General features: G+C 59.8%; 55 protein-coding genes and 2 pseudogenes. 41 read left to right on the top strand and 16 right to left on the bottom strand.

Translation table 11 applies throughout. The features are described from left to right. Positions 1-84 precede the first annotated feature (84 nt). The 21 genes from AWB74_RS30165 to AWB74_RS30060 all read left to right on the top strand — a co-directional run bounded on the left by AWB74_RS30165 (position 85) and on the right by AWB74_RS30060 (position 21,943). Entirely contained in the window at positions 85-546 is a 462-nt protein-coding gene (locus tag AWB74_RS30165; RefSeq protein WP_061150295.1) for an outer membrane lipoprotein, read from the top strand. Between the two features lie 100 nt (positions 547-646). After that, complete coding sequence (locus AWB74_RS30160) at positions 647-1,045, top strand: hypothetical protein (RefSeq protein WP_235024735.1); 399 nt, start codon at positions 647-649, stop codon at positions 1,043-1,045. Continuing rightward, the gene (locus AWB74_RS30155; protein ID WP_061150294.1) at positions 1,042-1,506 is read left to right on the top strand and encodes a hypothetical protein; all 465 of its coding nucleotides are present in this window, start codon (positions 1,042-1,044) and stop codon (positions 1,504-1,506) included. The genes AWB74_RS30160 and AWB74_RS30155 overlap by 4 nt, the downstream gene beginning before the upstream one ends. 229 nt (positions 1,507-1,735) lie before the next feature. After that, positions 1,736-2,182: a hypothetical protein gene (locus AWB74_RS30150; protein ID WP_061150293.1), complete on the top strand. Its 447-nt coding sequence runs from the start codon at positions 1,736-1,738 to the stop codon at positions 2,180-2,182. A gap of 101 nt (positions 2,183-2,283) precedes the next feature. Further along, entirely contained in the window at positions 2,284-3,630 is a 1,347-nt protein-coding gene (locus AWB74_RS30145; RefSeq protein ID WP_143749329.1) for a hypothetical protein, read from the top strand. Positions 3,631-4,210: 580 nt separating this feature from the next. Beyond that, positions 4,211-5,236: an ATP-binding protein gene (locus tag AWB74_RS30135; protein WP_061150290.1), complete on the top strand. Its 1,026-nt coding sequence runs from the start codon at positions 4,211-4,213 to the stop codon at positions 5,234-5,236. Positions 5,237-5,367: 131 nt separating this feature from the next. Beyond that, complete coding sequence (locus AWB74_RS30130; RefSeq protein WP_061150289.1) at positions 5,368-6,282, top strand: hypothetical protein; 915 nt, start codon at positions 5,368-5,370, stop codon at positions 6,280-6,282. A gap of 9 nt (positions 6,283-6,291) precedes the next feature. Further along, positions 6,292-7,647, top strand: a complete 1,356-nt coding sequence (locus tag AWB74_RS30125; protein WP_061150288.1) for a vWA domain-containing protein — start codon at positions 6,292-6,294, stop codon at positions 7,645-7,647. A 745-nt stretch (positions 7,648-8,392) separates the two neighbouring features. Continuing rightward, a complete protein-coding gene (locus tag AWB74_RS30120; RefSeq protein WP_061150287.1) occupies positions 8,393-9,442 on the top strand; it encodes a CpaF family protein in 1,050 nt (349 codons plus the stop codon). 14 nt (positions 9,443-9,456) lie between these two features. Further along, on the top strand, positions 9,457-9,810 hold the full coding sequence (locus AWB74_RS30115; protein ID WP_061150286.1) for a TrbC/VirB2 family protein: 354 nt from the start codon (positions 9,457-9,459) through the stop codon (positions 9,808-9,810). Between the two features lie 46 nt (positions 9,811-9,856). Further along, complete coding sequence (locus tag AWB74_RS30110) at positions 9,857-10,120, top strand: conjugal transfer protein (RefSeq protein ID WP_061150322.1); 264 nt, start codon at positions 9,857-9,859, stop codon at positions 10,118-10,120. Further along, positions 10,114-12,576, top strand: coding sequence for a VirB4 family type IV secretion system protein (locus tag AWB74_RS30105; protein WP_061150285.1), 2,463 nt, complete (start codon positions 10,114-10,116; stop codon positions 12,574-12,576). The genes AWB74_RS30110 and AWB74_RS30105 overlap by 7 nt, the downstream gene beginning before the upstream one ends. 45 nt (positions 12,577-12,621) lie before the next feature. Further along, positions 12,622-13,389, top strand: coding sequence for a hypothetical protein (locus AWB74_RS30100; RefSeq protein ID WP_061150321.1), 768 nt, complete (start codon positions 12,622-12,624; stop codon positions 13,387-13,389). A 14-nt stretch (positions 13,390-13,403) separates the two neighbouring features. Then, positions 13,404-14,414 (top strand): type IV secretion system protein, encoded by a 1,011-nt coding sequence (locus AWB74_RS30095; RefSeq protein ID WP_235024734.1) that lies wholly within the window; start codon positions 13,404-13,406, stop codon positions 14,412-14,414. Next, positions 14,414-15,793: a TraI domain-containing protein gene (locus AWB74_RS30090; RefSeq protein ID WP_061150283.1), complete on the top strand. Its 1,380-nt coding sequence runs from the start codon at positions 14,414-14,416 to the stop codon at positions 15,791-15,793. Before AWB74_RS30095 ends, AWB74_RS30090 begins: the two co-directional genes overlap by 1 nt. After that, positions 15,790-17,661, top strand: a complete 1,872-nt coding sequence (traD, locus tag AWB74_RS30085; protein ID WP_061150282.1) for a conjugative transfer system coupling protein TraD — start codon at positions 15,790-15,792, stop codon at positions 17,659-17,661. The genes AWB74_RS30090 and traD overlap by 4 nt, the downstream gene beginning before the upstream one ends. 11 nt (positions 17,662-17,672) lie before the next feature. Continuing rightward, positions 17,673-18,191 (top strand): hypothetical protein, encoded by a 519-nt coding sequence (locus tag AWB74_RS30080; RefSeq protein WP_061150281.1) that lies wholly within the window; start codon positions 17,673-17,675, stop codon positions 18,189-18,191. After that, complete coding sequence (locus AWB74_RS30075) at positions 18,148-18,402, top strand: hypothetical protein (protein WP_087039290.1); 255 nt, start codon at positions 18,148-18,150, stop codon at positions 18,400-18,402. The genes AWB74_RS30080 and AWB74_RS30075 overlap by 44 nt, the downstream gene beginning before the upstream one ends. Further along, positions 18,395-19,009 (top strand): DUF4400 domain-containing protein, encoded by a 615-nt coding sequence (locus AWB74_RS30070; protein WP_061150280.1) that lies wholly within the window; start codon positions 18,395-18,397, stop codon positions 19,007-19,009. The genes AWB74_RS30075 and AWB74_RS30070 overlap by 8 nt, the downstream gene beginning before the upstream one ends. A 355-nt stretch (positions 19,010-19,364) precedes the next feature. Then, a complete protein-coding gene (locus AWB74_RS30065; protein ID WP_061150279.1) occupies positions 19,365-20,201 on the top strand; it encodes a hypothetical protein in 837 nt (278 codons plus the stop codon). Positions 20,202-20,221: 20 nt separating this feature from the next. Next, entirely contained in the window at positions 20,222-21,943 is a 1,722-nt protein-coding gene (locus tag AWB74_RS30060) for an ATP-dependent helicase (RefSeq protein ID WP_061150278.1), read from the top strand. 387 nt (positions 21,944-22,330) lie between these two features. On the opposite strand, the gene AWB74_RS30050 is transcribed toward AWB74_RS30060, so the two are convergent. The 5 genes from AWB74_RS30050 to AWB74_RS30030 all read right to left on the bottom strand — a co-directional run bounded on the left by AWB74_RS30050 (position 22,331) and on the right by AWB74_RS30030 (position 25,283). After that, entirely contained in the window at positions 22,331-22,510 is a 180-nt protein-coding gene (locus AWB74_RS30050; protein ID WP_061127526.1) for a CsbD family protein, read from the bottom strand. 463 nt (positions 22,511-22,973) lie between these two features. Continuing rightward, positions 22,974-23,189: a hypothetical protein gene (locus tag AWB74_RS30045; RefSeq protein ID WP_061150277.1), complete on the bottom strand. Its 216-nt coding sequence runs from the start codon at positions 23,187-23,189 to the stop codon at positions 22,974-22,976. A gap of 25 nt (positions 23,190-23,214) precedes the next feature. Continuing rightward, entirely contained in the window at positions 23,215-23,667 is a 453-nt protein-coding gene (locus AWB74_RS30040) for a bactofilin family protein (RefSeq protein ID WP_061150276.1), read from the bottom strand. 8 nt (positions 23,668-23,675) lie between these two features. Next, positions 23,676-24,581, bottom strand: coding sequence for a hypothetical protein (locus AWB74_RS30035; RefSeq protein WP_061150275.1), 906 nt, complete (start codon positions 24,579-24,581; stop codon positions 23,676-23,678). Positions 24,582-24,683: 102 nt separating this feature from the next. After that, a complete protein-coding gene (locus AWB74_RS30030; RefSeq protein WP_061150274.1) occupies positions 24,684-25,283 on the bottom strand; it encodes a hypothetical protein in 600 nt (199 codons plus the stop codon). A gap of 674 nt (positions 25,284-25,957) precedes the next feature. Between AWB74_RS30030 and AWB74_RS30025 the strand changes: the two genes are divergently transcribed. From AWB74_RS30025 to AWB74_RS30010, 4 genes are all read left to right on the top strand, one after another. Beyond that, complete coding sequence (locus AWB74_RS30025) at positions 25,958-26,224, top strand: DUF7696 family protein (RefSeq protein WP_061150319.1); 267 nt, start codon at positions 25,958-25,960, stop codon at positions 26,222-26,224. Next, positions 26,221-27,522 carry a recombination directionality factor gene (locus tag AWB74_RS30020; protein ID WP_061150273.1) on the top strand — a complete coding sequence of 434 codons (1,302 nt, stop codon included), beginning with the start codon at positions 26,221-26,223 and terminating at the stop codon, positions 27,520-27,522. The genes AWB74_RS30025 and AWB74_RS30020 overlap by 4 nt, the downstream gene beginning before the upstream one ends. A gap of 181 nt (positions 27,523-27,703) precedes the next feature. Next, positions 27,704-28,198 carry an NADAR family protein gene (locus tag AWB74_RS30015; protein ID WP_061150272.1) on the top strand — a complete coding sequence of 165 codons (495 nt, stop codon included), beginning with the start codon at positions 27,704-27,706 and terminating at the stop codon, positions 28,196-28,198. 12 nt (positions 28,199-28,210) lie between these two features. After that, positions 28,211-28,402 (top strand): hypothetical protein, encoded by a 192-nt coding sequence (locus AWB74_RS30010; protein WP_061150271.1) that lies wholly within the window; start codon positions 28,211-28,213, stop codon positions 28,400-28,402. A gap of 31 nt (positions 28,403-28,433) precedes the next feature. On the opposite strand, the gene AWB74_RS47430 is transcribed toward AWB74_RS30010, so the two are convergent. Beyond that, positions 28,434-28,730 carry a hypothetical protein gene (locus AWB74_RS47430; protein ID WP_235024733.1) on the bottom strand — a complete coding sequence of 99 codons (297 nt, stop codon included), beginning with the start codon at positions 28,728-28,730 and terminating at the stop codon, positions 28,434-28,436. Here AWB74_RS47430 and AWB74_RS30005 point away from each other — a divergent pair. The 9 genes and pseudogenes from AWB74_RS30005 to AWB74_RS29970 all read left to right on the top strand — a co-directional run. Then, positions 28,707-29,909: a metallophosphoesterase family protein gene (locus tag AWB74_RS30005; protein ID WP_235024732.1), complete on the top strand. Its 1,203-nt coding sequence runs from the start codon at positions 28,707-28,709 to the stop codon at positions 29,907-29,909. The two genes, AWB74_RS47430 and AWB74_RS30005, sit on opposite strands and share 24 nt — an antisense overlap. Before the next feature lie 231 nt (positions 29,910-30,140). Further along, positions 30,141-30,680, top strand: a complete 540-nt coding sequence (locus AWB74_RS30000) for a hypothetical protein (RefSeq protein ID WP_061150269.1) — start codon at positions 30,141-30,143, stop codon at positions 30,678-30,680. Then, a complete protein-coding gene (locus AWB74_RS29995) occupies positions 30,668-32,989 on the top strand; it encodes an AAA family ATPase (protein ID WP_061150268.1) in 2,322 nt (773 codons plus the stop codon). Before AWB74_RS30000 ends, AWB74_RS29995 begins: the two co-directional genes overlap by 13 nt. A gap of 314 nt (positions 32,990-33,303) precedes the next feature. Then, on the top strand, positions 33,304-33,576 hold the full coding sequence (locus AWB74_RS29990) for a hypothetical protein (protein WP_061150267.1): 273 nt from the start codon (positions 33,304-33,306) through the stop codon (positions 33,574-33,576). A 203-nt stretch (positions 33,577-33,779) separates the two neighbouring features. Beyond that, on the top strand, positions 33,780-33,965 hold the full coding sequence (locus AWB74_RS45810; protein WP_143749328.1) for a hypothetical protein: 186 nt from the start codon (positions 33,780-33,782) through the stop codon (positions 33,963-33,965). Continuing rightward, complete coding sequence (locus AWB74_RS47425) at positions 33,962-34,186, top strand: hypothetical protein (protein WP_235024731.1); 225 nt, start codon at positions 33,962-33,964, stop codon at positions 34,184-34,186. Before AWB74_RS45810 ends, AWB74_RS47425 begins: the two co-directional genes overlap by 4 nt. After that, positions 34,180-34,776, top strand: coding sequence for a hypothetical protein (locus AWB74_RS29980; RefSeq protein ID WP_235024730.1), 597 nt, complete (start codon positions 34,180-34,182; stop codon positions 34,774-34,776). The genes AWB74_RS47425 and AWB74_RS29980 overlap by 7 nt, the downstream gene beginning before the upstream one ends. Positions 34,777-34,844: 68 nt before the next feature. Beyond that, positions 34,845-35,948, top strand: coding sequence for a phosphoadenosine phosphosulfate reductase domain-containing protein (locus tag AWB74_RS29975; protein WP_235024729.1), 1,104 nt, complete (start codon positions 34,845-34,847; stop codon positions 35,946-35,948). 261 nt (positions 35,949-36,209) lie between these two features. Beyond that, positions 36,210-37,874, top strand: a pseudogene (locus AWB74_RS29970) (phage integrase family protein); the annotation flags it as partial. Between the two features lie 52 nt (positions 37,875-37,926). On the opposite strand, the gene AWB74_RS29965 reads toward AWB74_RS29970, so the two are convergent. Genes AWB74_RS29965 through AWB74_RS29955 form a run of 3 tightly spaced genes read right to left on the bottom strand, consistent with a single transcriptional unit; the run spans position 37,927 to position 43,634 of the window. After that, on the bottom strand, positions 37,927-38,631 hold the full coding sequence (locus AWB74_RS29965; RefSeq protein WP_061150265.1) for a hypothetical protein: 705 nt from the start codon (positions 38,629-38,631) through the stop codon (positions 37,927-37,929). A gap of 14 nt (positions 38,632-38,645) precedes the next feature. Further along, positions 38,646-42,254 (bottom strand): VPA1269 family protein, encoded by a 3,609-nt coding sequence (locus AWB74_RS45805; protein WP_061150264.1) that lies wholly within the window; start codon positions 42,252-42,254, stop codon positions 38,646-38,648. A 3-nt stretch (positions 42,255-42,257) separates the two neighbouring features. Beyond that, positions 42,258-43,634: a site-specific integrase gene (locus tag AWB74_RS29955; RefSeq protein WP_061150263.1), complete on the bottom strand. Its 1,377-nt coding sequence runs from the start codon at positions 43,632-43,634 to the stop codon at positions 42,258-42,260. Positions 43,635-43,874: 240 nt separating this feature from the next. Here AWB74_RS29955 and AWB74_RS29950 point away from each other — a divergent pair, with 240 nt between their 5' ends. The 6 genes from AWB74_RS29950 to AWB74_RS29915 all read left to right on the top strand — a co-directional run bounded on the left by AWB74_RS29950 (position 43,875) and on the right by AWB74_RS29915 (position 47,594). After that, positions 43,875-44,660 (top strand): hypothetical protein, encoded by a 786-nt coding sequence (locus AWB74_RS29950; protein ID WP_087039288.1) that lies wholly within the window; start codon positions 43,875-43,877, stop codon positions 44,658-44,660. A gap of 403 nt (positions 44,661-45,063) precedes the next feature. Further along, complete coding sequence (locus AWB74_RS29940) at positions 45,064-45,261, top strand: type II toxin-antitoxin system VapB family antitoxin (RefSeq protein WP_087039287.1); 198 nt, start codon at positions 45,064-45,066, stop codon at positions 45,259-45,261. Continuing rightward, a complete protein-coding gene (locus AWB74_RS29935; protein ID WP_061150262.1) occupies positions 45,258-45,629 on the top strand; it encodes a type II toxin-antitoxin system VapC family toxin in 372 nt (123 codons plus the stop codon). The genes AWB74_RS29940 and AWB74_RS29935 overlap by 4 nt, the downstream gene beginning before the upstream one ends. Before the next feature lie 463 nt (positions 45,630-46,092). After that, positions 46,093-46,443 (top strand): hypothetical protein, encoded by a 351-nt coding sequence (locus tag AWB74_RS29925; RefSeq protein WP_061150260.1) that lies wholly within the window; start codon positions 46,093-46,095, stop codon positions 46,441-46,443. A 526-nt stretch (positions 46,444-46,969) separates the two neighbouring features. Further along, positions 46,970-47,317: an H-NS histone family protein gene (locus tag AWB74_RS29920; RefSeq protein WP_061150259.1), complete on the top strand. Its 348-nt coding sequence runs from the start codon at positions 46,970-46,972 to the stop codon at positions 47,315-47,317. An 88-nt stretch (positions 47,318-47,405) separates the two neighbouring features. Further along, complete coding sequence (locus AWB74_RS29915; RefSeq protein ID WP_061150318.1) at positions 47,406-47,594, top strand: hypothetical protein; 189 nt, start codon at positions 47,406-47,408, stop codon at positions 47,592-47,594. Between the two features lie 739 nt (positions 47,595-48,333). Here AWB74_RS29915 and AWB74_RS29910 read toward each other — a convergent pair. The 5 genes from AWB74_RS29910 to ligD (AWB74_RS29895) form a co-directional block, all read right to left on the bottom strand. After that, complete coding sequence (locus tag AWB74_RS29910) at positions 48,334-48,648, bottom strand: DUF4148 domain-containing protein (protein ID WP_061150258.1); 315 nt, start codon at positions 48,646-48,648, stop codon at positions 48,334-48,336. Between the two features lie 148 nt (positions 48,649-48,796). Continuing rightward, positions 48,797-49,033 carry a hypothetical protein gene (locus AWB74_RS29905; protein ID WP_143749327.1) on the bottom strand — a complete coding sequence of 79 codons (237 nt, stop codon included), beginning with the start codon at positions 49,031-49,033 and terminating at the stop codon, positions 48,797-48,799. A gap of 2 nt (positions 49,034-49,035) precedes the next feature. Further along, positions 49,036-49,284 (bottom strand): response regulator, encoded by a 249-nt coding sequence (locus tag AWB74_RS46505; RefSeq protein ID WP_160110325.1) that lies wholly within the window; start codon positions 49,282-49,284, stop codon positions 49,036-49,038. A gap of 190 nt (positions 49,285-49,474) precedes the next feature. Continuing rightward, the gene (gene ligD / locus AWB74_RS49050; protein ID WP_456061759.1) at positions 49,475-50,071 is read right to left on the bottom strand and encodes a non-homologous end-joining DNA ligase LigD; all 597 of its coding nucleotides are present in this window, start codon (positions 50,069-50,071) and stop codon (positions 49,475-49,477) included. Positions 50,072-50,091: 20 nt separating this feature from the next. Further along, positions 50,092-51,984, bottom strand: coding sequence for a DNA ligase D (ligD, locus tag AWB74_RS29895; protein WP_456061758.1), 1,893 nt, complete (start codon positions 51,982-51,984; stop codon positions 50,092-50,094). Positions 51,985-52,462: 478 nt separating this feature from the next. On the opposite strand from ligD (AWB74_RS29895), the gene AWB74_RS47000 reads away from it, so the two are divergent. Continuing rightward, positions 52,463-52,996 carry a DUF2934 domain-containing protein gene (locus AWB74_RS47000; RefSeq protein WP_235024727.1) on the top strand — a complete coding sequence of 178 codons (534 nt, stop codon included), beginning with the start codon at positions 52,463-52,465 and terminating at the stop codon, positions 52,994-52,996. A 108-nt stretch (positions 52,997-53,104) separates the two neighbouring features. Here the strand turns inward: AWB74_RS47000 and AWB74_RS29885 are convergent, their stop codons facing one another. After that, on the bottom strand, positions 53,105-56,254 hold the full coding sequence (locus AWB74_RS29885) for an error-prone DNA polymerase (RefSeq protein WP_061150254.1): 3,150 nt from the start codon (positions 56,252-56,254) through the stop codon (positions 53,105-53,107). A 14-nt stretch (positions 56,255-56,268) separates the two neighbouring features. Beyond that, positions 56,269-56,451, bottom strand: a pseudogene (locus tag AWB74_RS29880) (DNA polymerase Y family protein); the annotation flags it as partial.

Raw genomic sequence — 56,451 nt, 5'->3', positions numbered from 1 at the left:
GTCTCTCGTTGCTCGTCTTCCTCCCTTTGGGGCAAACCTGCCCCTCGGGACGGATTGCCCCGCTTTTATTTGTCGAGGCAATCCATGTTCAAGCTTCTCGTCGCCATCGTCCTTCTCTCGGCGCTGACGGGCTGTACGACAGCCGACTTCGGTTCGCCGAACACGTATCAGCGCTATGACGTGCAGCGCTTCGGTCAGTACGAGCAGGCAACCATCCTGCGCGTACGTCCGATCACGATCGAGAACTCGTCCGATACGTCGGGCATCACTTCGATCGTGAGCGTGGCAGCAGGCGCGTTTCTCGGCTCGCAAGTCATCGGTAATGGGCGCGGCCGATATATCGCCGGCGCGCTGTCCGGCTCGGCCTCCGGGCTGATCGCGCAGCGTGTCAGTTCGGTGATGTCGCGGCACAGCGGTGTTGAAGTCTCCCTTCGCCGCGCCAATGGGCAAACCGTGGTCGTCACGCAGGTCGACGATCAGCAATTCGCGCCGGGTCAGCAAGTCTTTCTCGTCTCCAGCGGGTCCGGCTACCGGATCACCCACTGATCTCGTCGTCCAACATCCTTTAATGCGCGGTGCGAACCGCGCAAATCCCTTGCGGGGCAGGCTCCCGCAAGGGACCTACCTCGTCTTATCCGAGGCAATGATGAAATTTCCCCGAATGTTTTACGCGGACCGCAGCAGCGCCAATTCTGGCGCGAAGGCGGCCCTTGAGCGTCATGCAACGCGCGTTCTCCGACGCGTCGCGCAAGACTTGCGGCTTGCCGGCAGTTCGCATGAAATCGTCAACGATTCACGCCGTGGCAGTTCTTCGGTGCGGGTGTCGCTTCGTACCGAAACGCTATTCGTCGATGTAGTCGAGCGGCGCTGTGGCTCGGGCGTCGCGCTGTTTTTTAGAACACGGCGTGGCCGCTCCGACTTCACCGGTGGCGGTGAGAACCACGTCTCCCTGCAGCAGCTTGAAACCCGGGGCGGCTATCAGGCAATGCTTGATGGACTGCGTCTCACCGGCGGCATCGATCTGAAATGCGGGGTTCGTCGATGAAACTGGCGAAGGTGAAAATCGAGTACAGCTCCGGCACGACGATCGTCGACCGGGTCACCCTCGATCCAGCAACGGGCCAAGTTCATCTGGCGCCGCGTGTGCTCGGGCTGTTGAGCAAGATGGAGGAGTCCGAGTGCTCGCCGTCGTTCAGCCTGGAGTACAAAGGCTACGTCTTGCCGGTCGCGACGGTAAGTGGCGGTGGGTATGTGATTTCAATTCCTACTGACCCTGGCCCGGGATTCCGACAGGTGCTTCACGCAATCGCGACGCCGACTAAGGACCAGCGCCAGCAAAATGGCCGGTACCTTCACACTTTATCGGCGGCGTCGATTGGCGGGCTGGTGGGCTATGTGCACTCTGCGTCGTCGTGGACTCTGTCGACGATCGTGGGGTCGACGATCCTTGCCGGTCTTGGAGTACTATTGTGGTATGCGGGTTACCATGCGGTGAAAGGGGAATGATATGGGTGCATCAATCTTCACTTTAGTGCTTGGCGTGTCCATTGCAGCTTTCTTCATGTGGACCTCCAACAACGGCCGGAAAGCCGATCGCGAACGCGATTGGGGTAAATGATTCTACCCAGCGCAAGCTGAGTCACAACACGTAAGCCGCACCCTTCGGGGTGCGGTTTTTTTTCGTCCATCGCTTTTGCGCGCCTACGGGCGCGTTTCGCATTTCAGGAGCCCCACCATGCCTCAACCGATCACCGCCGCACTGCCAATGGGCGTCAGCGCCTCTGGCGCAGTCGATCTCAAAGCTGTCGCCCGGCTGGACACCCAAGGTAAAACGGTGAATCAAGTTTTCTCAGACCTGACCCGGGTCTTGTGCAAGACCGATGTGGAGCCGGAGTGGCTGTGTCCGGCCAACATGCTCGACGACGCCAATGAGGCCGTCTACGGCGCTCGCCACAGCAGACCGTGGCCAGAGTTGTTCTCGCAGGACCGGGTCTCCGTGTCTGTGTGCACTGGCAATTCGGAGGGGTGGATCATCCACGTCGACTGGATTGGCCGCCGACCGCTTCATGACGCTATTGAGCGGTCTTACATAGTGACGCCGTTGCTGCGCGCAAAGGTCTTCTCGAGCGACCACGCGTGGACGCTCGCGCGGGTGATTGCGCGATTGCTCGACGCCGCGTAACGCCGTTCTCACTTTCCTCGCGCCATTAGGCGCCGCCCACCCTTGCCGGGCATCGACCCGACGGGGATCGATCGCCCGGCTTTTCATTGAGGCAATCGATCATGTACCAGCTTTCCTTCGCAGGATTTTCCCAGTCCTTCCGCACGATGCTCGAGGTGTTGAGCCTCTTCCGGAGCAACAAGCTTACCGCTGGCCTCGATGCGGCCGACATATCGCTCGCCTTCTTCGGCCATCCCGTTTCGGTCACCCGTTTCAATGGCACATTGACCGTGCGCAGGCCCGGCACTGCGACAAGCGTCTTCCTGTCGCTGATCGACGAAATCGACGGGGCGTACTTCAGACCTGCGTTCGCCGCATTGGAGCCGTGGCAAATCCGCCGCGAACACTGGCAACTGCTGTATCTTGCCTTCGATCTGGCTCGGGATCCGCTGTATTTGTTTTCATCCGATCAGGTACCGCAAGCCAACGAGGAGGCGGGTCAGTCCGGCCCCCGCGGTCTGGATCTCTTCGAGCACCTGCAGCAAGAATCCGAACGCCGCTTCGGGTTTCCTTACGCAGGCCCAGTCGTAGAGGACGGAGGCGGTCAGCGCAACGGTCGGCATGAGGTCCATGTCGCCTATGCGCTCGCCGCAGGAAAGCCGGTTCCGCAAACGGTGATCGACGACTACACCTCGTTGTCGAAGTTCAACTCGGACCTGCAATGGGCAAAGTCGCTGCTTGTTGTGCCTGAACTGCGTGGTGCGCTGCCGCTTCCCAAGCTCGCGGCGCTCGCGTCCGTAATGCGTCATTCGAAGCAGGCGATCACCTCACAGAACGCCGCGTTGCTTGTCATGCTCATGGGCCTGGCCCGAGACGAGCCGTCAACGGTGGAAGTCGATGACCTGTTGTTCGCGAAGGGTGTGCTCGATCAGCACCCATTGCCAGAGACGTACTTGAAGCCGGTCGACGTCGGACAGCCGTCATGCACGTTCGCGGAAGTGCTCAGGCGGACATTGGCTGATCAAACGCGTGACAAGCGGTTGAGCGAACTCGAGCAGGCGCGGGCAGCGGGCATGAAGAGCAAGCGCGATCTCGAACTGGGCAAGCAAGTGGCCATTCTCGATCACGGCAGGGCCACGCACACGTTCGGCAACGATCTCGCGAGAGCAATTCAGGAAGCCGACATGTCGTACCTGCTGAGCGTACTTGATCGACCAGACGACGCGAACCGCGGGACGAAACAGGCTGTGCGGGAAGTGTTCGGCATCAAGCTTATCGGCGTTCGCGCCGCGCCGCGGCGCGGCGTCGGGCGATCTTCGAGTTGGCTGGCATGGATTCGGCGCAGCAGGGGGAGTGGGAGGCGCTGTCCGTGTCGCAGCGTGAGGCGCGGCGCGTTGCGCGTGGAGTTGCACGTGCCCGCGAGATGGCGCTGTTGTCGCGTGTTCGTACAGAGGACGGTGCTGTCTTGACCGCAGCCGATTGGGTCGATCGCACGATCGCTGAAGGCTTTTCGGAGATCGTTAGCGTCCGCCAGGGCGCAAGCGTGCGGTACGCGCTCGCCGACCCTGTGCGTCGCCTGCAGGTATCGCTTCGTGCAACCGACGGCACGCTAGCCTATGCGCGAGCGTCGCTCGAGCAGCGCGCAACCTGACGCACAATGGCTGCGCAGGATGGCGCCATCACGACATAAGCTGCCGGAAGAATCACCCTTGTCGGAGCCTGATCCGGCAAGGACTGGTCAGTAGGTTCATCACAGACGCTTCCTCTCGGACACGGCAGGAGCTAATCAGACAATCTTTAACCAACCCGGCATCCGTGCCGGGTTTTTTTTCGCCATCAAGACGGGCGCGGTCGGATAAGGCACCCCAAAAAAGCGATCATTTCGCCGTTGCCAGCGCGGCCGGCTCCCTACACTGCTCTTATCACCCGCGTCTTTGACGCATCGACCTTGCCGTCACCAGCCGGCATTTTTCTTATTGCCGTATCAATGCCCCCTAGGGACCACGTCCCTACGGGCGTAGTCTTTATGGGGCTTCTCTGGAAGCCATCATGAAAGTCACGCCCGCTCAACTCAGTGAACTCCTCTCGCTGTACGTGCCGAAGCGCCTTCCGGTGCTGATCACTGGCCGCCCCGGCATCGGCAAGAGCGACATCGTCGAACAGACCGCGCAAGCGACCGATCACGAACTGCTCATCAGCCATCCGGTCGTCGAGGATCCGACCGACTCGAAAGGGTTGCCGTTTCCCTCGGCAGACGGCGCAACCGCGAAATTCCTGCCCTTCGGGGATCTGGAACGCGCGATGACCGCCAGACGCCCGCTCATCTGGTTTCTGGATGACCTCGGGCAGGCCTCGCCCGCCGTGCAAGCCGCCAAGATGCAGCTGCTGCTCGCGCGGCGTGTGGGCGAGCACGTGCTCCCGCCGCAGGTGACCTTCCTCGCGGCCACCAACCGCCGGACGGACAACGCCGGTGTGTCGGGCATCCTCGATCCAGTGATTTCCCGGTTCGCCACGGTGGTCGAACTCGAACCATCGATCGAAGGCTGGACGCAGTGGGCCGTGCGCGAAAACATCCCACCCGCGCTCATCGCGTTCCTGCGCTTCCGCCCGGACTTGCTGTCCGTGCAGAAAACGTCGCGCGATATTGAGAACACGCCTAGTCCGCGTAGCTGGGGGTTCGTGGCCAAAACCATGGATGTAGTCCCCAAACATCTGGAGCACATCTCCTACGCCGGATCGGTGGGCGAGGGTGCGGCGACCGAACTCGTCGGCTTCCTCCAGATCTTCCGCGAGCTGCCGCAGCCGGACGCGATTCTCCTCGCACCCGATACGGCGATGATCCCCACGATGCCGGCGGCATTGTTTGCGATCGCGGCCGCGCTCGCGGCGCGCGCGACCGAGGCGAATTTCGATCGCATCGTGCGCTACGCCGAGCGATTGGCAGCCGAAGGGCATCGCGAGTTCGTGGCGCTGCTGGTGCGCGATGCAGTCGGGCGCTCCCCGCAGATCCAGAACTCGTACGCGTTCATCGCGGCTCAAGGCGGTGAGATCGGCAAGATCATCCGCGGCGAGTAATACGTTCCTCAGCTTCACTCTCTGTCTCAGCTTCACGTCTTTCAGCGCCACCTCTCGGCCCTGTTGTGTCTTCGGACGCGCAGGGCCGTTTTCTTGGCTCCATCCATTCCCTTTCTACACGGAGTTTTCTCATGGACATCACTTCAATTCAATCGAAGGTCATGCTGTGCTCGGTCACGATTTCCACCTGGGTTGCCCGCCGTTTTGACGGCAAGGTGACCGAGGAGGTCGAGAACAAGCACCACACGAAGGGCATCGGCAGATTCAACAAACGCCTGTTGCCCGAGCACGCGCCGAGTTTCGCCGAAGTCGGAACGCTCGCCGGTCGCATCCGCTCGTATTTCTATGACCACACCCTGAAGTACGACCAGTTGGGCGTGCGCCTGCTGCCAACGATGGTCTACATGGACTTCGCCGAAAAGATGCGCTCGTTGAAAGACGAGTTCGATTTGGCGGTTTCCGTGTTTCTGACCGACTACCTCAACCTGAAGGAAGCTGCTCGCGAGGAACTGAATGGGTTGTTCAACGAGGCGGACTATCCGACTCTCGCTGAGCTGTCCACGAAGTTCGGCGTGAAGATGGCTGTGCTGCCGTTTCCTGACGCCAGCCAGTTCGGCGTCGAGTTGCCGGCGAACGTGCTGACGACGCTCAAGAGCGAGCTCGACCAGCACGTTCTAGCGTCGATCGCGACCGCGAACGACGATCTGGTGCGCCGTCTCTACGAGGCCGTTTCGCAGATGGCCAACCGCCTGTACGCGACGGGCAACGTCCGACTGGACGTCGCCAACAACGTGCGGGAGCTCTGCGCGCTGCTGCCGAAGCTCAACTTCTCGAACGACCCGCAACTGACGCACATCCTCGAGCAGGCCAAGACGCATTTGGCCGTGCACACGGGCGCGGAGTTGAAGGATTCGCGCGTGCTGCGCTCTCAGGTGGCCAGCAAGGCACAGGAGATCGAGGGGTTAATGGCTGCGTTCATGGGCATGCAGCCGGAGCCGATGGAAGTCGAATCGGAACGTTCGCAGCTACTGCGCCTCGTCGCGTAAGGGGGCGTCATGGACCGCAATACGATCGTGTTGGGGGCCATGTCGAGCAATTGCGCGGTCCATCCGCGCATTGCCCGGCAGCGCACCGAGCTCGTCCTGTCGCAGCCATTCTTTGGCGCGCTCGCGCTGCGACTGGCTGTCCGCGAAGATCCGTCAGCCAAGACGTTCTGGGTGGATGGCGAGACGATGGGCTTTAACCCCGCCTATCTCGATTCGCTGAGCGACCTTGAAGTGCGCGGCGTCGTCGCGCACGAGGTGCTGCACGTGGCCAATGGCCATTGCTGGCGCCAGGGCGCGCGCGATCCGGATCGGTGGAACGATGCCTGTGACTATGCGATCAATCCGATCGTGGTGTCCGCCGGCATGGTTTTGCCCAGGGGCGCGCTGATCGATCCGCGTTATACGGGGAAATCGGCCGAGGAGATCTACGGGTTGCTCACGCAGGAGGCCAAGCAGAAGCAACAGCAACAGCAACAGCCTCAGCCGCAGCCGCAGCCGCAGCCGCAGCCGCAGCCGCAGCCGCAGCAATCTCAGCCTAAATCACAACCGCAGCCGGATCCACAGGGCCAGCAGCAGCCGAGTCCGCCCAATCAACCGTCGCAGTCGAACGGGAAGCAGGGTGGGCAGCAAGCTCCGCGGCCGGGTCAGCAACCTCAACCGGGTCAGCAGCCCTCCAATCCTGGGTCCTTTGGGGAAGTTCGGCCGTACAAGGGTCCGGACCAGCCGGTGAAGGAAGCGGAATGGAAGGTTGCCGTGACGCAAGCCGCGAAAGCGGCCGCGATGCGCGGCAAGCTGCCGGGCGATCTGCAGGCGATGGCGGGCAAGGCGGTGCGGCCGGTCGTCGACTGGCGTGCAGTGCTGCATCGCTTTGCGCAGCAGTGCTCGCCCTCCGACTACAGCTTCGCGACGCCGAACCGCCGGTATCTGCATCTCGGGTTCTATCTGCCCGCGCTGCACACGCCAGCGATCGGCGATGCGGTTTTCGTGCGCGACTCCAGCGGCTCGGTGTTCGACGAGACGCAGGCGCAGTTCGATGCGGAAATCCTCTCGGTTTTCCACTCGTTGAAGCCGGCGCGGCTCATCGTGATGGATTGCGATACGCGCGTGACGCAGGTGCAGGTCTTCGAGCGCGGCGACTCGCCGGAGATCAAGCCGGTGCGCGGCGGTGGCGGAACGGCGTTCGTCGAGCCGTTCAATCGCGTCGTGCAGGACGGCATGAATCCGGCGTTTCTCGTCTATCTGACGGATATGGATGGGCGGTTTCCGGCCGTCGCACCGCATTACCCGGTGCTGTGGGCATCGACCACACCGCTTGCGCGCGCTCGCAAGGCGCCGTTCGGCGAAACAGTGGAGGTGATTTGCTAAACCAGTGCAGTCGATCTGGACATTGCTGAAAACAACCCCGCAGAGTCAGCGGGGTTTTTTGTTTCTCGAATCCTCGTTCGGCCTCGTGTTCGCATTCAGTCATTCGGTCAATGGATTGAGTAACGTCGCGAGGCGCCGCAGCTCTTTGTCGATCCCGCGACGAACGACAGGGAGATAACGCCATCGTGAGATATGTTCGTGGGGTTCGATCCACCATTGAAGAACACCGCTGTCGCGAAAGTTCGCCTTCAACCACCAACAAATCCCCGGCTCGCCACTTGCATATCCCGCTTCCAGTGCCCGATGCACACGCTGTGCAAGTTTCTCTGACGACTCGAAAATGACGAACGGGTTTGACCGATTCAAGTGGCCCTCGCACGACCATAGTGTTTTTACTACATCTTTCGCGTTCAACACTGTGCAGACAGGTTGTATCCCAATCTCAATTATGGTTTCCTACACGTCCGCTAGTCGGATCAGTCTAAAGACTCCATGTTTAGCAAAGATTGACCCGCTGCTTGCCGAGAAAGCTACATCTTTTTCAGCGTCTTTCCCCGCTGACAAAGCTACCCAGGTAGCTCTCCGTGCTCTCGATAGCGTGGCAAGCTTCTTTCGCGCAGTGTCGTAGACCAGTGCGTCGGCGTCGCTCATCAAAAGCCGCACAATTTGACGCCTCTTTCAGCATCCGCGGGAGCGTTGCAACGCGAACAATACTCGACATGTTAGATCGCCCACAGAGCATCGCATGTCAGACACCGCCGACAACCATCTGTTGAAGTTGCGCCCGCTCGAAGCGGAGGCGGTGCGCATGTTCTTCCGGGCACTTGCGCCGCTGCGCGAGTTGCTCGACGCGCCCGACCTCGCGGAAATCATGATCAACGATTACCGCAACGTATGGGTCGAGCGGCGCGGTGTGATGACGCGCGAGAACATCGATCTGCGGCCTGAGCACCTCGAAGGCGCGATCTATTCGCTCGCCTCGTCGGTCGAGAAATCGGCGAAGGCGGGGAGCGACAAAGGGATCATCAACGCGGGTCACCAGAATCTGCGTATTGCGGCCGTCATGAGTCCGACATCGATCGACGGGCACGCGCTCAGTATCCGGAAGCACCGCGAATCCAAGCTCGCGCTCACCGACTACGTGAGCATGGGCGCATTCGCCGCAGCCAACGCCCGACCGGAATTCGTCGAAGCGATCCACTTTGAGGAAGGCATCGAGAACGAAGCGCTGATGCGCGCGCTTGTCGCGCTCGTGCAGTCGCGCAAAAACGTGTTGGTCGCCGGCGGCACGTCGGCCGGCAAGACGACGTTCCTCAACGCGCTCATCGAACAGATTCCCGCGGACCAGCGTGTCATCTCGATTGAAGACACGATGGAACTGAAGCTGCACGTCCCGAACCGGGTGCGGTTGCTGGTCAACGCCGACACGAACGTCACGACTCAATTGCTCGTCGCTCTCTGCCTGCGCTTCCGTCCCGATCGCATCATCGTCGGCGAAGTGCGCGGCGGTGAAGCGTACGACCTCCTGCAGGCGCTCAACACCGGCCACGACGGTGGACTGGCCTCGATCCACGCCAACAACGGGCGCACCGCGCTCAGCCGCCTCGAATCGCTCGCCATGCTCGGCATCCCCAACGGCTCGCGCTGGGAGCTTGAGGACATGCGTAAAAGCATCGCCGATTGCTTCAACTACGTCGTGCATTTCAAGCGCACCGGCGAAATGCGGCACGTCTCCGAGATCCTCGAAATCCGGGGCTTCAAAGATAACGATTACGACCTACAACGTGTTTTTTAACGGGAGCATCAAAAATGAAGGGAATGAACGTTCTGAACCACGCCGCAACGCTCGCCAAGCGCCTGCGCCCAGGCAAACCGATGCTCGTAGGCGCGCTGCTGAGTGTCGTGTCGATGGCGGCGATGGCCGCCGGCGACTATTCGTCGCTCACGGGACTGACCGACATCATCTGCACGATCAGCAACCTCATCAGCGGCCCGTACCTGTACGGGATCGGCATCGTGCTCATCACTATCGGCGGCGTCGCGGTGGCCAACTCGGAAAGCAACATCGCCAAGACGTTCTCGGTGGTGCTGGTGGGCCTCGGCATCGCCTCGGTGGCCGTGCCGATCATGCGCGATCACTTCAAGATGGCCGTTGCTTGCTGATATGCGCCAGCACAAGGTGAGTCGAGGACTTTCGCTGCCGCGCCAGATGGGCGGGGCAGATAGGGGCTTGGCGATTTTCAATGGGACGCTGACGGCGCTGCTCTGCTACACGAGTTGGAGCCCCGCGTTTCTCGTCGTCGGGGTCATTGTGCATGTCTTCCTGCGATGGAAAAGCTCGACCGATCCTTGGTGGCGAATCGTGATGCTGGTCTATAACCGCTATCCGGACGTCTACGAGCCGGGGCCGAGCGAGAAGTTCAGCGCGCGGTTCAAGCGCCCATACGGCTTTGATCAGGATCTCCAATGCTGAAAATGATCTTCACGAAGCGCGCAGTGCAGGAAATCGCACCGTGGGCAACGCTGGTCACGCCCGAGCTCGTGCTCAATAAGGACGGGTCGCTCCTGACCGTGTTCGAGTTCGATGGCGTTGACGCCGATTCGCCCAATCCGGGCGATATCACCGCCGCGCGCGACAACCTCGACCACGCCTGTCGCAACTTCGATCATCGGGTGACCGCGTGGTGGCGCATGTCGCATCGGCGCGTGAAGGGCGGGATTGACGGGACGTTCTCCTCGGCGGCCGCCGCGCAGATCGACGCCATCAATCAGGCGAACATCGGCAGCGGGAAATACTTCAAGAATTCCCATTCACTCGCGCTCGCGTTTACGCCCGAGACCGGCATTTCCCGTGTGTTCGACAAGATCAGCTACCACATGACCGTGGGCGGGAAGAATCTGTTCGCCGCGATGTTCGAGGCGGCGAAAGACACGATTCTCGCGCGCAGCGCTTTCGCGTTCGACCTGACGAAGATCCAGAACGAGATCAAGCGCTTCGAGTCCGTCATCGACGGATTCACGGGTGGCGTCACGCGTCTGAACATGAAGCGCCTTCAGTTGCAGCACATCCTATCGTTCCTGCATCAGAGAGCGAATCCCTCGAGTCCGAAACGCCGGGTGCGCTATCCGGTCACGATGCTCGACACGCATCTGACGGAGACTGAAGTGACGATCGGCGCGACCGAACTGATGTTCGAGTCCGCGCACGGCAAGGTGTATGCGCGCATCATCGGCGTGAAAGAGTGGATGGGCTTTCAGGAAGCGGCGCTCGACGTGCTCGCGCAGGTCGATGCGGAGCTGGACGTCTGCGTGATGTTCCGCTTTCTCGACACGTCTCGCGCGAGCAGCTACATCAAGAAAATTCGGGGGTTTTACAAGGTGGCAGCCTTCAATCCGATCGCGATCCTGAAGCAGTGGGCAACGAAGGAGGAGCAGAAGAACGACGAGGGGCGCGAGCTGCTCGCCAAAGAGGCGGGCGATGCGCTCGCCAAGCTCGACGCTGAAGGCCAGCAGTACGGCTTCGCTAATATTTCCGTGGTGGTATACGGCAACACGCCCGAGGAGTGCGAGGACGCGACGCGTCAGGTCGTGGGCGTCATCGGCAACGCCGGCTTCGGCGTGATTCAGGAAAAGACCAACCTGTTTGCCTCCTGGAGCGCGACCTTGCCGGGCCGTTGGGACCAGCAAAAGCGCCTGCAGTTCGTCGAGACGCCCGCGATCTCGGACATCGCGCCTCTGTGCAGTGTCGGCGAAGGCAAGAAGGTCAACGACTGGCTGACCGAGCAGTCCGGCACAAAAACCGGGCCGCTCACTTGCCTGCCGACCCGTCATCGGACCCTCCAGTATTTCGATCTCCATCATCCGGGCGGCAAGGCCCATCTGCTCGTCGTGGGTCCGATCGGCGGTGGTAAGTCGATTTTCCTGAACTACTTGATGGAGCAGACGGAGCGTCACGGCGCGCGCCGCATCCGCTTTGACAAGGATCGTTCGACGCGCATTCCGACGCTACTCGCCGGCGGGCGCTTTATCGACGCCACGGGTCGTTTCGAGGCGGCAACGTCGGTGAATCCGCTCTCGTTGATCGGCGACGAGAAGCACTGGCCGTATGTGGCGGACTGGGTGCAACTCGTCATTGAAGGCGAGGATTACACCTGTACCCCGCAGCAAGAAACGGAGATCTTCGAGCGCATTCGCACGCTCGCGGTGGGCTACCCAGCTGAAACGTGGCGGCTGTCGGGGCTGATCACACTGCTGTCGTCCGACCTTCGAGATCGCCTGTTCGTGTGGACGGAAGGGCAGAAGAACGGGCGTTTCTTCGACCACGTCGAGGACGGCTTCGATATCTCGGACAACCTCTCGATCGAGATGGGCGACCTGTTCCAGAACTTTCCGGTTGCGGCCGCGCTGTTAATGGACTACGCGTTCTATCGCATTGCGCAGATTCTGGACGGCAAGCGCTACACCGTGATCGAGATCGAGGAGGCGGGATTCTTCTTCACGTACCCGAAGTTCTACGCGCGTCTGGAAATCTGGGCCGTCACGATCCGAAAGCTCAACGCAGCACTGCTCATGGCGACACAGTCGCTCGGGCAACTCGCGCGAGTGCCGAACTTCGAGATTCTCAAAGAGAACATCCCGAACATCATCTATCTGCCCAACAGCGACGCGATCAACAACCAGTCGCTCTATCGGGACATCTTCGGCCTGACCGTACATCAGATCCGCATGATCTCGGACGCGGTGCCCAATCGCGACTATCTGTGGGTGACGGCCACGCAGACACGCATGCTGCAAGCCCAGTTTCCGAAGGAAGCGCTGGCTTACTTGCGCTCGGACGGGCGCGCTCAAGCGCTACTCGACAAGCACGTGAAGTCTGGAAGTGCCCAGTGGCAGCAGGACTACGTGCGCGACGTGCTTGCTAACGCCTAACCCGCACTCCAACTCTCAATCGAAGGTTCAACGGACTGAATGGCCATGATCAAGAAAATTCTTCGCTGCATCGTCGCGACCGGCGTCCTGACGGTCGGATTCGTGCAACACGCCCATGCGAACATGCCCGTGTTCGATGCGTCAAACTTCATTCAGAACACGATGACCGCGGCGGCGGCCGTCAAAGGTGAGGCTTATCAGGATAGCAACCTGATTTACCAGTACCAGATGATGTTGAACCAGCTTAAGCAGGCGACCAATCTTGATTCCGCCGCGATGCTGGCTCAGTTCAAGAGCATCACCAGCGATATCACGGATCTGTCGAAATACACCAGTGCCCTCAACGATCTGTATGGCGGCCTGCAGAGCAACGCGGAGTATGCGAGCAAGGTTCAGGCGCTTATCACGCAATCGGGCAAGACGCCCGAACAGTGGTTCACTGACCAAAACACATTGCTGCAGAACAACGACAAGACGGCCAAGCAACTCTTCCAGCAAGGCAACGACGTGATTTCGCACGTCGGCGCGCTCGCGAAGCGCCGGCAGGAAATTCAAGACAAGCTGAATATGTCGCCGACGATGGAGGCGACCGCGCAGTTGACCACACACATGCTGGACATCATTTCGAGCCAGAACGGCGATCTCATCTCGATGATGGCGGCCAAGCAACGCAGCGACGCAGTCAAGGATTCGGCCACTGTCGCTCAGCAGGAGGCCAATAACAACGCGAAAGCCGCGTTGAAGGCGCAGCAGGATCGCGAACGGGCGGCTTTCGATGCGCAGATCGGCTCGTCGACGACACTGGGGCAATGATGAACCGTCACGTCATGACGATCCTTCGCACGCTTTGCCTGATGTTCGCGATCTTTTGCGGCGCCGTCGGCTCGTCCTCGGCCGCGTGCGCACAAGCGGCAAGCGCGACGTCGGGCTCGGATGCGACCGCCGGCACGGCCGGCACTGCGGCGCTGCAAAGCAAACCCGGGGAATTCGCGAACGGCGCGACGCAAGCGGCTGAACAGATTCGCGTATTACTCGGCTCACTTATTCCGTCGGCGATTGCGACAAGCACGGGGGTCATGACCGAGGCGAACAGGTTTGCGTGGGGTTTGGGAATCATCTCGCTCGTTCTCGTCGGCGTGCGCTTCGCAGGAACCCATCATCCGGTGTCAGCCTGGGTCAATCTCTTCGAAGAAGTCGCAATTTTGGGCATCTTCGTTGCCCTTTATCTCGGCTATACGACCACGGCCTCTGGCTTCTGGAATTGGTTCGAGCAACTGGCGTCGAATATCAGCGGGGGCAATAACGGCAGCACCGGTGCGGCGATGGCAAAGCTGGCGGGCACCATCTTTGAAGCCGTGAAAGCCAAGTTTAGTCTTGCTGGTTTGCTGGATCTGGGCGGCTCGGTGGCGGACATCATCGTTCTCGGCCTGGCGTTCGCCTTCATGTGCGTGGCCTCGATCGTGTTCGTGTACTTCTCGGCGGTGGGCCAAATCCAAGCGGCTGTTGGCATCGTGCTCGGGCCGATCGCGCTCGCGCTCGGCTTCTCGTCCTATACGCGAAACTATTTCGTGAAATGGCTCGATTGGATGATCAGCGCGGGCATGTATATCGTTATCGTCGCCATACTGATCAAGCTGGTCGGCAACTCGATCACGAACGCGGTGACGGCCGCGACGAATGTCGGCGGTAATACGACTGTGAACGGCGCGTATGTTTTCGATCTCTCGATTTTCATCCTTCTGCTGTCGTTCGAGATTCCGAAGCTGGCGACGATCTTCGGCGGCGGTGCGACTGCGACCGGCACCGGAGCGCTCAGACTCCTCAAGGGAGCGTTGTAATGGGCGTGCTGCATGAACCGATTGCCGTAGAAGCGCTCTTCACGACGCATCAGAAACGCATCGAGTTGGTACGTCAGTGTGCCAACGAAAGCACCGACGCCGAATTTGCGCGGAAGTGGGTGGCAGTGCTCCGCCGTTGTGCGAACTGGTTCTCCTCGATGCCGCTCACGCCCGAGTTGCATTGCGAGCCGGGTGGCGCGTTTCGGGCGACCATCGAATCGACCTTCTACGCGATGCGTCTGGCCGGTGGCCAGAAGTTCGCGGCAGACCTGACTTCGGACAAGCGCAGGAAGCTCGAGCCGCAATACAACTACGCTGTGTTTCTTGCCGCAGCGTGTTCGCTGCTCGACGAGCCGTTCCGCCACTTCGAGTTTGTCCGCCAGTCCGATCGCGAGCAATGGAACCCTGCCGCGCACGGTGCGTTCGGCTTCTGGATAGGCGCGAACCACTACGCCGTCCGCCGGCGCGCGACGCCCTTGAAAAACGAACGGATGCGCACGGCGATGTTCGCGCAGACCGTTATCACGCCCGAACTGCTCGAAGGGCTCGATACCGCGGTGCACTCTGACCTGTTCAACGCGATCAATCCCGAACGCAGTCCGCAGGGATTCGAGGCACTGGTGCACAAGGTCGTGCGGCAGGCCATGGACGTCTCGGTGAATTTTGAGCAAAAGGCGCAGCGCGCGGTGTTCGCACCCGTGAAGTTCGATGTGCCGTCCGCAGTTCATGTCGCACTGGAACTCGAGCCGCAGATCGTCGCGGCCTCACCGCAAAGCGCCGCCGCTGGATTCCAGCCTTCGGCCTCGCCGGCGACGCCAGCACCCGCTCAAGCCGCGCCGAATGTGCCCGCTACTGCAAGCCCTGCCGCAACTTCTGGCGCAACCGCTGCAGTGCCCGCCGCTGGCCCCCAGTTTTCTCAGTCGTTGCTCGATGCGTTGGAGCGCAGCGACGCACAGGCCGTTGCAGCGGCCTCGACTGAGCCCTCTTCCCGCCCCACAGTGGAAACTGTCGAGTCCGGTGCTGCGTCGTCGCGTCCGGCGCCCGTCGATCCTGCGACCGCAGGTGCGCCTTCGCGCAGCGCGTCGTCGAAAACGGGGCCGACAGACGAGGCGCTGAATGAAGTGCTGGGCCCGGGCTCTGCGATGTTGAAGGAGTTCTTCAAAGCGCTGGCCGGTGACGTGGCATCGGGAAAAGCGAAGGTGGCGTGGGAAGAGAAGGGACTGGCGGTGCAAAAGCGCCTGGTCGGTGCGTACGGCATGACCAGCGACACGTTGGTCGAGCAACTCAGGAAACGCAGTCTGCTTCTTCGCGCGCACGGCAATGACGTCTGCATTGTCGAGCGTGCAGGAAGGCTCATCTCGGAGCGGCCGACCTCATGAAATACGTCAACCACTTCCGTCCGATCTACGAGTTCCGGCCGTTTCTCCTCTGGCCGGTCCTGATGGTGGGCATTCTCACTTCGGGCATGCCGTACGGCTGGGCCTTCGCGCTCGTGGGCGCGGTGCTCCTGGTGATTCGAGGCGTTCAGGTGTGGAGGGCGCTGAGCTTCCGCATGGCGATTTCCACCAAGTGGCTTAGCAAGATCCACATCGACAAGCTGCTCGCGACGCAAAAGCTCATGAAGCAGCAAGCGGACTCGATGTACCTCGGCACCGGCTTCGAATGGACGCAGAAGCACACGCAGATTGCGCACGAGATCCTCCGCATGCCGGTGACCGACATTCCGTCGTTGCCGAAGTGGCTGTCGAGAACGGAGATCGGGCGGGGCGTCGAGACGCGCATCGAGAGCCTGTTCGGACCGAGGGACAGCATTCGCGATCGCATGCCGCAAGGCTCATCGTGGATCCACGGCATGGAGCCAAAGAAGGTCCGGGTGCCGTTCCACTACAAGGCGATGGGCGGCCACACGCTCGTCGGAGGCACCACGGGCGCGGGCAAGACGCGCACCTATGAGGTCATCTCGACCCAAGTCATTCACAATCCGAACGACGTGCTCATCATCGTCGACCCCAAGAACGACGACGAGTGGAAAAGGCGGGTTGAAAAGGAGTGCGCCCGCGCAGGTCGGAAGTTCTTGTACTTCAATCAGGCGAAGCCCAACGAGTCGATCAGGCTCAATCCGCTCGAGAACTGGTCGCAGCCCTCGGAAATCCCCTCGCGGATCGCGCAATTGATGGAGGAGGGACCGTTCCGGGACTTCGCGTTCCTGTTCATCGATCGCGCCGTAAAGGGCGAACTGTACGTAGGCGACAAGCCAAACCTGCGTTCGATCCTGAAATACGCGCAGTCGGGCATCGGCAATCTGCTGGAGCGCTGCCTGCGCCGCTTCTTCGTTGAAAATGGGCTCACGAACTGGGAAGAGCTGACCGTCGCAGCCACCGTCAAGGACGCCCAACGTCGCAATGACGTGTCGCTGACGGATGGAATGGCCAAACTTTACCTGGACAAGTTCGCCGCACACGACAAGGGGCACGAGACGCTCGATGGTCTGATCGCCACGCACACGCACGATCGCGAGCATTACATGCGCATCATCGCGTCGGCGCTGCCGCTGCTGCAGATGCTAGCCACCGGTGAGACCGGCCTGATGCTCGCGCCGAAGGCCGATGATTTCGACGACGAGCGCGAGATCTGGGACATCGACAAGATCATCAAGCAGAAGGCCGTGCTGTACATGGGGCTCGATTCGCTGTCGAACAACATCGTGCAGAAAGCGATCGCCTCGATGGCGCTGTCCGACGTCGCGGCGGTGTGCGGCGCGATCTACAACTTCTACGCGGAAAAGCCCGACGTCGTTCTGATCATTGACGAAATTGCCGAAGCCATCAACGAACAGGTGATTCAAATCCTGAACAAGGGGCGCGGGGCAGGGTTCAAGGCGTTCGTCGCCTTCCAGGCGCGGGCCGACCTCGAAGCGAAACTTGGAAACGCAGCGAAAATGCTACAGGTATTAGGAAACCTAAATAATCAGGTCGTTTTAAGATTGGAAGATAGCGACACCGCCAAGTGGTTCTCGGACAAGGTGGGCGAGACGGCGGTCCGGGTGGTCAACATCTCGAACAGCACCAATACGACGACCGAGGCCCATGCGCTCGAATTCAGCGGCTCGCAGTCGCGCTCGATCCAACTCGAAAAGGTGCCGCTCATTCCCGTGAAGCTGCTTCACAGCTTGCCGAATCTGCAGTACTTCATGCGCATCTCAGGCGGTGCCGTGTACCAGGGTCGTATTCCCATCATCGAAGGCTAACACTCAAGACTATGTCCGCTGCATACAAAAACATCATTCGCGATCACAAGCTGTCACACAGGTTGATTCCGGTTTTCAACGTCGCGCCGGAACTCGAGCTTGCCTGTTCGCGTGTGGCCGACTTCATCGGCGAGCGGTTTATGGGAGATAAGCGGCCGCTGGCCGCGGAGATGATCGAATCGGCGCTCGATGGCTTCAGGCGCGCGAAGCGCGCGGGTCACCCCCACGTCGCTTTCATGCAAGGGTTGTTCGAGCCGGCCAAGCTGCTCTATGCACGCCGGTACGTGGCGCGGCGTGGTGAAAAGGTCGCTGTCTGGTGCCCCATGATCGACGCGATTCCGGCTTTCGAGGAGCGTCACGCGAATTACGAATTCGAGATGGTCGACGAGCGCTGCCCGGAGCACATTACCGAGCGCACCGCCGCTTTCCAGTTGGCCTCGCGTGTGTTGCAGGGCGAGGCCTTCCGCCGTTACTTTGAGGAATACGATGTCGCTCACCGTTACGATCATAGCGAAGCTGTCGGGAGCTGATCCCCACACGGCGCAACGCGCATGCGACATCGCTGGCGCGTTCGATGGCGAGGTCAATGCGCCTGTACCCGAGGAGTTTACATACGGTGCGGGCGCACGGTGCTACGCGTTCGCGACCATCGGGCAGACGCGACCCGCGCTCTTTTGGGGCGGCCTGGTTGCGATCGTCGCGATTCCGGTGCTCATGCTGGTGAAGGTGCTGCATGGCTAGCCGCTTCGGGTCGCATCTGAAAGTGTGGTTTTTGCTGGTACCGGTGCTCTCGATCGCCGTGATGCCCGCGATTCCGGAGCGAAGGCTGTTCGAGGTGCCGGAAGCCGAAACGAGTTCGTTGATCTCGTCGGTCGGGCAGGGGCGTGCGGACGAAGCGGTGCGCCATGCCAACGAGACGTTTCGGCATGCATTTGTCGACACAGACCTGCTGCATCGCACGCTCAACGCGTCCGGTAACGTGGGCGGCATGAACGACGGCGGATTCTCTACCTTCGCCCATACCTGGACCGAAAATTTCTGGCTGCTCGTGTACCGGATGCTGTTCCGCGCGATGGTCATGAAGATGTGGATCGTGGGCACGCTGGAGTTTGCGCTCGGCATGTTCATCGACGGCACGGCGCGTCGAAAGATCAAGGCGTCGGCCGCTGGCTTTGTCAGTCCTCTGTCGTTCCATCTTGCGGGACACGGACTGTTGCTCGTGAGCGGAACGCTGTTCGGCGTGCTCGTTGTGCCCTTGCCCGTGCTTGCAGGCTATTGGGTCGTCGTGGCCGCGCTGCTAGGCGCGTTGCTCTGGAAGGCGGCAGAGTCGTTCCAGTCGTCACGGTAGAAGCGGATCGTAAGTGGTTGGTTGAAAAGCTCGCAAAAAAATGCGTCTTATCCCGCCGAGAGAGCTATCCGGATAGCTCTTTCTTTCGCCTTCCTCCGCGCCCATCAATCCGGGCCCTCCGGCAGCGGTCCTGCTACCCATATAGGTCTTGCCGCTCTCACAGGGGTAACTGTTACAAGGTGACCGTTATCCCTGCCCCGATTCCGTCGCCACCCACGAAAGCCGCTTCAAATAACCTCTGTTTTGATCGTCCGTGGGCGCTCGCCCCCGCAACAATGAGGACTATGGGCAGCGCGTTCGCTTGCCTATTTCCAAATGACGAACTCGGACCGAAGGGTCTGGACAGGAGAGGCAGATGAGCACTGTGGTCGAAACCGAAAAGGACAATCAGGTCGCGCTGGCCGCGCTGGAACAAGGCACGACCGAAGCGCCGCTCACGACGGACGGGGCCGACGACGGCGAGCTGGAGCGCGAGCTCACCCAGATGGAGGTGGACGCGGACCGTTTGCAGAAGGAAGGTGTGATCTCGACCGACGACGCGAACATGAAGCGCGCCGAGGTAGCGAAGACTCGCAAGCTGTTCCGTGACCTGCCGGCCGCCGAGCGTATCGCGATCATCAAGCGCCGTCGCGAGATCGGCCGTCAGTTGCTGGATCGCCAGTTGTCGGGGGCGGCGGTCGTCACCGCGCAAGTGCGCCTGAACCACACGCGGCTCAAGCCGCTGTTCGAGCAATGGTGGCCGTACATCAACCGCATGAGCATCAACATGCAGCGTTTCGGCCGCTCGACATTCGGCGAGAGCGACAAGGAAGTCGTCAACAGCGCGTTGGAAAAGCTCCTGGCAGGCATCGAGGTCTATGTCGATGAGCAGCTTCGAGTGGCCGAAGGATTCCGCCAGCAGAAAGAGGCTGAGCTTCGTGCCAACAAGGAATTCGTGTTCGAGCCGACGATCCCGATGCCGGCAATGGATATCGAGGTCGAGGCTTACTCGCGTTTCTCGATGCGCGTGCTGAGCGCAATCATGAAATTCGACCGGGCGATGGATCACTTCGACTTCATGGTGTGGAACGGCATTCGCGATCAGTCGGACGTCGATGATGAAGGGGTCAACTTTCTCAAGCGCTTCAATCCGCTGGGCATTCGCGGGTACATGACGCACCTGAAGCTGATGACGACGGTACGCGGCAGCTAAAGGGCACGAAAGGAGGCGGGATGCTGGACGAACTCAATCCCCAGCAACGGGAAGTCGCCCAGTTGCGTCAGCATTGCGTGGCGATCGCATGCCCGGGCGCGGGCAAGACCAAGACGATCGCCACCAAAGCAGCCTTGCTGCTGCAGGACAGCGCCGCGATGGTCGGCGCGGTGACCTTCTCCAAGGATGCCGCCATCGAACTGCGCGAGCGTATTCTCAAGGCTGCCGGCGACGCCGTGAAGAAGCGGCTGATCGCGGGCACCTTCCATTCCCTTGCGTTCAAGCAGCTTAAGCGTCCCGGCGCGCGGCCCCTCGATATCGCATCCGACGGCGATCGGCTTGGTCTTCTCATCCGTGTGATGCAGGAGTTGGGCCGCGAGGGGAAGGCCGAAGATGTCATCCCAACGATCGAGAAGATCAAGACGAACTTCGGTCGGTGCGACCCCAACACTGACGACGGCGAACTGTACCACGCCTATCAAGACGCGCTCGCGCGCAACGGCAAGATCGACTTCCAGGACATGTTGCGCCTGGCCGTGGAAGGGATGGAAAACGGCACGATCCTGCCGTACGCGTTCACCTATTTGCTCGTCGACGAGTTTCAGGATACCGACCCGCTCCAATACCGCTGGATCGAACTGCATGCGAAGGCGGGGTCGATCGTCACCGTCGTGGGCGACGATGATCAAAGCATCTACGCGTTTCGGGAAGCGCTCGGCTATCGCGGGATGGAGTCGTTCATCCAGGCCTTCGCCGCGAAGCCTGTCGTGCTCGGCAGCAACTATCGGTGCCGTTCAGAGATTCTGGCGGCGGCGGATCGGGTCATTCGTAACAACGTCGATCGGATCGGAAAGACGCTGCGTGCGGAGAAAGGTCCCGGCGGCAGCGTGCTGAGTTCGCGTCATCCTGACGAATACGAGGAGGCAGTCGCTGCCGTCGAGGTGCTCGGTCCGTTGCTCGCCAAGGGCCAGTCCGGCGCGATTCTTGCCCGCACAAACCGCATTCTCGACCCGCTGGAAGCCGTCTGCCGCTCGCATGGCGTCAAGTACTACCGGGCTTCCGGCGCTTCGGTGCTCAGCCGGCCGGAAGGCGCGCTCATGTGCAATCTGCTCGAAATCGTCGAGCGCGTGAAGGATACGGGTCTCGACGCGGTGTTCGCTCACCTGGGCCTGACCGCGCAGCAGCTTCGGGCGCTACACGCAGACATGGGGGCGGAGTTCACACAGAAGGGGCGCGCCGAGTTGGTTGCCCTCGGTCTGCCTGAGGAGGTCGCCACGAACTACCGCGAATTCATGAAGCGGCTCGCTGAGTGGCAAAGTCTGTGCGAGCGCAAGTTTCATTCGTTGACGCTTTCGGGGGTCGCTGAATGGATGATGAAGTATGCGAAGAAGGAGGCGGCGAGTCGCGCCATTCAGGCAACCGATGACGTGCTGTCTCGTCTTTCCGGCACATTCTCCGAACGCCTTCTTTTCCTGCGGCAGACCAATAACGAGCCGACGCCCGGTGCACTCATCCTCACGACGATGCATAGCTCAAAGGGGCTGGAATGGGATCACGTGTGGATCGCACGCAGCGAAGAGACTGTGGTGCCTGATCCGAAATCGACGGAGCCGGAAGAGCGGCGGTTGTTCTACGTGGCAATGACGCGTGCGCGCGAGTCGTTAATGATCTCCGGCACGAGCAAGAATTTCGAGTCGAAATTCGTCAGCGAAGCGAAAATCGCGGTCGCTCAGGCCGCTTAACCTATTAGGCCACGTCCAGACAGCAGCAGACACGTCGCGGCACGTTCATTCAGACACGCCGTAAGCTGCTCAACGTCCGTCTCGATCCGAGCCCGCGCCTCTGAGATGGCGCTGTCGAGGTCGCCTGACGCAAGGGGAAAGACAATCCCGTTTCCCTTGAAGGAACCCTCGTGATGCACTCAGGACTCATAGGCGAACGCGCCGCACGATAACTGCGTCACATTGAGCGTGACTTTGTAGGTGCGTTGCAGGCCTTGGCTGCGCCTGTGACAAAATTCGAGCACGTGAGGTTGGTACATCATCAGCCTCGTCGGGTGGAACGGTCACGGGGAGCGCCGCGCGTGGTGCGATTCGGCGCTCCCTTGAAGAAAAGCTCAAGCAAAGAGCTTACGGCTGGTTCTTCTTCACTTGTTCCTTGGCGTCGCCATACTGCTTGCGCGCTTCGCCTGCACCTTGTTGCACCTGGCCCTTGACCTGTTGCGTGGTGTCGCCGGTCATCTTGCCAACGCCTTCGTTGACCTTACCCTTCGCTTTTTCGAGCGTGCCCTTCACCTGGTCCTTGTTCATGGTCAGCCTCCGTCGTGTCCGTGGAGAATTCCACGCTTAGATTTGAGCAAACTCTGGACCCGTCTTGATTCCCAAAAAATAAAAAGCCCGCGCGATGGCGGGCTAAATCCATATTAGTGGAGACATGGAGGAGACGGGTTAAGTATAAACCCTAATCGAAATTAGACAAGCGGTTTTCCATGGTGCATCCTCTGATGTCGAAGTCTGGGGGTTCCAGTGCGGCGTTGCGGGAGGCATCGCGTCCCGATTTAGGATCCGGCCCGTATCCAACATGCAGAAACACCGACCTTCGAACGCCGCCTCTTGAGACGCCGCCTCCCATGTTGTGGTGTGAAAGTCGAAGATCGGTTCGAGTGGGTACACGTTCAGGCGCCTGCGAAAAAAAGCAGGGGGATCGAAAATCGCCTGATTGAATCGCTCGCGGCGATCGACCTATAAGACATCAGCACTCTCCGTTTCCAAGTTAGTGGCCAACGAAGAACATGTACAGCGCGTCAATTCCTGCAAAACCTGAAATCGCGCTACCCGCAAGATTCGCTAATCGGCTATCGACACGGCGCTTCAATATCAGAAAAACAACGAGGTACGCGACAAGCGCCATCGTCAAGCTGGCGACGATCTTGATGCTACCTGTGACCACCACGGATACGAGCGGTGAGAAATCAACTGCTGCAGTCATCAACGGTTCCTTCGGTTGAGGAAAATCAGCCAATGGCTCGCGAGATGTCGGTCACGTTCGAGGCTTCACGCTCGACGGCCTTGGGCGCGGTCAGCGGGACGCCTGCGATCGGGCTCTGATCGTCGACCGGTTCGCTTTCGATGGTAAGCATGCGTGCGACGCGCTTGAGCGTGCCATCGAGCGAGGCGCGCGGACCAAGGCGGATCGTGCCGCTGTAGTAGATGTCGCCGGAAACTTGACCATTGATTTCGAGCGAGCCGCGCGCGTGTACGTCGCCATCCACCCGGCCATCGACGCGCACGTGCTCGCCCTCTGCGCTGCCCTTGACGAATCCGCCTTCGCCGATGTGCAAGAGACCCTGTGTCGAAATGATGCCGCCGTTGAGCAGGCCAAAGCAGGACACGCCGTGGTCGACCACGATCTCGCCGGTGATGGCGCAGCCCGGCGCGATAAGCGTGATGTTGAGTTCGGTTTTCATGTGAGTTCTCAGAACATTTGCACTTCGTTGGAACCGGCGCGGCTCGCCGGTGCGGGCTTCTTATTCGACGCCGCCGGGGCCGTGTCGCTGTCGCTTGCCTGCTCGTCGCGCGGACGTACGGTGTGATGCCGATAGCTGTGCGCCCGGGTCGCTGGCGGTGACGACGTGCCGCGCTCGGCTGCTTGAGCCGGTACGGGCGCGACGGCAGCACTCGCGGATGACGTGGTCGCCGGTGCTGGCGGCGCCGGCAGCACGACTGGCACGACCGGCACGACCGGCTTCGATTCCGCCTGCACGATTTGCGGCTGGGGCGCGGCGACTGCACGTGCGGCTTGCGGCTCGCGATGCGACTGGCGGATCGGCGAGACGGCTGCAAGCTTCGTTTCGTTGGACGCGGTCGGCGTGGCTTTGGCGGCGCCTGCGTTGCCGGTATTCGTGGCCGACGTCGGGCTGAGCGAATTGCGAAACTGATCGACTGTCAATCCGACGGTCGGCGCGTTGCCGAGGTCGCTCGCGCTCAGCATCGGGGCAACTGCGACCGGGCGAGCAGGCGAGGCGTCGATCGGGCGAAGAGCGGGTTCACTGGCGAGGACCGGCGCGGTCGCGTTTTCGTTCTTCTGCGACGAAGCCTTTTCCCCGCTGCTCTTTTGCGGCATCGTGCTCGCGCCGACGGCATGCCAGATCCTCGCCGCGCCGACACCCGCCATCGCGACGATCAGTGCGATGAGAAGGGGCTTGGCGCAGCGACGCAAAACCGGACCGGACTTGGACATGCGCGATGTCAGCTTCGACGATTTGCTGTCGCTTTCAAACACGGCCGGTGCCGGCAGCGCCGCAATTTGACGCGGCAGATCAATGGTCATCGAGTCAGGTGCGAACTGCGCATGCAGTCTTTGAATTTCGCGCAAGTCCATGCGGGATCCTCCTGTGTAGGTTTGGTCGAAGACGTGTTGGATCGAGCTTAAACAGCGCTGCCGGAAATCAAGGTGAGCGCGGATAAGGTCATTAAAACCAGTTCAGTGCGTCTCGTCGGGGTCGGGAAGCAACACACCTTCAGGCGCGAACCTGTTGTTGTCCGGAATGCACAAGAAAGGGATTTGCTTGACGCGGATTTCGGCCGCCTGCAGCGCGGCCTGACGCGTTTGCGCCGTCAGAGAGCGGAACATCAGCGCTTCCATTGTCTTCAGGAAAAGCTGGTCATACATGGAAAGCACGCGAACGAGCCGGCCCGACATGGCGTGCTTGATCTCCAGCGTCACCAACTCGGGTTGAGTGGGTGTGCGTCTGCCCGGCAACTTGTTCGCCCAATCCAGCGCTTTCTTGAAGAAAGCCTCGGCGGCTCGAAATTCCGCTTCGATCGCGATGAGCTTGCCGCCACGCGCGACGGTCATTTTTGCGGCCGCGAAGTTGAAGTCTGAGCGCAAAAATTCACGCGCGAACTTCGAGTAGTAGGGCAGTTCTGTCAGCGCGAGCGTTTCGGCGTGAATTCTGGCGAGACGGCTATCACTGGTGAGCCTTGAAAGGGGGCGAAGACCGCTCTCGGCCGCGCTTTCGTTGCTCGGAGGTGAGGCGCGTGTCGGTTCCTCGTCGGGCATTTCCATGTTGATAACAGCCATGATCGTTTTTCGGTTCGTTTGTGTTCTCTCTCACATAAGATTTTCATTGTTTAGACAAGTGTCAAGGCAGCGAAAGCTATACGAATTTCGCGAGCTTTCCACTGCACACGAGCGCATTTAACCCGGATACTCAATTCCATTCCCCGCGTCGCCGACGCATCGACCTCGACTCCAAGCCCGGAGTCCCATCTTTTTTCTGCAAGCCGTGCTCGCCTTGTGCGTTCGCATGCTCCGACCGGATCGCTACCGGTGTGGAAATCTTCCTTGTGCTGAGTGTGTTCGCTACACACTCCCCAATTTCAGCCGTGATACTCGTATCCTGGCCTGCATTCTTTGCACCGGTACATCGTTCGAACCCTTCGGGTGTTCTCTCTCCAGAGCCTGATCTGGGTAGAACGATCGAAGTTGGCTGATCCGTGAAACCTGCGGTGGAAGCAATTCCGAAAAGGGCTGTTGCGCGGCGTGACCATGCCGCGCGAGAACGACTTTACGTTCTCTGACTGAGCGCCCCGGATCTCCGGGCGCTCCCTGCACGTCACGTCCCCGGAAGGGACGTGGCGCGTAGGCCTCCCTCTCTATCGATTTCACGAAGCTCGCCCCCTCACCGGAGCGGGCTTTTTTTTTCGTCTGTCGCTCCCCGCGACGGACCTTTCTCAACGGAGGTGCTGTTCATGCTGTTGCCCGACCGCCTCAACCAGCGCATTGCTGAGGCCATCAAGCATCAAATCGATACCGAGCGCGAGCAAGCGGACACTGCGTCCCCTGATTGGCGCGCGCGCTGCGAAGTTGCTCAGGTCGCGATGTACAGCGACTCAGAGCGCTCTGTCTTTATCCACCACGTGAGCGTTCGTCGCGGCAGTACGGCGGCCCGGGAGATGCAATCTCAGGCCGACACGCTGCGGACCAACACCATTTTTTTTCTCGCAAGGAAACCGTCATGAACGCTGTTGTTCAGATGTTCGATCACGCCCCGCGCAGTCTCGTCGAAGAGCGAGCGATTCGCCCCCCCACGATCGGCAAGATTCGACCCGGTATCAAGGTACTCACGCGCGCCAATCAGGCGAACGATCGCGCAGTCAAGCTGTATCACGACATGGTGGCCGCGGGCGAGTCCTATGAAGCCATCGGCAAGCTGCTGGAAACGACGCTCAAGTTGCGAAATGCGCTGGTTCCGAAGAACGTGCCGTACTTCGTGTGCAGACGCTCCGACTTCTCGAATCCGGACACGGCCGACGAAATCCTGCGGCTGTATGGCGAGGATCGCGGGCAGGGCGTGAAGCTGTATCGCTTCCCTGTCATGTTCGCGTTCGATGACTGGCTGCGAAATGTGCCCAACCAGATGGCGGCCTACACGACAGCGGGGCGGCAGTACTTCTCCGAGTATGATCGGGACGGCAAGCGCTACTGCAAGATGTACGCGCCCGTCGAGCGCAATGCCCGTGCGCAACGTGCCCGCCGGTCTTTCGGTGGTCGACTCGTAGTGCACCGGCAGGACGATGACATTCCCGATGGCATTTGCGACCCGCACGTTTGTCCGCAGTATCAGGACCGAAAGTGCAACCTGACCGCGAATTTCGTGTTCGCGATTCCGGATGTGAAAGGCCTCGGCCTGATTGAGCTGCCGACCAATTCGATCTACGTGCTTCAGAAAGCGTATTCGGCGATGCAAACCGTGTCGCTCGCGCGCGGCAGGCTCACCGGCACGCGCTTCTGGCTCTCGAAGAAAGAGTTCGACATCACCCGGATCGACGATAACGGGCAAGCCGTTCGGCAGAAGCAGATGTTGACCGTGCTCGATGCTGACATTGACCTCGGCGCGCTGCTCGATGGCGCGGAAGAAGGGCAGCTTGCCCTGGACGCGGCCAGTCGGGCGGTTGCGCTGATCGAAGCGGATGGCTCGGTCGAAACGTTGCATGAAGCGACCCTTCAGCCTGACGACAGCCTGAGCACCGGCGGTAAATCGGCGGGAATGCCCGAAGTCGAAGAGCGGTTTGAATCCAACGAGACGCTCGAAGAGAAGCGCCACCGGATGTCTGACCTGCTTCAACGCCTTGGGCTGAACCAATCCGAGCGACAGCATGGCTTTCGCGTGTACGCGCACCAGCGGTACGGTCGTGGCTGGATCGAACGAATCGCGGACGTTGGTGCGATGAATTCGAGGCTGACCGCCGCGCTCGACGATCCCGCGTCGCTTGACGTCGAGATCCAGGACGCGGTTGGAAGCGTGCTCTACGAATAACTCTAGCCAGTCCCTTTCCCGCGCTATTTCGACGCGGGAAAGGCTGGCGCTTCCTTTCTGTTGCGCATGAGAGCATTTCAGCAAGAGACGCTTGCTCAAATGTTTTCGACCGCGCGGCTTCAGCGCATCGAATTCGTCCGCTTCGGCGGCCCATCTACTTGTTCACGCGAAGGAGTTTCCAATGCGTAGAGTCGGCAACTTCACGCTGTTCTTCGGCGCGGACGATGCTTTTAGCAACTGGCATCCGTGCCGGTTCGTGTATCACGGCGTGGCGTTTACGTCGGTGGAACAGATGACGATGTTCTCGAAGGCGAAGCTTTTTGGTGATGAAGCGGCGGCACAAGCCATCCTCTCCGCTCATCATCCCAAAGAGCAGAAAGCACTTGGCCGCCAGGTTAAGGGCTACGACCTCGGAACGTGGAAGGAAAAACGAGAGTCGATCGTCTACGTTGGTTGCCGCGAGAAGTTCGCGCAGCATCCCGGGTTGCGATCGCTGCTTCTTGCGACCGCTCCGACTGAGATTGTCGAGGCGAGTCCCTACGACGTGATCTGGGGCGTGGGGCTAGGTGAGCGTCATCCCGACATCACAGACAAATCGAAGTGGCGTGCCCAGAACCTTCTCGGCCAAGCGCTGATGAATGTCCGGGACGCGCTGTCTATTCAATCGCAACAATGACAGCAAGAGCCTATGTTGACTGATCAAAAGCAGATGCGATGTGGCGGCTGCGGGCACGACACTTTCAAGGTGTTCACCGCGGACCGCACCGTACGCATCGTCGTTGAATGCCAGGGGTGCAAGAGCACCTCCTATATCGAACCCGTTCCCTCCAAACTCACGATTGAATGGGGCGAAGGGGAAGGATGCATTACGGTGTTTTGAGTCAATCGCTACGTCGAGGTCTGGCGTTGGATCAATCGAGCTGCCTTCCGGAAACGGGGCGGCTCTTTTTCATTATGGAGGCGACGTGAAAATCGCTCATTTCTCTGACTTGCATTACGCGCCCGGGAATCTCGAAGAGGCCGATCGCTGTTTTGGCTTCGCGACCGAGCACGCAGTACTCATGCACGCGGATGTAGCTGTCATCTCCGGTGACGCGACCGATCATCGGCTCGACGCGCATGCGCCGTCCCTGCATCGGCTCGCCCGACGCATCAATGGGCTCAGCGGAAGTATGCCGGTGCTCATGTTGCAGGGAACGTTTTTGCATGAGCCGCCGGGAACGCTTCGCAACTTCGAACTGATGTCGGCAACACATCAGATCTATGTTGCGGAGCGCGTCCAGCAGGTTAGTCTTCACGAAGGCCGGTTCTATGCATCGAGCGGACCGGTCTTCTCCGAAGACGAGCTGCGCGAAGTACTCTCGATCGGCGCCGACGTCGTATTCACCTGTTTGCCCACCGTCAACAAGGGGCAACTGGCGGCAGCCGTCGGCGCAAAGGACGCGGCGACGGGACTCGAGGGCGTGCTGTCCGACTACCTCAGTGCCGCTGGACGAATCAACCAGCAGCTTCGCGCTGAGGGTGTTCGTACGGTCGGCGTGTCGCATGGCACGGTCAACGGCTGCACGACCGAGCACGGCGTCACGATGGCAGGCTTCGATCATGAGTTTTCGCTCGGCAGTCTCTTCGAGGCCGAGTGCGACGCGTTCATGCTGGGACACATCCACAAGGCGCAACAGTGGGAGCGTGCCGGGCGAGTGGTGGCGTATCCGGGATCGATCGGGCGCTTCCACTACGGCGAAGACGGCGACAAGGGTTATCTCATGTGGGACGTTCAGGTGGGGCACGCGCAAGCGGATTTCATCGTGACGCCTTCGCGCGAGACCCTCTGTATTGACTTCGATGGTCCGCCTGACATCCAGCGTCTTGCCGCGATCGCGCTGGATGCAACGGACAAGTTCGTCCGCATTCGTTGGCAAGTCGACGAAGAGCACCGCCAGTCGGTCGACCGCGAGGCGATCGCAGCGTTGTTCGCGAACGCAGCAGAGTTGAAGGTCGAAGCGCGCATCCTGCCCGTGGTCCGCTCGCGCGCGCAAGGGATCAGTCTGGAGACGACGATCGATCGGAAAATCGAGCGCTGGTGTGAGCATACGGACGTGACGCCAGGCCCGCTGTTGGATCGGCTGCAGCTTCTCGAAACTGGTGATGCTGAGTCGATCGCTGCGCGTGTCCTGTCGAACCTGATAGACAGTGCAGCTGCCCTGGAAAGCCCGCCTGCGGACAGACCTGCAGCGATACCGGTTGCGGACATCGAAGCGCCGGCAGAGTTGCCGATGCCCGACGCGACGGTTGAAGTCGTCGACTCGGCTTCGATTGGCCCATCCGGTACTCCATCCGGATTGGCCGGGCAGCTTTCGTGGCTCGACGATGATTTGTTCGCGGCGTAGTAACAGCCTCGATATGTGAAGGAGGCCAGCACGGCTCCTTCACACTGAACACGTAGCCGTGTTCCGATAGCGCGGAAGTTTCCCGCCGCTATCGAAACAGAGGTTCGCCGCGTCATTGACGCATCGATACAGTAGTTGCAGCACCTTTCTCAAGCAGTTCAATCAATCTTTCACCCTGGCGGGGCGCGACCCCTACCGGGGCGCACTCCGCCCTTTTCATGGGAGTGCGTCATGTTTGGTCTTTATCCTGCTGGTCCCTCATGGGTTCGCTCATACTCGCTCGCCGACAACACGGCGCGCGATATTCAAAAGTCGTTGGTGGACTTCGCCGGTTTCACGACGGCGATCCAGCATCAGCCGTTCGGCGAACATCGCGGCGCTGTACTGGCGCAACTTGGTCAGACTCTGCTGTTGCTGGCGACCACACCCGGTGCGACGGAAGTCGCGATCACGCCGACCGTGCAAATGCAGCATCTGCTCTGGTCCTATCAGGAGGGGTATGCGAGCCAATGGTCGCCGGCCGAAATCCGCAGCCTCACGGGCTACAGCGGATGGTCGGAGCTTCTGACGAACGCGCGACGCGAGTTCAGCAGAGCGTGCGATCACGTGTCATCCGCTCTGGATGGGTCACTGCGGGCACCGCAACGCGCGGTCGTCTCGACGGATCTGAACGCCTCGTTTCCCAACGAAGATGACGAAGCGTTTTACGCGGAGATGGCAGCGGTTTCGACCTCGTTGTCTGACTCGGAGGGCATGTCATGCGGCCTCTGAAACTGACCCTCGAAGGCTTTGTCGGCGTCCGCGATGGAATGAAGCGGGAGAGCATCACGCTCGATCTGGAATCGCTGCCGGATGGACTGATCGCGTTGACCGGCCCGAACGGGGCCGGAAAGACGACGATCATGGACAATTTGCACCCGTATGCGATCATGCCGTCGCGCGCATCGAAACTCTCTGTCGATGCTTTCTCGTATTGGGATCACATCTGTGGCACCAATGCATTGAAAGAACTCGAATGGGAGCACGATGGCATTCGCTACCGATCCTCGTTCATCTTCCGCAAGCCCGGAAAGACTGGCAAGGCGGAATACTACGTCGCCTACCGCGGCATGGATGGCGCGTGGCGTCCTGTATCGCTGCCAGACGGCACGGTGTCGGACGGCAAAGCGGAGTCGTATAACCGCTGTGTGGAGGCGATCAACGGTTCGCTCGAAACGTTTTTCACCAGCGTCTTCTCGGCACAGAATCGCCGGCCGCTTGCATCGTACGGCGCGGGAGAAATCAAGACGCTTCTGGCAGAGTTGCTCGGCATCGATCATCTGAAGGCGTTGTCGGCGAAAGCGGGCGATGTCGCGAAGCTGCTCGGGAAGTCGCTCGATGGCATTCAGTCGGAACTTGCGAGGCTTGCGGGTAAGCGACAGCGCAAAGTCGAGGTTGAGCAGTCGATCGTGAGTCAAGGCGACGCTTTGCGTGCAGCACGTAAGCAACGCGAGGCAGCGCTTGCGCAAGCCAACAAGCTTGGTCAGGAGCGGGCCACGCTTGCCGCGAAGCAAAGCGAGTCCGCTTCGGTCGAAGCGCGTCTACGTGAACTTGGCGTCCGCCGGGAAGATCTGAATAAGGCATCGCGAAACGCTGCTGGCGACGAGCAAGCTGCTGTCGCTCGAAGTCTGCAACGCGTCACCTTGCTTAATCGGACGATCGTGACGCACCAGGCAACGCTCGCTCGTCGAGATGCCATCCTGGGTGCGGCCGCGAAGCGCGAAGAGGCTGAGCTGGCGATCGCGCGTGAGGAGGCGAAGTTCAGTCCTCTGCAGCGTGACATTGCCGAGCTTGAAGTGAAGAACGCAACGCTCAGCACTTTGAGCGTCTCACTCTCGAGCATGATGAGCGAGGGTACGACCAAGGCGGCGCATTTCGACACGCTGAGTAAGCAGGCGGCTGTGGTCGACCAGGTTCCGTGTGTTGGGCATGCGATGCACGCTCAGTGTCCTTTGCTGACGCAGGCCTTGCAGGCCAAGACGCAAGCTGAGGCGCAACGCATTTCGGTCGCCGATCTTCGAGCCAAGTATCGTGAGAAGAAGGCGCAAGCCGAAGGCTTGGGGACGGTGCCGGCTGAGTTGGCGGCAAAGCGCGTCGAGATGTTGGCCGTGACTGATGCAGTCGCACAGCTTCGCCGGGCGTTGCAGGTAGCGACCGAGTTGGCTGCAAGCAGGCCGCTTCTGGACGCGGCGGACTCGGGACTGGAAGCCGCACAGGCAGAGTTGCGTTCGATCGGCGAGGAAGGGGCCACGCGGTCCGCCAAGTACGAGTCCGAAAAGGCTCGCATGACAGAGGAGCTGGCGCGCATTGCCGACGAGGCGACGCGACTTGCAGCCGTCGATGTGACGGCCGCGATCGCGAAGCTGGACCGGGACCGCGCCGCAAATCGCGAAGCCGTCGCAGCGTTTGATGGGCGGATCGAAGCATTGATCCGTTCGCAAAGCGTCCTGCAGGCGGAGGGCGAGGCGTTGGTGGTCGAGTTGGAGAAGTTCTCCGCGACGCAATCACGCGCGGATCGCTTGTCTGATGAGATCGCCCAGTGGAAGCTGCTGGCGAAAGGACTCGGCAACGACGGGGTGGTAGCACTCACCATCGACGATGCCGGCCCCGCGCTCACGCATACGGTCAACGAGCTCTTGCTCGCTTGTTACGGCATGCGCTTCACTGTTGAGATCCGCACGCAACGCGCGCTCGCCAATGGTGAGTTGCGTGAAGGCTTCGAGATCCTCGTCCACGACGCTGATGCCGACACTAGCAAGTCGGTTTCGGTGATGTCGGGCGGCCAGAAGGTGTGGATCAACGAGTGCCTGACGCGCGGCATCGCGCTGTATCTCGCACAGAACGCCGGTCAGCCGTATCAGACCTTGTTCAGTGACGAGTCGGACGGTCCTCTCGATCCGCAGCGCAAAGTGCAGTTCATGAGCATGAAGCGCGAAGTGCTTCGGCAGGGCAGGTACCAGCGGGAGTTCTTTATCTCGCAGACGCCCGAGCTCGTCGCCGAAGCAGATGCTGTCATCGACGTTCACGCGCTTGCCGCCTGATTTCTCTTAACCCTCTGGGGAGTCGCCCCCCTCAGGGGACCCCAGCAGGGGGGCGCTTCTCGTTTCCTCCTTTCTCGCGTCGCTTGGCGCTCATCTCTCATGGCAAATCTCTTGATGCTCCTGCTCGCGGCAGCCGGCAGTCCCTTTCACTCGAACGCGGTGCCTTGCCTGCCGCCGGCGCAACCAGTTGCACCGGCTACCGCGCAGTCTCAGCAGCCGCGTCCGCCGTACCTGCGTCGCGCGTCTGCTTTCGATACCGGCCGTCTGCGTCGCATTTGACAACGCCCCTTCATCTGACTTAACGGGAGCCTTTCATGGCCTACTCATGTACTGACTTCGTCGACGATATTCTCAATGACATGGTGAGACGAAGCTGGATTGAGCCCGAGCAGTACGGGCCTGAGGACACGCAAGCACAATGCGATGCGGTGTTAGGCGCAATTGGCGATGCGGACGTATCGTTGCGCCTCGCCGCTGACGCCAAACAGTTCCATGCGGAGCTGATCGATGCATTCGAAACGCTGACCCGCATCGCTGAAAAACACGGTGCGTCCGCGCTCGAAATGTCGTCTACCTCCAGTCGTTGATTTTTAAGGACTCCGTGATCGAGCTCGCTCGGGTAGAGGCTGATGTGTTTGCGTTCATCAGAGAGCTACCTTCGGGCGTTCGCTGGTGGCAGAACGTGAAGGTGCCCGAGAAAGCGGCGCCTGATAGCTGCCAACTCTCTTTTTCAATCCCTGCGGGCAAGCGACCCGCTGGGTCGCTCCGCACGTTTCTGTGGAGTGTTTCGATGTTTGAAGCAGCAAAGCTCGGCGCATCGCCGGAACAGTTCGCCAACTTGGAAGCTGCGATCGACTACATCGCCGGCACACCGACACACGCCGGAGAAGTCCGACCGTGGGTCCGGAACATCAATACCAAGGCGTTCGTGATCATCGGCGGCAGAGTGCAACCCCGCAACAGGGGGCCGCAATGATCCCGCCGTGGCTCGAGCAATACGCCAGTGGCCAGAAAACCGGCTATGCACAAGCACTGATGGCTTACGCGGACTATCACGGCGTCGATGGTTCTGCCGATGACGACCCGGAAATCGAGGAGCGGATTGCAATGCACCGGCAGCCGATCGTCGGTTATGCCAGCCGCACCGGCACCGCCGCAACCTGGCGGCACTGCAGGGGGCAGATTGGCGCTTGTTGATCTCGGCCAAAGGCGAATTGCGTACCGAGGGCTTTCGCCGCTATGCGTTGGACAACGGCGCGTGGACGGCGTACCAGCAAGGCGCGCCATTCGACGAGTATGCGTTTTCGGTCGCCGTTGAACGGCTGGGCGAACGGGCCGACTGGCTCGTCCTTCCAGACATCGTTATGGGCGGCTTGGCCTCGCTTGACTACTCGTTGAAGTGGCTGCAGCGCTTGCGCGGCATGCCATGTCGGATGCTGATCGCAGTTCAGAACGGCATGCAGGTCAACGATGTTGCCTCTCTCCTGTCCCCTGCCGTTGGCATATTCGTGGGCGGTTCAACGGAATGGAAGGAGCAGACGGCGCACGTGTGGGGATCGCTCGCACGCCGACGTCATTGCTATCTGCACGTTGGTCGCGTGAACTCGGCGCGGCGCATCCGCATCTGTGCGGCAGCCGGTGCGGACAGCTTCGACGGTCCCAGCGTGAGCCGGTATGCGAAAACGCTTCCGCGGCTGGATCGCGCAACGCGGCAAGCCGACATGTTCGCAGCGGCGCATGATGGTCTTGAAGAGGCACAACGTGCGACGGCTGATGATCTGATTTGATTCACCCATTGACCCTTTCGGGAGCGCATCCCGAAAGGGGCGTCCCTGCTTTTCTCTGGAGCGCAAGGATGGAAAAGGAAATTCTCTTGAAGATGGACGCCGCGATCAACGTCATGCAGCGCTACGTCGATCAAGGCTATAGCCTGAGCTGCGGGTATAGCGGCGGTAAAGACAGCACTTGCACCTTAGTTCTGATGCTCGAAGCGATCCGACGTGCCAACCGGTCGTCGATCAGCCACCACCACATCCAATCGGCGGACACGACAATTGAAAATCCGACCATCGCTAACTTCCTGCATTCGGTCCTCGATGAACTACATATGTACATTGAGGAGTCGGCGTTGCCGGTCGAGATCCATGTGACGAAGCCGTCGCTCGCGAGTCAGTTCGTGGTTTCAACGATTGGCCGTGGGACGTTAGTGCGTACCCCAGAGAATGGTGTGCGCGACGGCAGACGCACGCGTGCGTGCGCCGACAGCTGGAGAGTTAGGCCAGGAGGACGCTTGCGGACGCTGCTCGAACGCCGCGCGGGAACCGAGGGCGCTCGCGAAGTCATCACTGTGCTTGGGCTGCGCAAGGACGAAAGTACTTCGCGATCCATAGCAATGGAAGAGCGGAAAGACTCGGCCTATGTTGCGGTTCGGAATCGAGGCGGTGGCCTGACTCTGAGCCCCCTTGCTGATTGGTCGTCCGATGATGTCTGGACGATGCTTGCACTCTTGGCCAATCCGACAAGCTTGCCGCTTGCTTCGCCCCTGTTGCCTGCCACGATCCACCGGCTGTCGGAGATCTACCGCGCCGGCAACCGCGGAACCTGCGGCGTGGTATTGGGTGAGTCAGGAGCGCGTGCTGCGTGTCAAAGCCGTTTCGGCTGCGCGTTTTGTTGTGTTGCCGGTGATCGCGACAAGTCGCTCGAAGCGATGATCGAAGATGAGCAGTACGGGCATCTTCGTCCGCTCAACGACTTTCGCAACTATCTGCTCGCGATCCAGTGGGACATGTCGCGCCGGGAGTTGGTTGGACGAACGCTGAGCGATGCGGGCTACACGCGCATCCAGGCAGACACCTATAGTTTGGCGACGCGAGTCGTTGTTGCACCGAGCCGCTATACCGATTGCCGTGAACGACGTACAAACTCAAGTGCGAGCAGGCGGCGGTACTGGGCGTGGTGAACGGTATATATCCCGATTTCGACAGACACTTGTACCTGTCACGTGGGAGACACATCCTAACCGTCGCGGTCCGCAATTAACAATCGTGCCGATCGGCGTCCACCCGTAAAAGCTCACCTCTGTCCACAGAGCCCGTTCGTACCGGCGATGCACGCGTTCGATATCACTGGTCGACGCCTCACGACATTCAGATAAGAGTTTTGATCGCAATAGCGCCGATTCTGGAGCAAACTGCGCTTCATCGAATTCAAGGGAGCCTCCATGAGCGGCTCGACGTCCGTCGCGTTTCCGGATGCTGACTCACTTGCGGCCCTGCGCGCTTGGTTCGGCGGCTTCAGCTCCCGTGCGGCAGTCGTTCGCTTCTTGCCAGACGCCGTACGGCAGGGGCGCTCGGCGCGAGGTGTGTTGGGTGAGATTCGGCGCGCACTCGCTGCCTTCGCCCTACATGTGGGCCGAACCGACCTAATCCCACTGATCATGCATCCGTCCGTCGGACGTACGCACCGGGCGAAGGCGATCGCGTCAGCCATAGATGCTCTGCGTCATGCGCCAATCGCTTCACCACAGATTACTGATCGAGTGGAGCAGTGGCTGTCTCAGAGATCGGCGCGCGTACTGCATGCGTTTGGGATCCGCACGCTCGCGGACTTGACTGTGCGTATTCCCAGACGCAGGCAATGGTGGACGGTGATCCCTGGGCTGGGGATAGAAAGCGCCCGGAGAATCGAGATGTTCTTCGCAGAACATCCGTGCCTTACTGAGCGTGCTCGTGCGCTGATTGCTGCGGAGCGGGGCAGTCGCATCACCCCTTGGGAACATCTCTACCTGCCGAGGGAATTGGACGGGTCATTTAGAACCTTCAGAGCACCGTTGCCAACGTGTGTTCTCGACGCGAGCAATGACTATGAAGCTGTGCAAGCATGGATTTCGCTGCACGAATCCTCGGCGACGCAGCGCACCTATCGGAAGGAGGCCGAGCGTCTAATCCTATGGGCCGTTGTCGAGCGTCAACGAGCGCTATCTTCGCTCACTACCGAGGATGCCATAGCGTTTCGTTCGTTTCTTCGACGGCCGGTACCGCGCGACCGATGGGTTGGACCAACGAGATCTCGCAGATCTCCAGACTGGCGACCGTTCGAAGGTAGCTTGTCGGACCGATCGATCGCGCAGGCGATCGCCATCCTCGCAGGCTTATTTCGGTGGCTCATCGAACAGCGGTACGTGGTTGCGAATCCCTTCTCAGGAGTGAGGGTTCGCAGGGGTGCGCGTTCGAACTCGATCGACACGGCTCGGGCTTTCACCACGGGCGAATGGATGTTGCTCAGAACGTTAGCGGACGGTATCGAATGGTCCAACGGGTGGCAGACATCCGCGGCACAGCGTCTGCGTTTCCTACTCGATTTCGGATTCGCGACAGGACTACGGTCAAGCGAACTGGTGGGAGCGACCCTCGGGCACATCAGAAGCAACGCGAGGGGCGAACACTGGTTGATGGTGACTGGGAAGGGAGGCAAGAGAGACAAGGTTGTCTTACCGCCTTTGGCGTGGGGCGCGCTAACGCAGTACTTGCTCGCAAGAGGACTGCCCGTGGCGCCGGAGCGGTGGCGTGCCGAGACTTTAATTATTGGACGTCTTAATGGCCAATCGGTCGAGCCTATCAGCGGTGAGCGACTGTGGGCTATATTGCGGCGATTCTTCCACCAGGCGGCCCATCTGATCGAAGCTGATCACACAATACTTGCAGGGAAGTTGCGGCGCGCGAGCCCGCACTGGATGCGGCATACGCACGCGACCTACGGGCTTGCGCACGGCGCCGAACTCACTACCGTGCGCGATAATCTTCGACACGCGTCTATCTCAACAACATCAATATACGTGCACAGTGATGAGACGACGCGTGTTCAGCAGATAACGGCTGCGTTTGGCGTTGCCAGATCTTGGCCCGCTTTGACGGCCAACAGATCTTGGTGCAATGAACCTATTCTCTCTCCTTCAACATATGCGCCATCCACGTTCTGGCCTCGCTCCACTGTGCTGGAGTAAGCAGCACATGTTCGATGCCGTTCTTAAGGCTTGTGAGCCGCGTGGAATCATCATTGCGCGATTGGACCTCCAATCTCTCGTCGCGACTCGAATGAAGCAGTCGAAGAAGTTCGTTTACTGATGGCGGCAATCGTTGGTCAGAGGACGTCGAGATCTGAAGCGCGAGTTCTTCGGACGGACCAGACCGGATCGCATCGTCTATAGAAATCGGCGAGGCCTCGGTCTGCTGCTCAAGCAACCGCCCCAGATGGAGATTTTCATCGTGCAGGCGCTTGTTGTCAGCCCTGAGCAAGTCTATGTAGGCGCGCGTCTTCGCATCGATATCAGTCGACGGGTATTGTGCACGTGCGGCGCCTACGGTCGAGGCAACCCCTTCAGACACGCGCTTCGTTACCAGACTGTATTCGTGAATGCGACGCGAGATGTACGCCTTGAGCTGACGGTTGTTTTGGATGGTTTGCTTCTTAGGACCGCCGAAGCGCTCTGTCGTTGCCGCAGCGACGCGACTGTAGTTCATGAGGCCTCTAACGACTTCGATGCTGTCACAGGCCTGCCGAATTCGCTCAAGGCTCGCACGAGCCTTGGGGCCGAGTTCGGACATCAACCGGCCGTAAATTTGATCCGCGCTTTCGATCAACATATCAGGTCCTGATCTCATGCGGCCGAGAGCGAGTTTCCGCTTCTCTTAATTCGACGATCTTTCTGGACGGCTTCTCCCACAATATGACTGGCCCATTCGCGAAACTCAGTACGTCGCTCTTCGCGAATGGGTAGCGGAGTGTCGTCATCGATGCAGGCTTGCACGGCTGTCGATCCGGCGAGTTGTTCAACCATGTTCGCCATAAGCCACGCCGCTTCGTACCGCTTGGACGCGTCGGGAATGTCCATGAGCAGATGTTCTGACGCTTCGTGGCGCAGAATTTTGTCCATGAACTCGCAACAACGGTCCTTGGACAGTTGAGAGGCGCGAGCAAGCCCCCCTTGTATGTTCGCGGATTCCAATATCCCTCGCACCAAGGCGAACTCACTACCACGTTCGAGTCGTACATCGATCTCGCTTGCGATATGTTGTTTATCCGCTGCAGCCAGTAGCACCAGCGGTCTGTCATTGCTTCGATGCTCCTTCTCAAACTGCTTCCATTGGTCTAACAACTTCGACGATTCCTCAAACATCATGTAACGGTTGAACCACTCCAACACCAGCGGCTCGCAACGCTGATCGATGCTTGCGATCTGCTCCTTTACGACCTGTCGATCGAACGCAAGTCTACGACGTGCGTCCACCTGAAGCTGATCCGTATCGTTCCACGCGAGTTCGGACAGATGTTCGTATAACGCTTTCCGGGACCGGCCGTGCATGCGAAGCTCTAGCCTGAGTTCGTTCATCGCCTGCGCTTGTTGTATCAAGAACGCGGGCCCAGTACTGAAGAACCGGCAGTTACCGCACCCACCATTGACGGGCTCGTACTTTTCAAGGTTGAGATCAAGCGCACCACCGGATCTCACTCCGCCAATCTGGCACGCAGTCCCGCCTAGCGGACAGATACCACCAGGAACTGTGCGCCATCCGGCGTATTGCTCCATCAGGCTTTCGCTTCTGATAGTTCGGTAGCGAGGGTTACCAACCCACAAAGCGGTTGCTGAAGAGAGAGCTGGGCGAAGGCTGTCCCAGCTTTCGACGATACCCTTAGCATTAAATGCCGCGGTGAGCTTCTCCTTCAGAGCCGCTCGCTCTGCCTTAGCGTAGTAGAGCGTCATCACTGCCGTCGCGTGACCAGCGATGAACTCCTGAACGATGCTAACCGGGACGCCCATCTCTATAAGCCGCGAGATACCTGCCACGCGCAGTCCATGAATTTGGTACAGGCTTGCGCGCCCTTGATACCCGAGTGATGAACTGCTCGGAGACGTAGTCGTGACCGGCCGCCCCTCCGCTGCAAGACGCCTCTCGACTTCGATCGAAAGCGCATTGAAGAGCTTATACATTTTCGCTGCCTGACAGGGAACGTGAACGCGGGTGTGAGCCGCATCATTTCGATAGGTATCTTGTGAGAGGTCGGCAAACACTGGTGTGATCATCGGAAGACGTTCTGCAAACCTCTTGTTCACGTGCTTTTGCTCGATAGCAGCGTCCATAAACGACACAGGCAACGGATTGGGCGCGTACTTGTCTATCCACTTGATTTGCTGGAACAGTACTTCGTAGGGCCGGTTTAGCCATCGGGCCGCCGTTTGCGCCTCCTGCTCTTCGCCTTCATGCATCGTGTGAGGCCATGGGATTTCGTATCCCCTGCGGTTCAGCGGATCCCACATTTGGGTTTTGTTCGTGTTGACGAACAGACCAATCTCATGAACGTTGAGCACGGAGTCGGAGATTGGTTGCAGCACGCCGCTCGGGCGACCGAATCGCTCTTCATGGGTATCTCCGTCGGGATATCTCCACGACGCGAGAGGATGTCGATTCTCTTCATAAACGTGTCGGTCTATGTTCCAGATGCGCTGATCCATTAATCCACGGTCGAGCCAGCGTGCCTGCTTGCCGCGTATAGGGATCATGAGAAGCAGCGCAAGCATCGCGCAACGAGATGGGCACCATACGGTCTCGGCGGGTGACGTACCATCGGGGCCAAACCATTCGAAGAGGTCGAAGGCTGCGGGGCCCTCGCGAGCCCAGCGGTAGGTCGGCACGCCATCTGCATCGCAATCGAGCAGGACGTCAATCATTGCTTCATGAATCGCGGTGGGAAGCCTGTGCCGGACCGCTTTCGAAGGTTTGATAAGTCGGAACGGGTTCCCCAGCGGAGCGAAAGGATTGGCCTTCAGTGGAATTGTCGAGTCGGGGCGAAGTTTCAATGCATTGCATACCACCGTGAACGCCAACGCGGGCGCCGTCCATGCTGAGACAGGTGGCTTCCCTGTCGTCTTATTCAGGTTCTCTGGTCGGACGAGATAGGCTCTGAACGTGTCAGTTCGCGTTGGATCGAACGGGTCGTCAAGGTCGGTCGGCTCGATGTCTGTTGGTGAGACGAAGCTTCGCTCAGCTGCCCAAGGAAGAAGATGTCTATATGCAGCACCGTCGTGAGCTGGGCTGGTGTGCGCCGCGTTGAAGCGGATCTCGGCAAACCTCGCCCAAGCTGGACCGAATTTCCGGGAGATGCTTCCATGAGACCACCGTCCTTCAATCCCGTTTCTCACTTTACGCTTGAGGCCATGGAGCTCCGCCATGGGCCACGGCGGTAGTTGTGGATCCGCCGCTTGAGCTTTTGTCAGCATTGACTTGAACAAGCCGTGAGTCGCCTCGCCGAACCGGCAGTCCTCTAACCATTGTCGAACGTTTTCAGGAATGTCGTACACACTGCGCACTGTCGACGAAGTTAATACGGTCGACAAATGAATACGTTGCGTCGGCAGCAACGTTTTCCAACCCCACGTTGGATCAATTAGGTTGCACGCTGAAACAAGGTAAAACGAAGCGGAGGTGGGGAGAAGAACATACTCATGGTGCGCGAGAAGAACAAGCGCGAGAGTGCAAGAATTAGAAAGCGCGAGCCCATGTAAAGCCTCGGTAGGATTGCGCATCTCCGCGAAGGGCAGTTGGAGATCGCGATATGCATGAAGAACTTCTTTGTTTCGATCTAGTGCCCATTCCCTGCTTTTGGAGTGGTAGTTCCATGTGAACTGCCTCAACGTACCTAGGTTTCGAACGAGTTCCCCAAACGACCGGCTACTATGCAAAACTTTGCGGAAGTGCGGAAGTCCTAGATGGAGCCAGGATATGGCGTCACCTTTCATATTGATCGGCATGCCGTCACCTAACCGATGTGATTCGACGATCACGTCGATGACGGCGTCCTTCTGCAACGACGGCTCGCCGGGATATGTCTCCTCCAAATAATCGAGGACCTTTGACCACATCACCTGGTGATAAGCGTTGCGAAAGCGCTTATCCTTGAACCCGTGCAGGTCGCTCGAACGGAACTTGTTCCGGAAGGTGGAGTTTTTAACGAGCATGTTTGCGAAGTTGCCGTTAGTAAGCTCCAGACACCGCTCGACGCGGTGCGCCACCGAAGGACGAAGGCGCTTCTCATATTGCTCGTTGAGGAATTTGATGACCGATGTGATATCCAATTGCGGTTCAAGCAATACGGCATCGGCGCATGTATTTAGCAGCAGCTCCTTCTTCGACCAGAAGCCGGTAGCAACTGTGAGATGTCGCTGGTCAGTCGTTACATCGAATGGAATGAATTTCGTGAAGCCGGGCATGAACTATTTTAAAGGAGCGAAACGGGGCGCCCAGTGCTCGGGCAGTTCGAGTACCGGTCGACGTAAGCGCGCTTCAGGCTTGACGGCGCCCGCGCGTTGAAGGGAGCTGGCTACAGCGCGGTTGAGCTGATCTCGCACCGCGTCTGCTGACAGGTGATAGTAGGTCTCGGTACTGAGTTGGCTCGCATGTCGAAGGAGTGCTTGCGTGGTCGCGAGAGGGTGTTGCAAAACGCTGGCGCAGTAGTAACCGGCAAGGTGTCGGAGCGAATGAACCCCAAGACCCAAGTGATCGAGCTTCACCCGACGCATGTCGCGGGCCCACATTTTTCGAAGTGCCGGAATGGTCATAGGCAGGCCGTGGCCACGTCGGTCGAGCTGAATGTAGAGCCATGGGTGAAACGGCCATCGAGGCGGTTTTCCGTGGAAGTTTTCTTGCAGATACTCGTTCATGCAGGTTAGGTAGTACACGCCCAAACGGGGGTCGATCCAGATGGCTTCGTGGCCAAACAACTCCGGTGAGGCGGAGTCGTCGAAGTGGAAGGACATTCCTTTGAACCCAGCGTGCATTCCGCCCCTGCGGCCATAAAGAGTGCGTGGTCTCAAACAGTGGAGTTGGGGAACGCGCGTTCTAAAGTCTTCGTTTGCCCATTCCTGTTCAAGGTAAGCCGTTCGATTTCCGCGATGACGAATACCTCTGGCGTCGATCCATCGCCATTCGCCGGTCTCTGGATCATCTAGGCGCACGCGTGCTTCCCCTAGCGGAGAAACGCCGAAAATATCTTCAAGGTAGAGATGCAAGACTTCCGATCCCCGCATGCCGAGTCCGAACAGTTGCAGGTAGAGCATTTTGTCGCGTGGATTCGTGCATTGTTCGACAAGATCCACGAATGCTTCGAGTGGGAATACTTTTCCCATTGCGCGGCGCTTCCCTACGTGGCGCTTGTGCAGAGCAGGAAGCTGGTGCGTGTGCTGGCGCTGTGTCAGGGTGCGCGACGGGAACAGATGCAGTAGGAGATCCCACTTCTCTCTGCTTTTGAACAGCGTGTGTGATTGCACGACATCAAGGACCACCGACTCGAATGGATTAAGACGCCGCGCGAGATGGTAGGTCGCTTGCCATTCGTCAAATGCATTAATGCCGGCAAGGTAACGTTCTAGGTTATGCCGATTCGCAGGCTTCCAGCCAAGTCCTGAGGCTTCGTCTGATGTGCCGTCGCCCATACCTCTTTGCTTTGCTTCCAGAAAGTCGGAGATCAGCCTCTCCTTCGACTCGGAACTTAGCTGCTCCTCGCCATACCGCCACGAACAATAGTCACAAAGGTGAAGAACTGCTCTTATACGTTCCTGCATCAAGGACTGACCGACGCCGTTTCGAATCATGTGGGATATCCATTGATTGACGACGTACGAGGGTCGCCCATTTAGGAAGACCAGCGGAAATCGAGATTTCGGGAACTCGCGAGTGTGGATGTACTTGATGGACCAACAGCGGTGTTGAGGCATGGAAGGCAAGGGCTACAGCGGAGCGGTACTGTATCTCGATCAGAGCCGACCGACTAGATTTCAGCAAGAAAAAACTTGCCAATCGGTATAACCAAATAGGGTCGTATAAGAGTCGATTTGCTCAGGAAGCTCTGCAGTATCGACGCGGCCGAGCGCGACCGCGCAGAAGCTCATTCCGGTGCGGTGGCGACGGGGGCGATTCCGTACACGGAAGAGAATCGGCGGCTCTGCGAGCCGCAGTTCGAGTTCGTGACGCCGCAGCAGTTGGTGGCAATCGATTTCTTTCTTTCGATGCATCACTACGCGCCGCACGCGTTTCCCGCGCTTGCGATTTGGCACGACGTCAATGTATTGGGGCGTCGCTATCCGACTCCGACGCTCGCACCACTTCCGAAGACGGACATCGTTCTTCACGGCTGGTACGCAGTCGGTCAGTACGACAAGGAAGCGCCTGTGACTGGATTGCGCTCGTTCGATGCCGAGCAGTGGAACCCGTACCGGCATCCGGGTCGCCCTGGACGATATGCCAGGACGACGGGCGGTGAACAGACGGTATATTTCGAGGAAGCCTCGCAGTTCGAGGTGGATGCCGAAGCGGCGTGCTTGTTCGTCACCTGCACCTACGACACGGCTTTCATGCTGGACACGCAGCATCGGCATGCAATCGACTCGGCGCATTTCTGGTTGAACGAGGGCATCGTGAAGCTGCCGACTGGCATGGCGCAGCGGTATCAGGACATGGCCAAGCGCGGGCAGTACTTCGCGAGGCTCGCGCAGCGTCTGAATTTGACGCCGGCCGAGCTCGATGTGCATCTCGTTGCGAATGCGACTGGCGATGCTGACCATGCGAAATTGCTCGGGTACGACCCGATGCAACTCAATCTTTTTGCAGAAGCGGCGTAGCCGCGCACGTACTTTCGCACGCGTCCCGGACTAAACCCCGGGACGCTTTTTTTTCTGAGATCGAAATCGTCGAAGTTGGGCGCGGGGAGTGTCTCTCCCGGCTGCGCGCCAAGCAATTTGAGGACGTGCAACGCCGACGATCATCCACTGATGAAACGGTTTCATAGGCCTAGGGCTGAGAAGCGGTCCGTTGTCATCATCCCGCCGACGGAATAAGAAGACTGGCTCTCGTGCAAGAGCACCGACGAAGCGCGATCGTTCCTGCAACTCGATTCAGTCGAGGCAAATGCACGCCGAGCCGTTTCCGCTCCCCTGCGGGTTCTAACCCATAGCAGCACGCGAATGGGCGCATGTGTTTAGCATCATTTGATGCTAAAATGTGTGCCTACTATAGGAGCCTGCCGTGCGAACTACCATTGCGCTTGATGATGACTTGATCGCCAAGGCTCAGGCCTATACAGGCATAGAAGAGAAAACTGCGCTCGTGCGTGAAGCGCTGAAGGCGCTGATTCAGCGAGAAGCCGCAAAGCGACTTGCGAATCTCGGGGGAAGCGAGCCGGGCATCACTGGCGCACCTCGTCGCCGACAGGAAGTTGCATGATTCTCGTTGATACGTCGATCTGGATCGACCACATTAGCGCGTCCGATCCTGTGCTCACCGCCCTTCTAGCGGATGAGCGTGTGCTGGCTCACCCGTATGTGATCGGCGAAATCTCCCTGGGCAGTTTGCGGAATCGTCAAGTGGTGCTCGGCGCGCTGCTCGATTTGCCGAGCGCACCCGTTGCGACGCCGCAAGAGATTTTTTTTCTTATCGAGCGGGAAGATTTGTTCAATCGTGGCATCGGATATGTGGATACGTCGCTGCTAGCGTCCGCACGCCTCCAGCCCGGCGTCACGGTTTGGACGCGTGATAAGCGCCTGAAAAACGTAGCTGATGAACTCGGCCTTGGCGCAGTGCTTGGCCACTGACAACGTGCTACGTTTCGTACACCGCTGCGATTCAGAACATTGCGGACCTCGAACGAGGCATTGCAGGCGTCAAGAGCCTGGAATAGACCACGGAAAACGAACCATGTCCAACTTGACTGCAGCAACCGCTCTGCGGGCGTACCGCAGCGTCGGGCTGCACGGCGGGACCCGCCGACAGGGAGAACAGAGATAGAAATCGACATAGCTTGGAACGACAATCTGCTACGTATCTTCGGGCTTGCTGCTCTGGTTGGAGTCCTCTCCGGCGCCCTTGGTCTTTGTGGGCTTCTGGTGGGGCAGGCAATAAATCTTTGCGCCGTTGAGATGCACTACGCCACGATTGACGTTTCAAAAGCCGGTGGCATAGGCGGGGCGATCGGCTTCGGCCTTGCCGTGGTGATCTTCGTATTCGCGCTCATCGCTGAGGTCAAGCGGGACGTTTGATCTATAGGAAGCTGGGCTAATGCAGATCGATGAGAATACTTTTACGAAGCCGCAATGGGAGGCGATCGCGCTTTATGTGGACGCTCGAAAGCGGCGACGGCGATTTTGGCTCGGGGCCGGCGCGGCAGCCGTCTTTGGATGCGGCAGCGCGCTCATAACAAGTTCGCTGATGCAAGTCGGGGCGGACCTTCCCGACGCTCTGCAATGGACGCAGACAGTCCTGCCTATCCTCCTGCTTTTCGACCTTTGTCTCGGAGCACTCGCGTTTCAGAGGGCTGTTGCATCAGGCCGAAAAGCGATGTTGGCAGCCGGGCTTACTATGCAGTTCGTTGCGGATTTCGAGAACTACTCGACGAGCAAATTCTCCTGAATGCAGATGCGCCCTAGACAGCGGGCACGACGACACTCGAGCCTCTGACGGTAAGCGTCCCTGAAGCTATAGGACACCAACATGCGCGCCAGGAAGGACTTAAAACGTGTGACGCGCCATATTTGGGGCGCGAGCAATCTCTCCATCGCGAGTCTTTTCGTCAAATATCGGGTTCACCTCTGTTTTCTGTCCGATACCGGCGCTTAGATCAAGCATGCGCCGTACCGAGTGAGGCGGTTAGGGAAATTGAGCAATGTTATGCACTCGACTGGCCCTTTTTGGGCTTTTTCCGGTCGTATCGGCAGTCGGCTTCGCCATCGAACTGTCGGCGAGCAGCCCAGACATGAAAGCGAATGTAGGAACAGTCCTCTGGTCGGTCTTGTTTGTGCAACGGCCGGCTTCGCTTCCGGCTTTCTACGTGCGAAGCGTCCACGAAAGGTTTCGAAGGACTAGCGGGCTTCGGTGTACAACCCGGAAGAGTTCGGAAATAGCAGTCGCATAGGCGTCAACTTTTTTCGTAATTGCAATGGCCAACAACACTTCCGAGTTCTCACAGCTTCTACAGAAGCAAGCCGAATTAGATCCAGCAATCGCTGAGCCGCGCGCGAGGGAGACGAGACTTGTGCTGATCGACATCGTTCAGAAAATGCGCGAATACGACATCAGCCTAAGCGAACTCACGGGCCGTAGCTCGGCCGAGCTACGATTGGACGTTCATCCAAAGTATCGCGACCCAGTGAGTGGCGCGACATGGAGCGGCCGGGGGCGAGCGCCGCAATGGATCGTTGGGCAAGATCGCGACCGGTTCCTCACCGCCCAAGGCGGCAATGCTCGCCAGCAGCTTCAGGCGGCGCTGTTCCCAGACTTGCGCTGAGTGACGCATTGAATTGTCGAGTCCGAGAAACCTCACGGGCGCGCAACGGGATCAGGACTTGCTGGACTGGTCAGCACAGGAGATGATCATGCTCAAGCTCTTCGGCATTTTTATGCTTGCGGTAGCGTTCTCCGGATGCGTCGCCGCTCCGCCGTACGGTTACGGCGACCCCGCATACGGCCCTGGCTACTACGCACCGGGTCCCAGCGTCGGCATTGGCGTGGGCGGAGGTAGTTTCGGTTCCGGTGTGGGCGTCGGCGTAGGTGTGGGGTTCTGAGAGCGCGTCGAGCCTCGTCCAGAGCACCCATGGCAAAGGTTCCGCACACTCAAGCGCTCAATCCGGTGGCGAGCTTCCAGAGTCAAACGCCCCTCAACTCGCGACGCTCGTGAGCCGTCCGCCCGTGAACGGGCAAGCAGCGTAGCAAGTCGTGCAGTTCTACCGCGCAGTGCTACCGATTGGGCAAACCTTCGAGGCGCTTGAGAAGGACAAAAGGCTGCAGAGCGACGATGTGCATAAAGTGAGTCGTCGGACTGTGATCAATCGATAGCGAAGCAACCCCCATCGAATCCTTCAGACAGCGCCCGCCATCGGCCGCTATCCAGCGATTCTTTCGAGAGAACAGAGCGTGATTCGATGCGCTTTTCGTGGAATTGCACGAGCCGCAATCCACGTACACTTCTTTCCGTGGCGATGAACTGACCACGCGTTGCAACGGACAGTCACCGAGCGTTCCGGCTCAACTTCATACCTATCCGGACTTCCGGTTGTCATTTGCAGCGCCTCAGTCTTGTCGCTCCGTTTTTGGGCATTGGTCATTACGGGAAGAAGTTGTGATTTAGCGAGGAGCCCGCTCTTCCAGGAAGAGCGTCGCAGTGAGACGAGATCCGAAAGACGTCGTTGTCGAAGTTCGAAAAACAGCTGTAGAGCGAGCCCCGGCCGATCATCGGTCGGGGCTTCGCTTTTTGGCTTTTCCGGCGATTTGATCGTTGCGGTGAGTCAGCGTCGCTCTTTGGCGTCACTGCGATCGTGTTGGCACGCATTCCGTCTGGAACCAGTAGTCGACGAGGCGCTGCGCGTACTGCAGGTCCTCGGGATAGTAGGGGTCGTCCCAAAAGGGAGATGGGTCGTAACCCGCTTTTCGAAGCGCGCCCAACTCGACCTGATGCTCGGCCATCGTGGGGCTTTTATTCGTCTTCAGTGCGGCCAGGTCGCGACACTCGAGGTCGGTGAGATGCCTTCCTGGAGGGGGCGGCATGCCGCCGACTACGCACCCCGAGAGCAGGCACGCAAGGGCAAGAGAGAGCGATAGCTTTATAGAAGTTCTGCTCACGATAGCGGTTTGCAGTTAATCGCCACGGTCTAGTTCACTGTCCTTGTGCGAATGCGTGGCAGCATGGCCTTGGTGCGCGCTGAGACGAGCCCGAAGCTCAAAGTCACCGACGCGATCGAACGGGCAGCCATTGTTACCCTCCCTTGCTTCAGGTAATGGCCCGTTGCTCGGCTTCTTCGCCTGCTTGCTGAGTGACATGGGCCACGTCTACCTTCAGGCGCCGGCTTAGGCCGGCGGCCATTCGCCATTCTTCGAGTATGCGCTCGAGTAAATCGTAGGTGACCGGTTTGCGCAAATACCCGTCGAATGACGGAAAGTCATTGTCGCCCAGATCCGACCTACCCGTCATCGCGACCATGTACGCCGCATGCGATGCCCCTTCCATTCTCACCCGTCGCAGGTGTGGCGGCCGTCGCCATCGGGCAGTTCAACGTCGGCCAGAATGACATCGAAGAGCCGACTGCCCGCGAGTGCGCGTGCGGTCTTACATTCGTATGCGACGGACGGTTCATGACCCATCCGCTCGATGAGCGCGGCCAGACCCGTTGCAAAGTCACGATCGTCGTCCAGAACAAGAATCTTCATGGTGTCCCCCAGCAACGCTGCGATCTTGACCGCATGCGAGTACGGGGTCATGCATGGAAGATGCCAACCATCGAACATCACAGCGAAGTCGCGGCGGGAAGCCGTCGGCTGTTTGCGGGGCGGACTTTGCCTATGCCATCTTTTCAACGGGGCAGAAATGTGTGCGTGCGTCGGATTGGAACGGATTTGCGAAATCGCACTGCAGTGGCCGATGGTGCACGTCGACTTGCCCGGCCTCCCCTCAAGTGAGACGGTCGATCGCCGACGACAAAGAGTGTCCGGTCGACCAGAAATCCGCCCAAGGATCCCGCGACTGAAAACTGAGGTATTCACGCGCCGTCTGGACATTCCACTGTGCGCCGCTCTTCAGGTCGGCGAGCTGTTCCCATGCGACCGGCAATGAAACGCCCATGCCCGGCCGGGCGCGGGCCGAAAACGCCGCTGCAGTCGTCTGGCCCTTCCCGTTGCGCAGGTAATCGACGTAGACCTTGCCCAAACGATTCGCAGGTCCGGAGATCGCGGAGAAGCGCTCAGGGATCGTCTTGGCAAGGTGCCGGACGAACGCCTGCGAGAATGACTTCACCGTCTGGTAATTCAACTCCGGAGCGAGCGGTACGACCACATGCAGACCCTTGCCGCCGGTTGTCTTGAGCCACGCCTTGAGGTCCAGCTCTGACAGCAGCGTGCGAACGAGCAGCGCCGCCTCCTGAACGTGTTTCCATTTCACGCCCTCGCCGGGATCAAGGTCAAACACAACCCGGTCGGGTTTGTCGAGCTGACGGACGATTGAATTCCACGTATGAAATTCGATCGTGTTCATTTGTGCGGCCGACAGCAAGGCGTCTGCCGTATCGACCGTCAACAACGGCGGATGATTCGGCCACAGTTGCGATTGTGCGCAGTCAGGCCCGGCATCGCCGTGCGCTCGGCATGCTTTTGGAAGAACAGGTTGCCCGCCACGCCTTCCGGCGCGCGAACCAAGGCGACAGGCCGGTCCTTCAGGTGCGGCAACATCCACTCGCCGACGCTCGCGTAGTAGCGAACCAGATCAGCCTTGGTGATCGTCGCCGACGCATCAATGACTCTTTCCGGATGTGTGATTTTGAGCGACAACGAAGGCTCGGGCAGTTGCGTCTTTCCTCCCTCTCGGACGACGCTGCGTGCGGGCTTATCGAGGCGCAGACCTTTAAACGACGACTGTCGTATCACACCGTCGCCTGTCCATTCGGCGAACTCGACCTCCGCGACCATGGTGGGTTCTAGCCACCGCTCGCTGCCGGCGGCGCGTCTGGACCACCGTCGTGCCTTGGTGACCTGCACGTCGAAGGGCGCCGCGTCGATCTCTAGTGGGATAAGTCGCTTCCAGAGATCTCGAGCGGTCTTTGAGTCCCATCCGGTGCCGACGCTTCCCGCGTCATGCAGTTTGTCGCCCGCGTAATACCCAAGCAACAGGCTGCCGACCTCACCGGATTTGCCGCCGCGTCCGGTCATGCCGCAGATCACCAGCTCCTGCCTCAGTCGGGCCTTTGCCTTCAACCACGTCTCTGTCCGTCCCGACTCATACGGCGCATCGCGTCGCTTGAGCACAAGACCTTCCAGCCCTAACCCGGCAGCTGCTTGGAACACCTGGGCCGGCGGTGCGTCAAAATCCTGACTGAACAGGAGTTGCTCTCCTGCGTCTTCGAGAACCGTAGCCAGTCGAGCTCGCCGCGCCCACACTGGCACTTTCCTGAAATCTTCGCCGTCCAGGTACATCAGATCGAACAGGAAGAACACGATGTCCTGGTTGTTTCGCCCGTCAATCGCGTTTTGAAGTGCCGAGAAGCTCGGAATGCTGTCTTTGAGTACGACAATCTCGCCGTCGAGCCACGCGCTCACCACCGGGAGCAGTTTGATCGCGGCGGTCAGAGCCGGAAACTTCGCGGTCCAGTCATGTCCGTTTCGCGTGAAGAGCTTGACTCGGCCCTTGTCGATACGAGCCAGCAGGCGATAGCCGTCCAGCTTCATCTCGGTGATCCAGTCGCCGCTTTTAGGAAGCGCACTCGCCAGTGTTGCAAGCTGCGGCTCGAGTTTCGCCGGTAGCGGTGCCCGCACTGCGGCGGATAAGTCAATCTTCGGCTCTTTGGCGCGCGGGCGTCCCGTTGTCTTCGGCTCGCGTTCTTCGAGAAGTCCGAGCGGATTCGCGACGACGCTATCCGGCAGGGCCTTGATAACGTCGTATTCTCCGAGCGGGCGAGCCCACTCGTCTCTTTTCTTGAACAACATCCACTGGTCCTGCTTGTCGCCCGGCTTGGAGATGCGCACCAATTCCCATAAGCCGGCAAGCTTTTCGCCTTGGAGGCGAAAGACGAGCTTGCCCACCTCCATGCCTTTGTTCGCATCGCCTATCGGCTCCCACGTTCCGTGGTCCCACACAATGACCGTGCCGGCGCCATATTGCTTAGGCGGGATCGTGCCTTCGAAGCCCGCATAGGAGACTGGGTGATCCTCGACATGCACAGCCATCTGTTTCTTGCTCGGGTCGTAGCAGGGGCCTTTCGGCACGGCCCACGAGAGCAGTACGCCGTTCAGTTCAAGGCGAAAATCGTAGTGCAGACGGCTCGCCCAGTGTTTTTGCACGACGAAGCTGAGCTTGCGTGGGCTGACGGGAGTTTCGGTGGTGGCCGCAGGCGGCTCGGGCGTGATGCTAAAGTCCCGCTTCTTCCGGTAGCGGGTGAGGGGAGGCGCGGTGGTGTCGCGGGGCGAGGCCATGAGGCGATCAGTCAGGGCGGCTGCGGCCGATGGTCATTGCCCGCAGCGACGCGCGGATTGAACAACAGCAGCGCTCGCAGGCACGGCGAATGTCGGGCCTTACAGCTCGGCTAGGACGATGTTTGGCCTGCGTCTGGGTCCGCTCTGCCGCCGTCGCCCGTCTCGATGGGCATCGAGCCTCGCGTCGCGAGAGGAGCGCTCGCGAGGAAAGGTCCTCGACCGATTTATCAATGAGATCCTCCGAATTTTGGCTGTCGAGGCTCCGTTCCTTATCCGTCGTAGTCATGGTGCGCTCCACGCGAGATCGTTGGAAGGAGCAAAGGGCATTCCTTTTAGCATTCGGCGGCAGCGGCGACGGCTGGCTCACGGCGGGACGAACGGGAGCCATAACGCGTCCGTTTCCAGACGGCGACGCCGCGTTGAGCATCGGATGATGACCTGCTATGTTTGCTGCACTTCAACTTTTGAGATGACTCCAATGCCTACTGCGCTATCTGCAGATGATATCCGTGTCCGTGCCTATCTCTTGTGGGAGGGTGAGGGTCGCCAGTCTGGACGTGCTGAACATTATTGGCGCGAGGCGATTGTTCAACTCGAGCGTGAGCGCGTTTCTGGGGCTGATAACGCGGGGATCGGCCTCGCCACTGCGTCGGATGCTTCCACGTCAAAGCCAGCGAAGCGAAGCGCAACGATGAAGGTCGGCAGATCGGTGCCGGCCAATGTTGGCAGAGGAAACGGCTCAGCAACGAACGGAGAAACGAACGGCGAAAAGAACGGCGAGAAAAGTCGCAAGATGACGGGGGAGCGTCAGAAGAAGACCGATATCAAGCCCGAAACCAAGGCCGATACGAAGATCGATGCGAAGGTCGATGAGAAGGCGAATACGAAAACCGAAGCAAAAGCGAAGGTGAAGAAGAAGGCGGATGCGCCCGCAGCCGCTTCGAAACAGCCAAAGAAGTCGCGGCGTATCACAGGAGACACCGGACAGGCGCAGACAAGCGAAGCGCCGTAAGAATCGCGAAGAGACAGACGGGTCTGCACGAAGAGACAAGAGATGATCCGCGGCGACGGCCGGACCGACCCAATCAGCTTGAGCGGCTCGACGCGGACGGGGCGACCCTCAGCAAAAGTTGCGACTCACGGTCGTCAGGCCGCCGAGCAGATGCGACATGTCGATCAGCCGCTGGGCAACGAGGTGTCGGACCTCGCCTTCGCACTGCCACGTGCCATACACGGCGAGCAGCGCTGCGCCCAATGCCTCCTTTCGTTGCTTCTCGAGTAGCGAGGGCCAGACGATCACGTTGACATTGCCCGTCTCGTCTTCCAGGGTCACGAACATGACGCCCTTGGCGGTGCCCGGTCTTTGCCTTACCGTGACGAGTCCGCAACCCCGTGCCAGGCGTCCGTTGCGATAGGTGCGTAATGTCGCGGCGGGCATGAGCCGGTGTTCCAGCAGGACAGGGCGCAGAAGCGAAAGCGGATGCCGGCCCAAGGTCAGCCCGGACGCGTTGTAGTCGCTGACGATGTCTTCGGCCTCGGTCGGTGCGCCAAGTTCGGGCGTCTCATCGTCGATCCGGCTGTCGGCGAGGATGTCGCGGTCGGGGACTGCTGCGACCGATTGCCATAAGGCTTCCCTTCGATTTCCCGCCAACGATTGCAACGCGTTGGCTGCGGCGAGCACCTGAAGGTCATGCCGATCAAGCTGCGCACGGCGCGCGAGGTCGCTCACACTGACGAAGGGCTTCACGGCCCGTGCATTCTCGATGCGCTCCGCCGCACCGTCACGCATGCCCTTGAGCAACGACAACCCGAGACGAACGACGGATTTCGCACGATCGACGCGGCGCTCGAGTACCGAGTCCCAGCCGCTGATCGTGATGTCGATTGGCACCACCTCGACACCGTGACGCTTCGCATCCTGCACGAGTTGTGACGGCGAGTAGAAGCCCATCGGCTGCGAGTTCAGCATCGCCGTGAGGAACGCAGCCGGTTCGTGGCATTTGAGCCAGCTGCTGGCATACACGAGTAGGGCGAAGCTCGCTGCGTGACTTTCCGGAAATCCATATTCGCCGAACCCTTTGATCTGCTCGAAGATGGCTTCAGCAAACGACTTTTCGTAGCCGCGCTCCTGCATGCCGTTGACGATGCGGTCGTAGTACTTTTCCAGACCGCCCTTGCGTTTCCAGGCCGCCATCGCTCGTCGCAGTTGATCCGCCTCGCCCGGCGTAAAACCCGCCGCGAGAATGGCGACCTGCATCACCTGCTCCTGGAAGATTGGCACACCGAGCGTGCGACCGAGCGCGGTCTCGAGCGCAGCGCTCGGGTAGGTGACGGGCTCGATCTTCTGACGCCGCCGAAGATAAGGATGCACGGCGCCGCCCTGGATCGGGCCGGGGCGCACGATCGCAACTTCGATGACAAGGTCGTAAAAGGTGCGGGGTTGCATGCGCGGCAACATGCTCATCTGCGCGCGTGACTCGATCTGAAACACCCCGACCGTGTCCGCCTGCGAGATCATCTCGTACGTCTCAGCATCCTCTGGCGGAATGTCCTGCATTTCGAAGCGCTCGCCGCGCTGCTCCGAGACGATATCCAGCGCGCGGCGAATCGCCGACAACATGCCAAGCGCGAGCACGTCGATCTTCAGAAGCCCCAACGCTTCGAGGTCGTCCTTATCCCACTGAATCGCACTCCGGTCCGCCATCGCGGCATTCTCGACGGGGACGAGCCGCGTGAGCTTGCCTCGGCTGATGACGAAGCCACCTGAGTGCTGCGACAGATGTCGCGGAAAATTCAATATCTCGGCGGCGAGCTTCGCCCACATCGTAATGAGCGGGTTGGCCGGATCGAGACCGGACTCCTCGAAGCGACGCAACAGGTCCTGAGAGTGATCAAACCACTGGTGACTCTTCGCGACCTTGTCGACGATCTGTGGATCGATGCCGAGCGCCTTGCCCGTTTCGCGCAGCGCGCCACGCGGCCGATAGGTCGAGACGGCCGCGGCGATGGCGGCACGGTCACGTCCGTACTTGCGATAGATGTACTGGATGACTTCTTCACGCCGTTGATGCTCGAAGTCCACGTCGATGTCGGGCGGCTCTCCGCGTTCTTTGGAGATGAACCGCTCAAACAGCATATTGCCGCGCGAGGGATCGACTTCAGTGACGCCTAAGCAGTAGCAGACGGCGCTGTTTGCCGCAGACCCACGACCCTGACACAGGATGTGCTGGCTGCGCGCGAAACGCACGATGTCGTAGACCGTGAGAAAGTAGGCCTCGTATCGCATCTCGCGGATCAGCTGCAGCTCATGCTCGATCTGCTGCTGCACCTCAAGCGGGATGCCGGCCGGAAAGCGCTTGTGTGCGCCGATATACGTCTCCTGCCGCAGATACGCCTCGTGCGTGAAGCCTTCGGGCACGAGTTCGTCGGGATACTCGTAGCGCAGTTCGTCCAACGAGAACGTGCAACGTTCCAAAATGTTGAGCGTCTGTGCGATCGCATGGGCAGGATACAGATTGGCGAGCCGTAGTCGCGAGCGCAAATGCTGCTCTGCGTTGGGCGCAAGATCGTAGCCACACGCGGCCACGGGTTTGCCAATGCGAATTGCCGTCATCGTATCTTGCAGCGGCTTTCTTGAGCGCACGTGCATCACGACGTTGCCAAGCGCGACGACCGGTACGCGGTGCTGCTCGGCGATGTATTCGACGCTGCCGCGATGAATGTCATCCATCGCGCGTTGATGCAGGATCAAGCCCACCCATGCGCGAGCCGGAAACGTCTCGTTGAGCCATTCGACCTGCGCGGAGAGCGCATCTTCTTTCGCGGGAAAGTCCGGCACGAGGATCGCCAGGCAGTCGGGCATGCCGCGCAGATGCGCGTGCTCTTTATCGGGCTTCGAGAGATCGTGCGGCGTGAGCAGGTACTCGCCTTTCGCCGCACGCATGCGGCCGAGCGTGATCAGCTCGGACAAGTTTCCGTAACCGTTGCGGTTTTGCGCGAGCAGGATGAGACCGAACGCCGGACTCTTGTCCGCATGAACGAGCCGGAAGTAGGAGCCGATGATCAGCGGCAGCTTTTCTTCCTTCGCCTGGACGTGTGCGCGCACGACACCCGCTAGCGAGCATTCGTCGGTAATCGCCAGGCCCGAATAGCCAAGCTGCGACGCGCGCAGCACGAGCTCTTCGCCGTGCGATGCGCCGTGCAGAAAGGAAAAGTTTGTGAACGCGAACAGCTCCGCGTAGTCGGGCAGGGCCGACGAGAAAAGATCCACGGCGACACCACCGATTATCCGAAGAGCCCATGAAGAAACCAGCGAACTTCTTCGGTCTTCACGCTCGGTCGTTCACGGTAGATCCAGTAGCAGCTCTTATCGGTGGCTTCCGCGACGTAATAGTCGCGCGTCACCAGTTCGCCATCGTGCCACCCGGCCTCAATGCGCTCGCCCGTCCAGACCAGTTTGAGTGGCGA

The sequence above is a fragment of the Caballeronia arvi genome (genome assembly GCF_001544695.2).
Classification (GTDB): domain Bacteria; phylum Pseudomonadota; class Gammaproteobacteria; order Burkholderiales; family Burkholderiaceae; genus Caballeronia; species Caballeronia arvi.
Note: the sequence above shows the minus strand (reverse complement) of the source record. Positions and strands in the feature narration are given on the sequence as shown.

What these genes read in the sequence shown, in the direction of transcription:
- AWB74_RS30165 (WP_061150295.1), top strand. Translation starts at nt 85, where the DNA reads ATGTTCAAGCTTCTCGTCGCCATCGTCCTTCTCTCGGCGCTGACGGGC.
- AWB74_RS30160 (WP_235024735.1), top strand. Translation starts at nt 647, where the DNA reads ATGAAATTTCCCCGAATGTTTTACGCGGACCGCAGCAGCGCCAATTCT.
- AWB74_RS30155 (WP_061150294.1), top strand. Translation starts at nt 1,042, where the DNA reads ATGAAACTGGCGAAGGTGAAAATCGAGTACAGCTCCGGCACGACGATC.
- AWB74_RS30150 (WP_061150293.1), top strand. Translation starts at nt 1,736, where the DNA reads ATGCCTCAACCGATCACCGCCGCACTGCCAATGGGCGTCAGCGCCTCT.
- AWB74_RS30145 (WP_143749329.1), top strand. Translation starts at nt 2,284, where the DNA reads ATGTACCAGCTTTCCTTCGCAGGATTTTCCCAGTCCTTCCGCACGATG.
- AWB74_RS30135 (WP_061150290.1), top strand. Translation starts at nt 4,211, where the DNA reads ATGAAAGTCACGCCCGCTCAACTCAGTGAACTCCTCTCGCTGTACGTG.
- AWB74_RS30130 (WP_061150289.1), top strand. Translation starts at nt 5,368, where the DNA reads ATGGACATCACTTCAATTCAATCGAAGGTCATGCTGTGCTCGGTCACG.
- AWB74_RS30125 (WP_061150288.1), top strand. Translation starts at nt 6,292, where the DNA reads ATGGACCGCAATACGATCGTGTTGGGGGCCATGTCGAGCAATTGCGCG.
- AWB74_RS30120 (WP_061150287.1), top strand. Translation starts at nt 8,393, where the DNA reads ATGTCAGACACCGCCGACAACCATCTGTTGAAGTTGCGCCCGCTCGAA.
- AWB74_RS30115 (WP_061150286.1), top strand. Translation starts at nt 9,457, where the DNA reads ATGAAGGGAATGAACGTTCTGAACCACGCCGCAACGCTCGCCAAGCGC.
- AWB74_RS30110 (WP_061150322.1), top strand. Translation starts at nt 9,857, where the DNA reads ATGGGCGGGGCAGATAGGGGCTTGGCGATTTTCAATGGGACGCTGACG.
- AWB74_RS30105 (WP_061150285.1), top strand. Translation starts at nt 10,114, where the DNA reads ATGCTGAAAATGATCTTCACGAAGCGCGCAGTGCAGGAAATCGCACCG.
- AWB74_RS30100 (WP_061150321.1), top strand. Translation starts at nt 12,622, where the DNA reads ATGATCAAGAAAATTCTTCGCTGCATCGTCGCGACCGGCGTCCTGACG.
- AWB74_RS30095 (WP_235024734.1), top strand. Translation starts at nt 13,404, where the DNA reads ATGACGATCCTTCGCACGCTTTGCCTGATGTTCGCGATCTTTTGCGGC.
- AWB74_RS30090 (WP_061150283.1), top strand. Translation starts at nt 14,414, where the DNA reads ATGGGCGTGCTGCATGAACCGATTGCCGTAGAAGCGCTCTTCACGACG.
- traD (WP_061150282.1), top strand. Translation starts at nt 15,790, where the DNA reads ATGAAATACGTCAACCACTTCCGTCCGATCTACGAGTTCCGGCCGTTT.
- AWB74_RS30080 (WP_061150281.1), top strand. Translation starts at nt 17,673, where the DNA reads ATGTCCGCTGCATACAAAAACATCATTCGCGATCACAAGCTGTCACAC.
- AWB74_RS30075 (WP_087039290.1), top strand. Translation starts at nt 18,148, where the DNA reads ATGTCGCTCACCGTTACGATCATAGCGAAGCTGTCGGGAGCTGATCCC.
- AWB74_RS30070 (WP_061150280.1), top strand. Translation starts at nt 18,395, where the DNA reads ATGGCTAGCCGCTTCGGGTCGCATCTGAAAGTGTGGTTTTTGCTGGTA.
- AWB74_RS30065 (WP_061150279.1), top strand. Translation starts at nt 19,365, where the DNA reads ATGAGCACTGTGGTCGAAACCGAAAAGGACAATCAGGTCGCGCTGGCC.
- AWB74_RS30060 (WP_061150278.1), top strand. Translation starts at nt 20,222, where the DNA reads ATGCTGGACGAACTCAATCCCCAGCAACGGGAAGTCGCCCAGTTGCGT.
- AWB74_RS30050 (WP_061127526.1), bottom strand. Translation starts at nt 22,510, where the DNA reads ATGAACAAGGACCAGGTGAAGGGCACGCTCGAAAAAGCGAAGGGTAAG.
- AWB74_RS30045 (WP_061150277.1), bottom strand. Translation starts at nt 23,189, where the DNA reads ATGACTGCAGCAGTTGATTTCTCACCGCTCGTATCCGTGGTGGTCACA.
- AWB74_RS30040 (WP_061150276.1), bottom strand. Translation starts at nt 23,667, where the DNA reads ATGAAAACCGAACTCAACATCACGCTTATCGCGCCGGGCTGCGCCATC.
- AWB74_RS30035 (WP_061150275.1), bottom strand. Translation starts at nt 24,581, where the DNA reads ATGGACTTGCGCGAAATTCAAAGACTGCATGCGCAGTTCGCACCTGAC.
- AWB74_RS30030 (WP_061150274.1), bottom strand. Translation starts at nt 25,283, where the DNA reads ATGGCTGTTATCAACATGGAAATGCCCGACGAGGAACCGACACGCGCC.
- AWB74_RS30020 (WP_061150273.1), top strand. Translation starts at nt 26,221, where the DNA reads ATGAACGCTGTTGTTCAGATGTTCGATCACGCCCCGCGCAGTCTCGTC.
- AWB74_RS30015 (WP_061150272.1), top strand. Translation starts at nt 27,704, where the DNA reads ATGCGTAGAGTCGGCAACTTCACGCTGTTCTTCGGCGCGGACGATGCT.
- AWB74_RS30010 (WP_061150271.1), top strand. Translation starts at nt 28,211, where the DNA reads ATGTTGACTGATCAAAAGCAGATGCGATGTGGCGGCTGCGGGCACGAC.
- AWB74_RS30005 (WP_235024732.1), top strand. Translation starts at nt 28,707, where the DNA reads ATGTTGCAGGGAACGTTTTTGCATGAGCCGCCGGGAACGCTTCGCAAC.
- AWB74_RS47430 (WP_235024733.1), bottom strand. Translation starts at nt 28,730, where the DNA reads ATGCAAAAACGTTCCCTGCAACATGAGCACCGGCATACTTCCGCTGAG.
- AWB74_RS30000 (WP_061150269.1), top strand. Translation starts at nt 30,141, where the DNA reads ATGTTTGGTCTTTATCCTGCTGGTCCCTCATGGGTTCGCTCATACTCG.
- AWB74_RS29995 (WP_061150268.1), top strand. Translation starts at nt 30,668, where the DNA reads ATGCGGCCTCTGAAACTGACCCTCGAAGGCTTTGTCGGCGTCCGCGAT.
- AWB74_RS29990 (WP_061150267.1), top strand. Translation starts at nt 33,304, where the DNA reads ATGGCCTACTCATGTACTGACTTCGTCGACGATATTCTCAATGACATG.
- AWB74_RS45810 (WP_143749328.1), top strand. Translation starts at nt 33,780, where the DNA reads ATGTTTGAAGCAGCAAAGCTCGGCGCATCGCCGGAACAGTTCGCCAAC.
- AWB74_RS47425 (WP_235024731.1), top strand. Translation starts at nt 33,962, where the DNA reads ATGATCCCGCCGTGGCTCGAGCAATACGCCAGTGGCCAGAAAACCGGC.
- AWB74_RS29975 (WP_235024729.1), top strand. Translation starts at nt 34,845, where the DNA reads ATGGAAAAGGAAATTCTCTTGAAGATGGACGCCGCGATCAACGTCATG.
- AWB74_RS29965 (WP_061150265.1), bottom strand. Translation starts at nt 38,631, where the DNA reads ATGTTGATCGAAAGCGCGGATCAAATTTACGGCCGGTTGATGTCCGAA.
- AWB74_RS45805 (WP_061150264.1), bottom strand. Translation starts at nt 42,254, where the DNA reads ATGCCCGGCTTCACGAAATTCATTCCATTCGATGTAACGACTGACCAG.
- AWB74_RS29955 (WP_061150263.1), bottom strand. Translation starts at nt 43,634, where the DNA reads ATGATTCGAAACGGCGTCGGTCAGTCCTTGATGCAGGAACGTATAAGA.
- AWB74_RS29935 (WP_061150262.1), top strand. Translation starts at nt 45,258, where the DNA reads ATGATTCTCGTTGATACGTCGATCTGGATCGACCACATTAGCGCGTCC.
- AWB74_RS29925 (WP_061150260.1), top strand. Translation starts at nt 46,093, where the DNA reads ATGCAGATCGATGAGAATACTTTTACGAAGCCGCAATGGGAGGCGATC.
- AWB74_RS29920 (WP_061150259.1), top strand. Translation starts at nt 46,970, where the DNA reads ATGGCCAACAACACTTCCGAGTTCTCACAGCTTCTACAGAAGCAAGCC.
- AWB74_RS29915 (WP_061150318.1), top strand. Translation starts at nt 47,406, where the DNA reads ATGCTCAAGCTCTTCGGCATTTTTATGCTTGCGGTAGCGTTCTCCGGA.
- AWB74_RS29905 (WP_143749327.1), bottom strand. Translation starts at nt 49,033, where the DNA reads ATGGAAGGGGCATCGCATGCGGCGTACATGGTCGCGATGACGGGTAGG.
- AWB74_RS46505 (WP_160110325.1), bottom strand. Translation starts at nt 49,284, where the DNA reads ATGACCCCGTACTCGCATGCGGTCAAGATCGCAGCGTTGCTGGGGGAC.
- ligD (WP_456061758.1), bottom strand. Translation starts at nt 51,984, where the DNA reads ATGGCCTCGCCCCGCGACACCACCGCGCCTCCCCTCACCCGCTACCGG.
- AWB74_RS47000 (WP_235024727.1), top strand. Translation starts at nt 52,463, where the DNA reads ATGCCTACTGCGCTATCTGCAGATGATATCCGTGTCCGTGCCTATCTC.